The organism is Bacillus sp. N12A5 (assembly GCF_026790125.1).
In the GTDB taxonomy this organism is placed as follows: Bacteria; Bacillota; Bacilli; order Bacillales; family Bacillaceae; genus Bacillus.
Map to the genome: position 1 here is coordinate 1 of NZ_JALAMR010000011.1, position 57,252 is coordinate 57,252.

Sequence of the window (57,252 nt, forward strand, 5' to 3'; positions counted from 1 at the left end):
CCGCCGCTAACATCAGGGAGCAAGCTCCCATCTGTCCGCTCGACTTGCATGTATTAGGCACGCCGCCAGCGTTCGTCCTGAGCCAGGATCAAACTCTCCGATAAAGTAGTTTGACTGACTACGCACATCGCTGTGCGATTTATAAAAAATGAATTAACAGGTACGTTTTGTCTTGTTTAGTTTTCAAAGATCATTTCACCACTTCTTAACGAAGCAGCTTTACTAATATAACATTCAGCCTCTTTTTTGTCAACAACTTTTTCAAATTGTTTTGAAGCTTCTTGTTTTGTCTGCTGTTCATCAGCGACGTTTAATAATATAACACCTATATTTATTTATTGCAATAGTTTTTCATGAAAAAATTCTATAAAATAAATAAACTATCATTGCGCATGACATTATATCGCGTATTTAGAATATAACTATTTTAAAAGAACATATACATCGTAATGCGATCTTGTTGTTTTTTTCTTTTTCTTGTATAGTAGAAACGAACTAAATACTGATGACCACAAGGGGAGCATTAAAGCTGAGAGTGAGCGGTTTCGTTCTGACCCTTAGAACCTGTTAGTTAACGCTGGCGTAGGGATGTGGCAAAGTCAAATGAATTGCAGATCGTAAAGCAGTGCGTGGAACTTTTCTCATCCTTCCGCGTGCTGCTTTTTTGTTTTCCTTTTGGATTGTCTATCGATGGAAGGGGATTTTTATGAATCAATCTAAACAACTGGTTCGCCTTATTGAAATTGCAATTATGACTGCGGCTGCTGTTATTTTAGACATCGTCTCAGGAATGTTTCTCAGCATGCCTCAAGGAGGCTCGGTCTCCATCATGATGATTCCGATCTTCTTGATTTCGTTTCGATGGGGTGTCAAAGCAGGCCTCACTACCGGTCTGCTGACAGGTCTAGTTCAAATAGCGATTGGAAACTTATTTGCACAACACCCTGTCCAGCTATTGCTAGATTACCTTATCGCGTTCGCTGCTATCGGTTTAAGCGGATGTTTTGCTTCTTCTGTCCGTAAAGCCGCTGTAACTAAAACAAAAGGGAAACTGATTGTCTCAGTGGTCAGTGCCGTTTTTATCGGCAGTGTCCTACGCTATGCCGCACATGTCATTTCAGGAGCCGTGTTTTTCGGCAGCTTCGCTCCAAAAGGAACGCCGGTATGGATTTATTCTTTAACTTATAATGCTACTTATATGGTTCCTTCATTTATCATCTGTGCAATTGTCCTTTGTTTATTGTTTATGACTGCACCGCGTTTGCTCAAAATTGACAAAGTTTAATGTGACAACCCCCAGCGCAATCCGCTGGGGGTTGTTTTGGTTATCTGTTAAGAACCGTTTTCAAAGCAGAAAGATTCGGCCATCCCAATCCTACTTCTTTCAGCCTTTCTCCTGCAATTTCAAAGCTGTCCTCCGCTACTCTTTCAGGTGTATAGGCCTGATAAAATGTAATCGAGGGGTTCTCCTCAATTACCCAAACAAACATGCTCGAAAAGCCATGATGAATCAAAAACTCTGATCCTTTTGCTAAGAGCGCTCTGCCTGCCCCTTGCCGCTGATGCTCTTCTAAAAGGTAAATAGCGTATAGCTCGCCATCATAGCCTCCTTGTTCAGAGCGAATAGGTCCAAATGAAGCAAAGCCAAATATTGAACCTATTTCATCCTGAACCACAAATACACCTTTCAACGAGCAGCTTTTCCATTTGTCTTCAAATTCCTTGTAGTTCAGACTTTCTAAGTATTCAGCCGGGACAATTCCGCGGTATGTTGTCCTCCAGCTATCTACATGCACTTTTGCAATGTCCTTGATGTCTTCTATCTTTGCTTCTCGTACAGTTACCATTTTTCTGCCATCCTTCCCCAGTCATTAATCTGGTTTTTGGACCGTTTTTGCTTCTTTTATTTCATTTGTTAAATCGTTAATGCTTTGTTTTACGTTTCCTTTTCCAGAAAAGTTCTCAATCATTTCTTTTACATCAATTCCCGACGATGCCTTCAAGCTTTCTTGCAGGCTTGACATCAAGTTTGTCGCGTAGCTTGTTACTTTATTTGCACCGCTTGATTCACCGCTTCCTCCTGTATCAACAACGGTGATTTTATCAATATTGGAAAGAGGTGCCGCTGCTTGTTTCGCGTATTCTGGAAGCATTTTTACGATCATATCGAAAACCGCAGCCTGCCCGTACTGCTCAAAGGCAGCCGCAATTTTCTCTTTTGCTTCCGCTTCTGCCAGACCTTTCAGGCGGATAACCTCAGCCTCTGTTTCCCCTTTCGCTTTTTCCGCTTCAGCTTTTGCGAGTCCGTCAATTCTCACTTTTTCCGCCTCAGCCTTCGCCATTGCTTCTATGCTGTACTTCTTGGCATCAGCTTCCGCGAGCTGCTTGGCTTTCTCAGCTGCTGCGGACTGCTCGACTGAATAACGGTCTGCATCTGCTTTTTTCTTTACTTCCGAGTCGTATTGGCGTTCACGGCGAAGAATTTCTTTTTCTTCCAGTTCTATTTGTTTTTGGCGTTCGATAATTTTAACCTGCATTTCCTGCTCTGTGACTTGCTGACGCGCTCTGGCAGTCTCTAAATCATATGCCTGGTCGGCATTCGCTTTTGCCGTATCTTGTTCTTTTCGGTATTCAGCCATTTTGAGCTGATTGATTTTTTCTGCTTCGGCGATTTCCGTTGCTCGTTCAAGCTCTGATTTTTTTGCATCTTTATCAGCTTCTGCCCGCTTAATTCGGGTTTCTTTATCAGCCTCCGCTGTTGCAATATCAGCATCACGCTTTACTTGGGCAATTCTCGGTTTCCCTAATGATTCAAGATAACCGTTTTTATCACGCACATCTTTAATGGTGAAGGAAACAATCACAAGCCCCATTTTTGCGAGATCCTGTGAAGCGACACGCTGCACCTCTTGAGAAAATTTTTCTCTGTTTTTATAGATTTCTTCAACTGTCATTGAGCCGAGAATGGAACGGAGATGGCCTTCTAAAACCTCTCGCGCTTCCTGCTCACGGTCTTCTTTTGATTTTCCTAAAAATTGTTCGGCCGCTGTAGCTATTTCTCCTATAGAACCGCCGATTTTTATAATTGCAGTTCCATCGGCCATCACAGGCACTCCTTGTTCTGTATAAACTTCAGGTGTCGAAACATCAAGTTTGCTTGATAATAGGCTTAGCGGCTCTGCCTGCTGGAAGACAGGAAGGACAAAGGTTCCCCCGCCGCGGACGATTTTAATGCGGTTGCCTGCTTCATCGACATGGACATTCTTATTGCCAAGATAGCTTCCCGTTACGATTAACGCTTCATCAGGACCTGCCGTACGATACTTTGTAATAAATACGGCTATTAGTGCAATTAATAAAAAGAATACAACTCCGATAACAATAATAATCGGCATTGTCATATCACATCCTCCTTGATTTAAATAGGTTCATGCGGAGTAACCGAAAGAACTCCATTGTTGACATCAACGACTAAAACCGTTGTTCCGTAACTGATCTGCTGATTCTCAAAGCTGACCGCTGACTTCGAGATGGTGCCGCCTATCCCTTCAATGACCACTTCACCAAATCCGTCAACAGGAACAGCAGTAATGACTTTACCAATCCTCCCTCTCAGATCATCTTCCTTATAAGCCAGAGATTCTTCAGCAGATGACAAAGGTACCAGAACAAAGATGTGAAGCAATGTCACCAGGATAATTGAAAGGATGCAAGATAAAAGTGCTATCAACAGACTGGACAGGGGCAATGTAAGCTCACCTATATATCCGCCTGCTGAAAAACATGTAAAAAATGCAAGCACCAATGTCGGATTAAGAAACGGAATGCCTTCTGTCAGCCCAGAAAATACATCTCCGAAAAATAGAAATAAAAGCGTAAGACTGCCCGCAATCATCAGCGTATAAAGATAAATGGTTTGTATAGGAACGTCTAATAACTCCAATTTCCTCATCCTCTCTTCACCAATGCATTGATGAACGGCTGCCGTTACCATTTATACGATGCGCAATGGAATAGGTTTCAAAATTTTTAGATAAATGCTCTTTGTTAAGTGCTTTATAAATGATAATTGCTTATATATATGGTAATGTCGTTTTAGGAGGAGATATGATGAGTATCTTTAATGAAGCCAGATTAGAAACGTGGAACGAAGTGAAAGGACTTTCGGACGAAAAGCTGAATCAAAAGCCTTCAGCTGAAGAATGGAGCATACGGGAAGTTCTCGACCATCTGAAAAAAATAGATATGGCCGCACAAAAGATGCTGAAGGAACGTGTAAAGGAAGCACCGGTTAAAGAAGTGAAAGAAAAACCGCTTGAGACTGCACAGGACAGAAACAACAAACGGAAAGCCCCGACCCATCTTGAGCCTGCTCATAATTTTATTTCAGGCAGCCAGATGAAACGTGAGCTTGATGTGGTAAGAGAGCAGCTGACAGCTGCGATTGCCTCTCTGAAGGAAGAAGATTTTGAGAGAGTGCTTCCGCATCCTGTGTTTCAAGAACTGACTGTCAGACAGTGGATCGATTTTATTGGCCACCATGAAAGACGGCATCTTAGCCAGATTAAAGAAATTAAAGAAAAGATAGAAAGGGCCTGATTTGATCAGACCCTTTCTGCTTTTCGTTTGGCTTTCCGCTGAAATGAATGAACTTCTATTTCATCACCTGTGTAAACGGCACCAGGTCTCTCAACAATACAGACAATCCCCCTTATGCCCATTGCGTGGCGGACGAAAGCCGGCGCGAGCTTTGGCTTGTCCGGATAATAAGATTGAATGACTTCACCCGGCTGGATACACGGGTCATTTTCTCCCTCACTCAGCAAAGCAGCTCCGCTTGGAAAAATGAGCCGGCTTCCTTCTTTTATTGAAGTGAGATCTGGTATACCGCTGACTGCCACATTCGCCCCGAGCCATTCCGGCAAAATTCTCGGCACTCCCATTTCTAAAGCGATTTCATTGCATTCCTCTATTGAAACAATAGAAATTTGTCTGCGGTTAAAAATTTCAGTCCCTCTTGAAAACATCGGTTCTCTGGCCCCCGCTTTTTTGGTCAGGCCAAAATGCAAGTCGCCGGGAATGCCGCCATAATCAAAATCAAGCTTGTCCATTTGCTTTGTTACGAAGCTTTCTGTATCTGCAATATATAAGCCTTCCGTTTTTGCAGTCATACGCTTCCACATCAGCCGGCACCTTCCTTCTTATCTAAATTTTCAATCTATCCTTCATTATCCAAAAAAATCCCGCTCTGTAAAGGAGCGGGATTTTAATTATACTGTTTTAGGCGTCAGGTTAAAGCAGCGCTTATAGATCCAATTGTATGCTTTTTCATTTAAATCTCTAGGGTTCCCGAAGGTTTGCGGGTCTTTCATTGCTTCTTTTGACAAGCGTTCGATCATATCAGGTGATACTCCCTGTTCTTCTAAAGTCGGTACTTCTAATTCTTCGACCAGGTCATACATCCAGTTGACAGATGCTTTGGCAGCTTCTTCTGTTGTCATCTGGCTTGTATCAATACCGAACGCTTTTGCAATCCGCGCGAACTTCTCAGGGTAGCCCTTCCAGTTGTATTCCATGACAGGGCCCATCATCGCCGCCACACATTGACCGTGTGCAACTGGGATAATACCGCCGAGCGTTTGGCTCATCGCATGGGCCGCACCTGCTGATTCACTGCCGTAAGATAGACCTGCAAGCATTGCAGCCTGCGCCATTCCGTATCTCGCTTCCAGATCCTCTCCGTCAGCAAATGCTCTTTTAATGTAATGAGCGGCGTATTCAATCGCCATTAAGGCAACTGCATCCGTGATTGGCTGTGCAAATTTCATTGTATAGCACTCAATGGCATGAGCAAGCGCATCAATTCCCGTCATGGCTGTTACATGCGGAGGCATTGAAATATGAAGCTCAGGATCAATGATGGTCAAGTGCGCTGCGATCAGCGGGCCGCCCGTGTTAAATTTGAATTCTCTTTCTTCATCTGTGATAACCGCCCATTGGGTTACTTCTGATCCTGTTCCGGCTGTTGTCGGAATGGTCGTCAGCGGAGGAATGCGGTTTTCCAGCGGTTTTTTTCCATCTGCCGCTTCATAATCAAGCACGCTTCCTTCGTGAGTTGCTTCTACTCCGATGGCTTTCGCTGTATCCATGGAGCTTCCGCCACCGACTGCCACTAAACCATTACAGTTCTCTTTTTTGTATAACTGAGACCCTTCATTCACCAGACGGACAGGCGGATTTGGCTCAACTTTATGAAAGAGCACCACTTCAATGCCTGCTTCTTTAAGTGATTCGATTACGGGATCAGCAACACCGGCTTTATAAATCCCTGGGTCTGTGACAAGGAGCGCTTTTGAAACGCCCAGTGCAGCTACTTCCTCACCTGTATGCTTGATGGCTCCGATTCCATGCTTAATCACAGTCGGAATTTCAAATGTATGGAATTTCTGCATGCTTTCTACCTTCATATTTAACGTCATCATCAATCTCCCCCTCTTATGAATTGAACCAATTAACCGCTGCCGGTTTTGTATTGCGATACACGTGTTTGACTTCTGTGTATTCTTCAAGGCCTATTTTTCCAAGCTCGCGCCCGAACCCGGATTGCTTATAGCCGCCCCATGGCGCCTGTGCAAAGTACGGATGGAAATCGTTAATCCAAACAGTTCCCATTCTCAGGCGTGCTGCTACGCGTTCACACTTTTCAATATCTTTTGACCATACCGCTCCGGCCAAGCCGTAGATGGTATCATTTGCAAGCGCGATTACCTCTTCTTCCGAACTGAAGGTTTCGACGGTCAATACAGGCCCGAAAACTTCTTCCTGAACAATTCTCATGTCAGATTTACAGTTTGAGAAAATAGTAGGTTCATAGAAAAAGCCGTTTTGCAGCGCAGGGTCTTCCGGTCGTTTTCCTCCTGTCTCCAGCTTCGCGCCTTCTTCTATCCCGATCTCTACATATTTTTCTACTTTTGCCCTGTGCTCCGCCGAAATAAGCGGGCCGCTTTCTGTCTCTGCGTGAAAACCATTTCCGAGTTTTATGCGTTTTGCCCGTTTAACCAGCTCCGCCAAAAATTGATCATGAATGGCATCTTCAACAAGCAAACGCGAACCGGCTGAGCATACTTGGCCGGCGTGGAAAAATACAGCGTTTAATGCCTGATCGACCGCAACCTCTAGATCTGCATCCTTGAAAACGATATTTGGATTTTTTCCGCCAAGTTCAAGCGCAATTTTTTTGACGTTTCCGCTTGCCGCCCGCATGATTTTTTTGCCTGTTTCGATTCCACCCGTAAACGAAATCAAATCAACATCTTTGTTTGCAGCAAGCTCGTCACCCACTGTGGCTCCCGGTCCCAGAACAAGATTTGCGACACCTTTTGGAACGCCGGCTTCTTCCATCAGCTTAAAGACTTTGATTGTCGTCAGCGGCGTGATCTCACTCGGCTTCATGACGATCGTGTTTCCTGCAGCCAGTGCGGGCGCGATTTTCCAGCTTGCTTGCAGGAGCGGATAATTCCACGGCGTAATCTGGCCGCAAACCCCAATTGGCTCTCTGATGATTTTGCTTTCTGAATCAGGGATTGGAGATGAAATGATCTCTCCGCCATCTTTGTCTGCTAATCCGGCGTAATATTGAAAAACATTAGCGATATCGTCCATATCGGCCTTGCTTTCTTCGAGTGTTTTTCCCGTATCAAGCGATTCAAGCTCAGCCAGCTCATCAAGATCGCGCCTGATTAATTCCGCAATTTTCAGAACAATGTTTCCGCGTTCTAGCCCGGATAGAGATGGCCATTCTCCTTTGTCAAATGCTTTTCGCGCGGCTGCTATTGCCTTGATGGCGTCCTCTCGCCCTCCCTCGCTTACGGTTGCAATTTCTTCTTGATTAAATGGATTAATAATGCTGCGGATCTGCTCTTTTTCGGCACTGATCCATGCTCCGTCAATGTATAATGTTTGACTCATATAAGCCTCCTTGACGTAAATAAAGTTTGTTAAATAAAAATTTAACGTTTTTAACAACCTTAATCTAACATATGGTTTTTAAACTGTCAAAGCCCCATTTAATTTTTCATTTTGACTTTTCTTTATGTTTCGTTAAGATAAAGAACATAAAGAAATAACTTAACGAATTTAATTTTCTAAAGGAAAAGAGGGTCAGTATGGATGAAAATCCAGAAGTTACAGCTATAGAACAGGCACGGGATCTTGTTATCGACTCCATTGCTGAAACGATGGATCTTTACGGAATTACCCGCAGTGTCGGGATTTTATATGGGACGATGTATATGAGGGATGAAATGACGCTTGACGAAATGCGCGAGGAATTGCAAATGAGTAAGCCAAGCATGAGCACAGGTGTCAAAAAGCTTCAAGACTTAAATGTAGTGAAAAAGACATTTCATCGGGGCATCCGCAAGCATACATTTGTGGCTGAAAAAGATTTCTTTAAATTTTTCACTAATTTCTTTCCGCCTAAATGGGAGCGGGAAGTCCAAGTAAATGTAGCAGCGATTGAGGAAGCTCAGGCAGATTTACAAAAGATTTTGAGCAAGGAAGGTCTCAATGAGGATGTGAAAAATGAAGCGCTGCAGCTATACGAGCAGCTGGAAAGCTCTAAAGCCTACTATGACTGGCTGAAACGGCTTGCTGAATCGGTGCAGAGCGGGGAAATTTTTAAGTTTATACCGATCAAGGAAAAGTAACACAGAAAACGCCTGGGAAGCCGGGCGTTTTTTTGTCCGTTTATACGTAATTACTACAAATTTGAAAAATACGGGAAAAACACCCCATTTACTTCCAAAATATTTGATGGTAATTTTATGTAGGTAAAATTTGTATTTGGCCGTTCAGAGGAGGTGAATAGCGGGCAGGCCTGTCTATTTCATAACTATTTAGGGGGAATTTGATTATGAAACGCAAATTATTATCTTCTTTGGCAATCAGTGCATTAAGTCTCGGTTTACTCGTTTCTGCACCTACAGCTTCTTTCGCGGCTGAATCTAAATCACCTTCAGCTCATACTGAGTCTACTATGAGAACACAGTCATCAGCTTCATTGTTTGCCACAATCACAGGGGCAAGCAAAACTGAATGGTCTTTCTCTGATATTGAATTGACGTATCGCCCAAACACGCTTCTCAGCCTTGGCGTTATGGAATTTACATTGCCAAGCGGATTTACTGCAAATACGAAAGACACGTTAAACGGAAATGCTTTGCGTACAACACAGATCCTCAACAACGGGAAAACAGTAAGAATTCCTCTGGCACTTGATTTGTTAGGAGCTGGCGAATTTAAATTAAAACTGAATAACAAAACACTTCCTGCCGCTGGTACATATACTTTCCGTGCGGAGAATAAATCGTTGAGCATCGGAAATAAATTTTACGCAGAAGCCAGCATTGACGTAGCTAAGCGCAGCACTCCACCGACTCAGCCATGCGGCTGCAACTAATCTAAAAAAGACCGGTTAAGCCGGTCTTTTTTATCTTTCCCTCCCCTTTTTTTCTCTCATCCACGTTATTTTTTTCTGGTCTAAATTTTAAATTGACAAACACTTGAAACAGGAGTAAATTCTTGAGTGTTCAATTTCATAAAGTCTCTTTTACCGCTTAATCAAACACGAACGGGGGAACCAACGATTGGCTGTTTTATTAACAGCATTGGGGGTGAATCTTACTAGGTAAGAGGGGGTACTCTGAATCCCTAATCCGACAGCTAACCTCGTAGGCGTATACAGAGAGGAGGTCTATTATCGGCCATTCTTTGCAATGGCCTTTTTTGCTTCAAAAACGTTAATTCACTAAGGGAGTTATGAACATTGGGAAGAATTAAAAATAAGCAATTTGCCGTAATCGGGCTGGGCAGGTTTGGCGGAAGCATTTGCAAAGAGCTGCACAGAATGGGCCACGAGGTCCTTGCGATTGATATAAACGAGGAAAAGGTAAATGCGTATGCTTCTTACGCAACTCATGCGGTAATTGCCAATGCCACCGAAGAAAACGAATTGCTTTCATTAGGAATACGCAATTTTGAATATGTGATTGTTGCCATTGGAGCGAATATTCAAGCAAGCACGCTGACCACCCTTTTATTAAAGGAGTTTGATATTCCGAATATTTGGGTGAAGGCTCAAAACTATTATCATCATAAGGTGCTTGAAAAAATCGGTGCTGACCGCATTATTCACCCTGAAAAGGATATGGGCGTCAAAATCGCACAAAGCCTTTCTGATGAAAATGTTTTGAATTACATTGATTTATCTGATGAGTACAGTATTGTCGAGCTGCTGGCAACGCGCAAGCTAGATTCAAAGTCGATTATTGATTTGAACGTAAGAGCAAAATACGGCTGTACGATCCTGGCCATTAAACATCATGGAGATATTCGTCTATCCCCATCACCTGAAGACATCATTCACGAACAAGATTGCCTGGTGATCATGGGACACAAAAAGGATATTAAACGTTTTGAAAACGAAGGGATGTAGACAAAGGTGACACTGCAAAAGGATAAAGTGATCAAATGGGTTCGGTTTACACCGCCTCAAGTGCTTGCACTTGGTTTTTTTCTTACCATTATTATCGGTTCCGTGCTGTTATTGCTTCCGATTTCCACAACGAAGCCAGTGACATGGATAGATGCCCTTTTTACTGCGGCTTCCGCTACAACTGTAACAGGGCTTGCAGTTGTCGATACCGGCACACAATTTACACTTTTCGGACAAACGGTTATCATGGGGCTGATTCAGGTCGGCGGGCTTGGATTTATGACATTTGCCGTTTTAATCGTCATGATATTAGGGAAAAAAATCGGATTAAAAGAGCGAATGCTTGTCCAGGAAGCCTTAAACCAGCCGACAATTGGCGGTGTCATAGGCCTTGTCAAAGTCCTGTTTTTGTTTTCGATCAGTATTGAATTGATAGCAGCACTCATTTTATCCATCAGGCTTGTGCCTCAGTATGGCTGGTCATCCGGCTTGTTTGCCAGTCTGTTTCACGCGATATCTGCTTTTAACAATGCCGGGTTTTCGTTGTGGCCTGATAATTTGATGGGCTACGTTGGCGATCCTACAGTGAATCTTGTGATTACTTTCTTATTTATGACAGGAGGGATCGGATTTACGGTTCTGTTTGACATTATGAAAAATCGCCGATTTAAAGCTTTTTCTTTACACACAAAGCTCATGCTTACAGGAACGCTGATCTTGAATGCAATTGCTATGGTTGTGATCTTTATATTAGAGTACAGCAACCCCGGCACGCTTGGCCACCTGCATATAGGTGATAAATTATGGGCTTCCTATTTTCAGGCAGTGACGCCGAGAACCGCAGGCTTCAATTCCCTCGATTTTGGAAGCATGAGAGAAGGAACCATTGTATTCACTTTATTTTTGATGTTTATCGGAGCAGGAAGCGCATCTACGGCGAGCGGCATTAAGCTGACTACGTTTATCGTGATTTTAATGTCTGTGATTGCTTATTTGCGAGGTAAAAAAGAAACGGTTATTTTCCGCCGTTCCATTAAATATCCGATTATCATTAAAGCTTTAGCTGTCAGCGTCACCAGTTTGTTCATCGTGTTTTTAGGGATTTTTGCCCTGACTATCACAGAACAAGCGCCATTTATTCAAATTGTGTTTGAAACCTTTTCTGCATTCGGAACTGTCGGTCTTACAATGGGGCTTACTCCCGAACTGACGGCAGCTGGAAAGTGTATCATTATTGTCATCATGTTCATCGGAAGAATTGGTCCTTTAACGTTCGTTTTTTCATTTGCAAAAACAGAGCAATCAAATATTCGTTACCCTGACGGCGAAGTGTTTACGGGGTGATAACAAAAAATCCGGCGTCCAGGCGCCGGATTTTTTTATGATTCGATATGAGATTGATTTTGTCTTTTTTCCTGCTCTGCGATGATTTCGTTATCTTCCGCGTTGTCGCGGGTCACTTTTTGTGTAAGAATCGCACCGACTGCTACAAGTATCATAACGGCAATGTAATACCCTTTTTCATTGAGTTCCAGGTTATCAGCATTATAGAGTCCGATACTAAACAAAAATACTCCCGCAAAAAAAGTAAAATAAGCTAATACTGTAAAGGCAACCGTGTTTCTACGTCTATATTTCTGCACCTTTGTTCCCTCCTGAAAGCATAGTCAATAAGTGATAACTTCGTGGAATATTATACCTCAAATTCCCCGGAATGGAACAAAAAATTAAAAATACCAGTAAAAAGGGATCAGGTTGCTTCCTTTATTTCAACAGCTGAATCATCAACCCAGCCGATGAGTTTATCATTGATTTGAAATTGGTACCACACTGACTCGCCCTTCTGCTTTTTAGAAACAACCTTTATATCCTTGCCGACGTAAGATTGGGCAGAGGTCAATCTGATAGACTGATCATCAGTAGAGGGCTTGGACCATACGTCCTGAACGGCACTGTCTTTGATAGAGCCGTTTAAATCCACTGATTTCAGGGATGGGTTTACCTCATCGTACTTATCTAAATCGTATTTTTCCACAATGCCGCTGATTTTGTCAGCGTAGTCAGGGTCTGTAGCATATCCTGCTGTTTGCAAGGCGGTTGCCGCTTCCTTATAATTCTCAGCATCAAGCACCGGTTTATACTTCTTTTTATTCCACGATGTGCCGCGGACAAACAATTGGGCGTGGTCATCCATCGATTCAAAAAACGTGCTGTATTTGCGAAACTTCGCGCGAATGGTTTTTCTTTTCCCTTTTTCAAATTCATCCGTTTCCATCGTAACATGATGGCCTTTATAATTTCCTTTTACGCCAAAAAGGTTGTTGGCCTGAGCAGCAAGCTCACTGTTCCCCCAGTCTGACTCGAGAATGGCCTGAGCAATCGTAATGCTGGGGAGGACATGATATTTCTCATACAGAATTTGTGCATGTCCGGACAGGCTGTCAATAAATACTTGCTGTTCATCAATTTCTTCAGGTTCTTTCGATGTTTCAATCGGCTTTGATAAAGTTGTTGCTAAAACAAACAGGGCCAGCGGAATTGATACAATAAAAAATAGTAAAATGAAGAGTTTGCGTTTTTTTAGTTTTTTACGGGCCATGAAAACCTTCCTTTAAGTTAAAAGATTGCGAATGTAAAAGAATCTACCTTTTAGAATTTTACTTGCACTTCTAATATTTTTCAATTCTTTAGGGATATAGTCGGGAAAAGATTGCAAACAAAAAACCTTTTTCCTGATGGAAAAAGGTTTTGATCATGTATCTAATTTTGTCAGCCTGGGCTGTTTAAACTTTCTGAGTGCATTCCGATATTCTGTATCATGTATCACTTTATGAGAAAGTCCTTGTGCTGAAACGGCTGGCTTTTCCGCAGACGGTTTCGCTTGATCATGCGGTTTATGAGCAAGCTTGTGCCCCATACCAGTGGCGTTCATACAGAATGAGAGACAAACGAGCAGCACGCTCAGGACAAAAGAAATGAAGAAGAGATCATGATAAGCAGTCAGCATAGAATCCTGCAGCGAGCCGCTTTGTCTGGCAGCATCTTTTTTCGTGAAAAAGCCGATGAGGATTGGCACTCCCATATAGACAAACAATCTGAAAAACTGAACAGCTGTCATTCTCTTGACCAAATCTGGCAGCGGTCCGCCCATAGCCGCTCCCATCAGCCCTGCGGCGACTGTCAGGCCTGTTCCCGCTGCAAGCATGATAAACAGTGCCGCGAACATATAAAGAGATGATCGATCCTGCATATGCAGCCATTGAAAATTCACAAACACGAGAATGAGTCCGCCGATAATACCGAGCATCCCTGGTCCGACTTTATCATAAAACAGAGCGCTCAAAATGGCAGCGATCGCCACGCCGATTAAAAGAGTCAAGTTTAGGAGAATGAGATGCGCCTGAGAAATATCATACACTTGACGGAGCAAGCCTTGAAAAGCAGACAGGCTGACAGCTACCGTGATCGTCCCTGCAGCGATGATAAATAACCCGAGCACCGGTTTTGGCAGCAGCATCAGTTTAATAGAAATAAACGGGTTTTTCACTTTATATTCCACAATCAATAAAGCAAGGAGCAAACATAACGCAATCCCGAAACCTGTCCATACATAACCTGATGAAAGCCCCCATTTTTGCAGAAAAATGAATGTAACCGCTGAGGTTGCGGCAAGGCAAACAGATAAAATGATTCCCGCACTATCGAGCGGCTGTTCTTGTTCTGCTGCCCCATGATGCTCATCATGAAGAAAGAAATAGCTCAACGCGACTCCGATCAGTGATAGTGCGCCAAAGATGCAAAACAGCCATCTCCAGTGGCCATAGCTTGTTGCAATTGTTCCTAGGATCGTACCGATGATAACAGAGCCATAAAATCCCCCGATCAGCACCAGCAGTGCATAGTTTCTGCGGTCAATCGGAAATGACAGAACAAGCATTGGAATCATAATCATTAGCATGACACCTGTAGCCGCTCCCTGTAAAAAGCGCCCTGCCGCCATCCATGCAACATCATTTGAGCATGCAAAGAGCAGTGAACCAAGTATAAAAACGGATAAAGAAGTCAGATAGATCAGACGGGCACCGAATGTTTTCCTCAGCAGCGGTCCTGCCGGAACTAATAAAGCAAAGGCCATATTGCCGATCAATATTGGATTTACTGATAGGAAGCCGCTTGTTCCAACCGTCTTCTGAACAAGGCCTTGAACTGACGACAATGCTGTGTTAGACATCAATCCCGGCCCGACCGCTAAAACAGCGAGCAAAGAAATCACCCAATAATGTTTTGTCTTCATGTTGTCATTCCTTCCTATATGAATACATGCGAAACACATCATTTATTGGAACCAAAAGAAGCTAATAGATTTTGCATACCATTAGCTTTCATTCTAATATTCTCCCTTTCGGGGGAAATGATATTATTTTATTATAATTATGTGAATGAATGAGCATATACTCAAACATTATTTCAAATCAATTGTGTTTTGTCAATGGAGTAAATTTCATGCACAACATAAAAAGTCTGAAAGCTTTTCCCCGATATTGTGTTTTGGAGCCAAGGGGGCTAGAACTGCACTTATGGATCTCTGCTCGTTACATCAAGCAAATTAAAGCAGGCCGTTTTACCCCTTTCAATCCACTATTCCTACTAATAAACTCGAATAAGTTGGTGATAAGACAACATTTTGGCCGCACATTTTTTTGTGTTCACTGGGTGTTTGCCGCCTCTAAATTGTGGATGGGTAAATACCATGAATTAATCTGCGAAATACCCATTGCTAGTCAACTTTAAATCAACCGGGAGGCAAAAAAGAATGGAACTGCATGAGTGTATCCAAGACATTTTTAGCGGCTTAAAAAAACCATCGGTTAAAGATCTGACAACTTCATTAAAACAAATTCCAAACGCATCAACATTGATTCAGCCGTATATTAAGGAACCGGACCAGTACGCTTACGGCCGTAATGCGATCTTTAGAAACAACGAATTGGAAGTTATCGTTATTAACATTCCGCCACACAAGGAGACAGCAGTCCACGATCATGGTCAATCCATTGGTTGTGCAATGGTGTTAGAAGGAAAACTGCTCAATTCTATTTATCGATCAACCGGTGATCAAGCAGAACTCTCCAATTCATACTTTGTCCACAAAGGAGAATGTCTTATCTCAACCAAAGGTTTAATTCACAAAATGTCCAATCCTGCATCTGAACGAATGGTGTCTCTTCATGTTTACTCCCCCCCTTTGGAGGACATGACGGTCTTTGAAGAACAAAGTGGTGTATTGGAAAAATCATAATTTACAGGTGAACGGTTGACTTTGACTTCGGATCATCCACAGAAGAGTTCGGCATTTTTCAAAACAAAAAAACCCTTATAGAATAAGGGTTTACAGGTATGGAGCCTAGCGGGATCGAACCGCTGACCTCCTGCGTGCAAAGCAGGCGCTCTCCCAGCTGAGCTAAGGCCCCGTATGTAACGTCATATTTATTATAGATGATTTTTTTTTGAAAAACAAGCTGTTTCCTCTTGAATATGACAGAAAAAAATAAGGCTCCACAAGAGCCTTATTTTTCGATTTACATCATAATGAAAAGTAAAATCACACCGAGAATGATTCGGTAGATTGCAAATGGGACAAGTTTAATTTTGTTAATCAGTCTTAAGAAGAAACGGACGACAAACAATGCGACAACAAAGGCACAGATGAAACCGACGATGAAAAACGGCATCAGATCCGAGCTTAAGCTGTCCCAATGCTTCACGAGGCTTAAAAAGCTGGCTCCCATCATGATCGGCATCGCCATAATAAACGTAAAGTCGGCTGCCGCTCGGTGGTTTAATCCGAGAATAACGCCCCCGGAAATCGTTGAACCGGAGCGCGAGAAACCTGGCCAAAGGGCGAGACATTGGAATAAACCGACCCCTATCGCCTGCTTATAGGAAATGCGGTCGAGGGTGTCTGTTGCTGATTTCCGTTTATTTACCCAATCAGCAAACAGCATCAGGACTGCCCCAGCGATTAAACCGAAGGCCACAGTTTTAACGGAAAATAAATATTCATCAATGTAATCCTCAAACAAAAAGCCGAGAACAGCTGCAGGCACGAGCCCGACGGCAATTTGCGCAATGCTTAATTTATGTCCCTGTTCCTGGTCGCTTGTAATATTCTTTTTCAGACCGAGCAAATTCAAAATTCTGTCTTTAAAAACGATCGCTACTGCTAAAATGGAACCTAGCTGAATAACCACTTTGAATGAATTGGCAGCTTCTTCTGACATCAGATTGTTTGATTTCAGCCAGATATCGTCTACTATGATCATATGTCCTGTCGAAGAAACCGGCGCGTACTCTGTTAATCCTTCTACGATTCCTAAAATGGCAGCTACAAACAATTCCCATAGAGTCATGATTTTAATTCTCCCCATTAGACATTTATTTTTTACATAACGGGAGCTTTCCATAAATGGAAAGCCCGTCTTATATAACTATAAACGAAAATCACACTTTATGACCTGACGTATTTTCATTTTTTTCTTCATCGTATAAATGTGACTGCATTTTAAACCAGTCAAATAAATGTGTCGTAATGACTTTGGCAACTGCATAGCCCGGAATGGCCAGAATAATTCCAACAACACCAAACAGCTTGCCGGCTGTTAACAGCAGAAAAATAATCGTAATTGGATGGATGTGAAGGTTTTTCCCCATAATTTGCGGAGAAATCAGTTTCCCTTCAATCAGCTGCACGATAGTCCATACAATGACCAGCTTAAGCAGCATGAGCGGCGATGTCACTATGGCGATGATAATCGCTGGCGTAATGGCAATCGTCGGCCCTAAATACGGAACGATGCTTGTACAAGCCGCAATGATGGCTAGCAGTGAGGCATAATCCAGTCCGATAATCAAATAACCGATAAACAGCAAAAACCCGATACAAAAGCTGACAATGATCTGGCCCCTGATATAAGAGCTCAATCGATGATTCATTTCACTTAAGACTGTGTATGTCTGTTCCTTCAATCGCGTCGGCACAAACTTCAGTATGTAAACCGGCAATTTTTTCCCATCTTTCAGCAAATAAAAAAGAATAAACGGAACCGTGACGATCGAAATGATAATCTCAGTCAACGCGCCGATAAAATTTCCAACGCCGGTAAAGGTGCTGTTCACAATCGTCGCCGCCTGATCTGAAACCTTTGTTGCGAGATCAGATATATTGATGTTCATCGTTTGCTGGGCCTGATTGACAAAGTTGCTGCCGATCAGCTGTTTTGTTTGATTTTCAACGATATCCACATACCTTGGGATGTTATCGATCAAACTCATAATTTGTTCTTTTAAAAAGGGGATGATGGACACGATCGTAATCGTGATCAGCCCGATAATCAATAGATATAACAGCAAAATAGAATAGATTCTTCTGATTCTTCTTCTCTCAAGAAAATCGACGACTGGGTTTAACAGATAGAACACTATGCCTGTTAAAATGATCGGCAATGAAATCGTTTTGAGCAGAACAATAATCGGGGTGAAAATGAATGATGTTTTTGTAAAAACAAGAATATTTAAACCAATCAACAGCAGCACAAGCAAAAATAATACAAACTTATTGTCCAAGAAGAATCGCTTGAATCTGCCGCTCCATGTTTGCAACGTCTCCACTATCGTTCCTCCGTCATACTTAGTTTAATTAAATTGTACACTATCGTCCCTATAATGAAAAATAATAACCGCTAATTGCTGGAAAAACTTCCTTGCTCTATATATGTGATTTGATCTATCATGTGCTTTTCTTCTTTTTAAGCTATAATTTAGCTATAACATACAAAAGGAGCGATAAACGTGATACGATTTGCGATTATAGGAACCAACTGGATTACAGAGCGCTTTCTTGAGTCAGCAGGGGAAATCAAAGATTTTCAGCTGACAGCTGTTTATTCAAGATCAGCTGAACGCGCTGCTGAGTTTGCCGCTAAACACGGAGCTGAGCACACCTTCACAAACCTTCAGGAAATGGCGGCAAGCGACTGCTTTGATGCCGTATACATAGCCAGCCCGAATGCCTTGCACAAGGAACAAGCTGTTCTCTTTATGAACCATGGCAAGCATGTGCTTTGCGAGAAGCCGTTTGCTTCGAATGCAAAAGAAACAAAGGAGATGATTTCAGCGGCTAAGGAAAACGGCGTTGTCCTGATGGAAGCAATGAAGTCCACTTTCCTGCCGAATTTCAAAGAGCTGAAAAACCACATACATAAAATCGGCACTGTCCGCAGATTTACCGCAAGCTACTGCCAGTACTCCTCACGGTATGATGCGTTCAGAAACGGAACCGTCTTGAATGCATTTCAGCCTGAGCTTTCCAATGGGTCATTAATGGATATCGGCGTCTATTGTATTTATCCTGCTGTCGTGCTGTTTGGTGAGCCGCGGGATGTAAAGGCGAACGGATATGCATTATCTTCCGGAGTGGATGGAGAAGGAACCGTCATTCTGTCTTACGACGGGTTCGAAGCCGTTCTAATGCATTCTAAAATCTCTACTTCCTATGCCCCGGCGGAAATTCAAGGTGAAGACGGAACGATTGTGATCGATACGATTCACCGGCCTGAACGTGTAGAAATCCGCTATCGTGACGGCCGTCTGGAGAACATTTCGATTCCCGACCCTAAACCGGCGATGTTCTATGAAGCAGAAGAATTTGTCACGCTCATAAAAGAGAATAAGCAGGAATCTGAAGAAAATACGTTTGAACGGTCTTTGATCACCGCCAAAATCATGGAAGAAGCAAGAAAGCAAATGGGAATTGTGTACCCTGCTGATCAAGCCTAAAAAAATCTGCCGCGTGCATATGCCGCGGCGGATTTTTTTATTAGACAATCGGAGTAGATGCCCTCCTTTTTAAAAGCACCTTTTGTTCATATTCTTTTATGTCATGAAGCCATGCCTCCTTTACCGGCACGCCCTGTTGCTCACAGTAGGAATCCCAGATGGCACCGAACGGATATGTTTTGAATTCCTCCATAAGGGCCAGCCTTTCTGTATAACGGCCCTCTTCCTGCAATTGTTTTAAATAGCCGTTCGGGAGAAGCAAGGCATATAATATAGCTTTGATCATATTTCTCGTCCCGATGGTCCAAGCGGCAACACGGTTAATGCTGGCATCAAAAAAATCGAGGCCGATGGCAACCTTCTCGAGAGCCTGATTGCGGACAATTTCAAGCGCGATTTCCCTCAGTTCATCATCCAGAACCACAACATGGTCGCTATCCCAGCGAACGGGACGGGATACATGCAGGGCGAGTTTGTCTGTGTAAAGCAGCATAGACGATATTTTGTTTGATACCGTTTCAGTCGGATGGAAATGGCCTGTATCAAGTAAACAAAGCTTATGTTTCGTCAAAGCATAAGCTAAATAAAATTCATGAGAGCCGACAACATATGACTCGGAACCAAGCCCGAACAGCTTGCTCTCGACCGAATCAAGATTGTGTTGTTCACTGATCTCCTCCGCGAAGATCCGATCCAGTGATTCTTTTAACTTTTTACGCGGTGTCAGCCTGTCACTCGGAATATCCTTATAGCCGTCGGGAATCCAAATATTCGTCAAGCAGGGGGTGCCTAATTCTTTCCCGAAATATTCTCCAATACGGCGGCACGCGATGCAATGCCTGATCCAAAATTCCCTGATGTTCGGATCGGGGTGTGAAAGGGTGAGTCCGTCTGCCGCTTTCTCATGCGAAAACAAGGTGGGATTAAAATCTAAACCGAGACCGAGATCTTTCGCCCATTTCACCCAGTTTTCAAAATGCTGCGGCTTCAATTCGTCTCGTTCTATCGCTTCCCCGTTTGTTTCTGCATATATCGCATGCAGGTTTACGCGGTGCTTTCCAGGAATGAGAGAAAGAGCCTTCTCCAAATCACTTCTTAATTCATCAGGGGTTTGTGCTTTGCCGGGATAATTGCCGGTTACGTCAATTCCGCCTGAAAGCTCACCCTTGTTTACCTCAAACCCTTCAATGTCGTCCCCCTGCCAGCAATGGATTGAAATGGGCACTTGCTCTAATTGCCGAAGTGCCTCTTCCACATCAACTCCCCATTTTTCATAGGCCTGTTTTGCACTGTCATAATTGGTCATATGGCTCTCTCCCTTTTTCAGTTTTTTAATCCAAATAAAAAACTTCCTTTAGATCTATCGAAACAGGGCTGAAATCCGGATTTGTTTTCATTAATGGCGACATTGATTTCCACCATCTCCGGCAAATTTCTGTGTCCGCCATCCTTCTCCACTTCTCTTCGTCCTCTATTTCTAAGTAAGCAAATAACCGGCCTGTTTCTTCATCTAAAAAAATGGAATAATGGTGCGCTCCATGAGCTTTGAGTGCTTCTGCCATTTCAGGCCAAATGTCATCATGCCGCTGTTTGTATTCATCGTATTTGTCTTGATGGACAAACATGATACTGGCTTTTCTTATCAAACCTGATCACCTCATAATCTTTTAGATAGCGCTTTCAAATCAACTTGGCAATATGACTGAATGATCGTGCTTCTGTCCATGTCTTTTGGTGTAAACACTTTGATCGGAAAAGAGTTTCTGACGGTTTCCCTTGCTTCTTTTATGTCTTTGACTTCTTTGGCAGCAATCATTTGCATCAGCACATTTCCGATAGCGGTTGCCTCTATGGGCCCTGCGTATACTGCTTTTCCGCTCATGTCTGCCGTTAATTGATTTAAGAAATCATTTTGGGCTCCGCCGCCGATGATATGAAGCTGCTGAATCGATTTTCCGGTGATCGTTTCCAGCTCTTGGATGGCTATCGCATAGATGATGGCTAAATTGCTGTAGATGCAGCAGGCAAGTTCGCCTGCAGTGCGGGGAATCTTCTGGCGGGTTTCTCTGCAATAATGTTGTATTTCCTCTATCATGCTTTCCGGATTCAGGAAACGTTCATCATTTAAGTTTATAAACTGCTGGAATGGTGCTGTTTTTCGGGCTTCTGCTGCTAGCTGCTGGAAAGAGTAATCTCCTTGTAGTTCCTTTCTTACCTCTTGTATTACCCACATGCCGATAATGTTTTTGAGAAAGCGAATGGTGTTGTTTGCGCCGCGTTCATTTGTATAATTGTTTTTTAAAGCCGAACTAGTTACTATCGGTGTTTTGCTTTCAACCCCGATTAACGACCAAGTCCCGCTGCTGATATATGCCCAGCCATCGTTGAGGCCTGGCGCTGCGATGACAGCCGAGGCAGTATCATGCGTTGCGACTGTCATCACTTTGCAAGCCGGCAGATCATAATCCGGGAACCAATCATTTCTCAGCATGCCGAGCTCACACCCTGGCTCAGTCAGCGGCGCAAATTGATGTTCTTGAATAGACACTGCTTTAAGTAATTCATGATCAAACTGTCCGGTTGAGACGTTTAAAAGCTGTGTTGTGGACGCATTTGTGATTTCTGTTACGGCTTTTCCGGTTAAACAATAGCCTAAATAATCAGGAACCATTACAATCCGATCTGTTTTCTTCAGCAGCTCTCTGTCATCTTCATACAATTGATAAATCGTGTTAAAACGCTGAAATTGTATTCCTGTTTTTTGATAGATTGTATCCTTTGACAGGATTTGTTCAAGTTTGCCCATGGTGTGTTCTGTTCTTCTATCCCGGTAGGACATCACTTCCTGCAAACGATTTCCTTTTTCATCCACCAAGACATAATCAACTGCCCAAGTATCAATGCCGACGGTGCATCGTTCATACCCAAGTGATTTCACCTTTTGCAGCCCTTGCAAGATTTGTTTTAACAAATCATCGATATCCCAAAAGCAATGTCCGTCTCTTTGAATGAAGCCGTTAGCGAATCTGTGGATCTCTTGTATGGCAAGCTTTCCTTCCTTCAGTTCACCAACCATGACCCTCCCGCTTGATGCGCCTATATCAATGGCGGTATAAATCATTCTTTCACCCTCTCTTCGGAAGGGGAACAGCTGTCACTTTCACCTTTTTGTTCTCCAGAGCTTTTACCGATGCCGGATCAAGCCCAGAATCCGTAATCAGGCGGCTGATATCTTGCAGCGAGGCGATATGTGAAAACTCGCGGTTCCCCCATTTGCTTGAATCGGCCATCAAAATGGTCTGATCAGACCTTTCAATCATCCGTTTTTTGAGCAGCGCCTGCCACTCATTTGAGTCACTCATCCCGTTGTTTACGTCAAATCCTTTACATGACAGAAAGGTTTTATTGACATGATAGGTCTCAAGCGAACGCTCAGCTAATGGGCCGGCAAATGATAATGATTTTGCCAGCAAAATGCCGCCTGTTGAAATGACTGATATGTTTTCTTTATTGCTGAGTTCAATGGCTGCCTTCATTGAGTTTGTTATGACAGTGAGCTCTATATCAGGGAGTATTTTCGCCATATACCAGGCGGTGGTGCTTGCATCGAGAATAATTCGGTCTCCGCTCTTTACATATTTGGCCGCTTCGTGAGCGATGGCTTTTTTTTCAATGACATTTGTGATTTCCCGTTCAGAAAAATGCACTTCTGATTCCTGCTGCTGAATACTGACCGCTCCCCCGTGGCTCCGGCTCAGTTTATGTTCTTTCTCAAGCTTCTCAAGGTCACGCCGAATGGTTTCTTCTGTGACAGAAAATATGTCACTTAATTCTGAAACGCGGATACTTGAACGCATATTTACTAATTCCACTATTTTTTGCTGCCGTTCTGCTACTAGCATTGGTAACGCCCTTCCTCATATGGTAATCCGTCTTATTTTTTTCTATCATAGCATACTTCTAACGCGTGAAAGCAGCAGGGACGCCGCCGTCTACCGTGAGCATGCAGCCTGTTGTCTTTTCGGCTTTAGAAGAAGCGAAGAATGCAATGGCTTCTGCAATATCCTGCGGATAAATATTGACGAGCAACGCCGTGCGTTTCCGATAATGTTCCTCCAGCTGATCTGGCTCAATCCCATACGCCGCGGCTCGTTCCTCCCGCCAGCTTGATCCCCAGATTGCTGATCCTTGAAGAACCGCATCAGGCAAAACGGAGTTGACCCGAATGCCGTATTCTCCTCCTTCTGCTGCGATGCATCTTGCCAAATGGGTTTCAAGCGCCTTAACCGAGCTGTAGGCAGAGGCGTTTTTCCCTGCATAAACCGAATTTTTTGATCCGACAAAGACCATGCTTCCCCCTCTGTTTTGCTGTTTCATCTGTTTAAATGCTTCACGGGCCACAAGAAAATAGCCTGTTCCTAACACATTCATATTAAGATTCCATTCTTTTAGACTTGTTTCGTCAAATGGGCTTGATGTGGCCAGCCCGGCATTATTGACAACGATATCAATGCCTCCGTAAGCAAGCGCCGCTTGTTCAAAGGCTGACAGTACGTCGTCTTCTTTTGTCACATCCATTTTGACAGCTATTGCCCGTCCTTCTCCGTATGCTTCGTTTATTTCCCCGGCAATTTTCTGCGCACCTTCTATATTCAGGTCAGCTGCGATCACGTGACCCCCTTCCGCTGCAAAGCGGCGGCATGCTGCACTGCCAATTCCGCCGGCTCCTCCTGTGATCAACGCTACTTTACGAGAAAATTCTGCTTCCGGCGGTGCAAGCGTGAGCTTATATAATTCTAGCGGCCAATATTCGACATGATAGGATTCATTTTCGTTTAAAGAAACAAAGCGGCCAAGAGCTGTTGACCCTTTCATGACGGCGATGGCTCTCCGGTATAAATCACCGCTCACTTTAGACATGGCATAACTTTTTCCCGTATTCACCATTCCAATGCCAGGAATCAATATCACCCGCGGGGCTGATTCAAAGATTTGATCCCCTTCCTGCTGATTGCGTGTAAAATAATCCTGATATTCTGATGCAAAACGCTCGACTCCTGATTTGATCAGATCCGCCAGCTTCTGCACATCTTGAGTTTCCGGATTCCACTCAATGTACAGCGGAACCCGCTTTGTATGAACAAGGTGATCCGGGCATGCTGCACCGATTTGCGAAAGCGCTGGCGCTTGGGCACTGTTGACAAATTCCAAGACGTCATCATGATCATCATAGGAAAGGATCATTTTCTTTTCTTCGCTTACAGCTCCTCTGATCACAGGCATGATGCCTGCCAAGATTTGTTTTCTTTGATCTTCCGGCAGGGGCTGATATCTTTTGCCGCCGAATATCTCATGCTGATTGATCCGATCGTTAATATACCGCTCAGCTTCTTGAATGATGGATATCGTTTTTTCATAACATGCTTCGGACGTCTCACCCCAAGTGACTAAGCCATGTTTCTCCATTAACACAAGCTCGGCATAGGGATTGTTCGCTACGCCTTCAGCGATCATTTTAGACAAAGTAAATCCCGGACGTACATATGGCACCCATACAAACCGGTTTCCGTATAAGTCTTCAGCGATTTGTTTTCCATTGTCAGCGCAGCAAATGCTGATAATCGCATCGGGATGGGTATGGTCAACATGATTGTATGGCAGAAAAGCGTGTAACAGCGTTTCAATTGAAGGACGGGGATGTTTGCTGTCTATCATACAATGAGACAAATAGTCTACCATTTCTTCGTCTGACATCTGATCCCTTTCGATTAGCGGGCGGATGTCACCTAATTTCAAACCAGTAAAGTTATGCGCTTTCATTGTTGCCAGATCAGAACCGCTTCCTTTCACCCACATGACTTCTGTTTCACGCCCTCTGAAATCCTTTTCCGTTGTTTTCATAGACGTATTCCCGCCGCCCCAGTTGCAGACAGTGCGATCTGACCCGATCAGATTGGACCTGTACACCAATTCCTCTACGCCTTTTTGCAGCTGTGCAGCATGTTCTGAATCCCATACTTGTTTCACCATCATGATATTCCTCCGTCCCTTTTATTTGTATCCGTTTTCATTATATATGATCTTTGTTTATTTTTGAATTCTTTTTGTTTATTTTTGTTTGCAATAAAAAAGAAAGCAGCAGATATGCCGCTTTCTCTCTCTATTATGATTCAATTTTAAATTTCTTCGTGATGTCCTGAAGTTCTTCCGCCATGTTTGCCAGCGTTTCAGCAGAAGAGCTGATTTCTTCCATGGACGCAAGCTGTTCTTCCGCCGAAGCTGCGATGTCCTGAATGCCTGCGGAGCTTTCTTTCGCCACTGCAGAAATGTCTTCAACCGCACTTGACACTTCCTGTGATCCGGATGACAGCTGTTCCACCGTTGCGTTCAGGCTTTGCAATTCACTGGAAATTTGGGTTGTCATCTCATAGATTTGTTTGAAGCTTTCCGCTGTTTGGTCAGTAATCTGCAAGCCTTCCTTCACTTCATGATTCACAGATTGGAACATGGAAAGTGAGGTGCTGATTTCTCTGACAATCTCTTGAATTAACCCTTCAATTTCCTTGGCAGAGTCTGCTGATTGCACGGCAAGTTTTCTAACCTCTTCTGCAACTACTGAGAAGCCTCTTCCGTATTCTCCCGCTCTTGCCGCTTCAATCGCAGCATTTAATGCCAGCAGGTTGGTTTGGTCAGCAATGCCGTTAATCACATTCAAGATGCTTGTGATGTCTTGCGATTTTGTTTCAAGGCCCTTTACAACAGCCTCCGCTTTTTGAACGGATTGGTCGATTGTTTTCATTTGGCCGACTGTGTGCTCAACCAGCTTTTCTCCGCTGCCCGCTGCTTCAGAGGACTGGATCGAAGATTTCGTAATGGTTGAAGAGGCCTGAGCCACTTTTGAAATCCCGTCGTTCATTTGAGAAAGATGGTTTGAGCTTTCCTCCAGTTTCTCGCTTTGCGCCTCATTGCCATCTGAGAACTGTTCGATGGCGAGTGTAATGTGTTCAGTTGCTTTGCTCGTTTGGGCTGCGCTTGCTGTCAGCTCTTCAGAAGATGATGCAACGTTTTCTACAGACGTTTGAATGACACCAATGACAGAGCGCAATGAGGCAGACATTTCATTAAAGCTTTCGCCAAGCTGGCCAAACTCGTTTTTCGAGTGAATGTCAATCACTTCTGTGAGATCTCCGCTGCTGATTTTAGCAGACGTTGAGACTAATTTTCTTAACGGCTTGGTGATGGCACGGATAATAAAGAGAATGAGTATGCCCCCAATCACAATTGACACACATAGAATGATAAGCGCTGTGTTCAGTACCGGACTTGAAGCATTTTGCAATTCACTGACAAAGTATGTTCCAGCGATTTTCCAGCCTGTCAGTTTATTAGTCGTAAAGGCCATTTTCTTTTCTTTGCCTTCGAAGGTATATTCAAAGGAGCCGTCTGCCTTAGAATATACTTGGTTTGTCCACTCGCCGGATCCAGTTGTCCCAGGCTTAATTGTTGGATGTGCGATATATTTTTTGTTGCCCGTTGTAATAAATGCAAAACCATTTTTGCCGATTTTGATTCTCTGTGAAGCAGTAAGCACTTCATCCAGATTTAAATCGAGCGCGATGACACCTGAGCCGTCTTTTAATTGTTTTGAAATGGTGACAACGATATCCCCTGTTGCTTCATCAGTATATGGTTCTGAGAAAACAGCCTGTCCTTTTTTCACAACAGCTTGTTTGTACCAGTCACGTCCTGTCGGGTCGAAGCCTTTGGGAACGCCGCTATCCGGATATTTGTAAAGCTGTTTGCTTTCGGAGGCTGCATAGATTGCTCCTACGTCGTCGTTAAGTGTTGTGTACTGCTTGAATTTCTCTTTCAGTAAGGTTTTGTTTTTCCCTTGTAATATGTCTTTATCGATTGTCTCACTATAATAATCTATTGCTTTCACTTTATCTTCCAGTTTATTTTGCAGCGTACTGTTAAGTTCTTCAACATTTCCCTTCGCGCTGTTAATCAGCTCTCTGTCTAACGCATTCCACGCTGATTGATAACTGAAATATGCTAAAACCCCAACCGGCAAAATAAGCACTGCCAGAAATGCAGCGATAAGCGGTTTGCTGATCGATGGCTGTTTGATCCATTGTATACATTTTCCCATTCTAGTTGACTCCTCCTTTAAGCTAAATCTAATATCGTCAAACTAGGATAAAAGGTTTAATAAAAAAACTAAAAAAAACACCCAAGCATATAAGCTAGGGTGTTTTTGCTAATTATTCGATTTTGAATCGTTTGGTCATATCGCGAAGCTCTTCTGCCATAGATGAAAGGGTTTCTGCTGACGAGCTGATTTCTTCCATGGAAGCAAGCTGCTCTTCGGCTGATGCCGCGATATCTTGGATATGAGCTGAGCTTTCTTTTGAAATTGATGCGATGTGCTCGGATGCGCCCGAAACTTCCTCGGAGCTCGCAGAAAGCTGCTGAACCGTCGCACTCATGTTTTGCAGTTCGCCGGCGATTTGGTTCGTCATTTCAGAAATGCGTTTGAAGCTCATTTCTGTTTTATCTGTGATGTCAAGGCCTGTCTGCACCTCTTGGTTGACAGACTGGAACATGCCGAGAGATGTATTGATTTCCTTCACAATTTCGATGATTAATCCTTCAATCTCTTTTGCTGAATCTGCTGACTGAACTGCCAGCTTTCTCACTTCTTCCGCTACAACGGAGAAGCCGCGGCCGTACTCGCCTGCACGCGCCGCTTCAATCGCTGCGTTAAGAGCGAGCAGGTTCGTCTGATCTGCGATACCGTTAATCACACGCAAAATATTGGTGATATCTTTCGACTTCGTTTCCAATCCGCGTACAACTTGTTCTGCTTCTTTTACAGACTTGTCAATGACGTTCATTTGGCCGACGGTTTGATGAACAAGCTTGCCGCCTTCACTTGCAATTTCTGTCGATTGAACAGATGAATCTGTGATCACTTCAGAAGCTTGAGCCATATTCGTCAATCCGTCATTCATTTGATAAATGTGCTCTGCTGCGGTTTCAATGTTTTCGTTTTGTTTTTCATTGCCGTTAGAAAATTGTTCAATCGCCAATGTAATATGTTCTGTTGCCTTGCTCGTTTGCGCGGCTGATGCGGTCAGCTCCTCAGAGGAAGCCGCAACATTGTCTACAGAATCCTGGATGGCGTGTATGAGAGAGCGAAGTGACGACGCCATATTGTTAAAGCTTTTACCGAGTTCGCCCAATTCATCTTTTGAACGGATATCAATGGTTTCCGTCAAATCTCCCTCACTGATCCGCTTAGAGGAACCGACGAGCTGTTTCAACGGCGTTGTAATCGACCGAATGATCAAGGTCATGACGATAATCCCTATGATAATAGCTGCGGCCAAGACAAGTAAAGCAAGGTGAAGGACAGGCTGGGCTGCCTCATGAATTTCATCCAAATACATGGTGCCGCCGATTTTCCATCCTGTTAGCTTGTTTGTGTCAAAGGCCATTTTTTTCTTATCACCATTCATGGTGTACTGAAAATCGCCTTTCTCAGCATTCAGCATCTTATCGAGCCAGTCGCCTTTCAATTCAGTCCCTGACGTTTCATTAGGATGGGCAACAACCTTTTTGTCCTTCGTCATGATAAATGCGTAGCCTTGTGTGCCGATGTTGACTTTTTTTGTTGTTTTCAGCAGATTTTCAATGGTCATGTTGATTGCGATAACACCTGAACCATCTTTTGTCTGCTGGGCGATTGTCACAACCATCGTATTTGTTGAAGCGGTTTTATAAGGGTCAGTGATCACGACTTTCCCTTTATTTGCAACCGCTTTTTTATACCAGTCGCGTTCAACCGGATTATAGCCGCTTGGCATCGGAAGATCCGGGTAGCGGGTAAAGTGTCCTTTTGTGTCGCTTGTATAAATCGATTCTACATCCTTGTTAATGCTGATATATTGTGAGAATTTCTCTGCAATGCTTGCATTGCTTTTGGCATTGTATTTTTCTTTTGTCAGCCATTCGCTGAAGTAAGCAGCACTGTTTTCTTTTTCACCGATGGTGGTGTTAATAATCTCGTTTAACTGCTGTACATTTTGCAAAGCGCTCCCCATCATCTGTTTGTCGAGTGAGCTGCTTGCCGATTCATACGCAATGGCCGCCAATATGACAACCGGTATGATGAGGATCGACAGAAAGGAAACGAGAAGCTTCCGTGTAATTGATCTTTGTTTTATGAGTTGGAGTATTTTTTTCATCATTCATTTCTCCTTTTTTATGCTACCCTTCATATCGGCAGGAAATGGGTAAATATATACAGTAAAAAAGAAGAAATTCAACAAAAGTAACTAATATCCCATTTTAGAAATAGTCATTTAGACCTATTATTTATCTACTATAAACCGTTTTGTCAGATCACGGAGTTCTTCAGACATTCTTTCAAGTGTCTGTGCTGATGAACTGATCTCCTCCATGGATGCCAGCTGTTCTTCGGCAGAGGCGGCGATATCTTGGATCCCGTCCGAGCTTTCTTTAGAAATGGCAGTGATATCATTTGAAGCAGCGGAAATTTCTTGGGCTCCCGCTGATAGTCCCTCAACCGTTGCATTCATGTTTTGCAGTTCAGAAGCAATTTGATTGGCCATGTGAGATATATGTTTGAAGCTCTGTCTTGTTTCATCTGTCATGACAAGCCCTGTTTCCACTTCTTTGTTTACGGACTGGAGCATGTTCAATGATGTGTGAATTTCTTTTACAATGTCGCTGATCAGCGATTCAATTTCTTTTGCTGAGTCAGCCGACTGTACCGCGAGTTTTCTCACTTCCTCTGCGACGACAGAGAAGCCCCGTCCGTATTCTCCCGCTCTGGCCGCTTCAATGGCAGCATTTAAAGCCAGGAGATTGGTTTGATCCGCAATGCCGTTGATCACACGCAAAATACCCGTGATATCCTTCGATTTGATTTCCAGCCCTTTCACCACTTGTTCCGCCTCTTTCACGGAATGGTCAATCGTATTCATTTGGCTGGCTGTTTTCTGTACGAGTGTCTCACCCTTGCTTGACAATTCTGTTGAGTCTGCGGATGTTTCTGTCATCACTGCGGCAGCCCGCGCCAGTTCGGCCAATCCGTCATTCATTTCATTAATTTGTTTAGTTGTCGTCTCAATTCTGTCGCTTTGGCTTTCGCTGCTGTTTGAAAATTGCTCGATGGCCATCGTAATATGCTCAGTTGCTCTGCTTGTCTGGTCGGCAGAAGCAGTCAGTTCTTCTGATGATGAAGCAACGTGTTCTACTGAATCTTTGATGCCCTGAATGAGTGAGCGGAGCGAGTGGGCCATATGATTGAAGCTCTGGCTCAAAACGCCAAGTTCATCTTTTGAATTGATTTCAATCGTTTCAGTTAGATCGCCTTCGCTGATTTTTTCAGCTGATGCGACAATACGTCTTAATGGCTTTGTGATAGACCGAATTACAAAATAAATCGCCGTTATTCCGGCTGCGATGGCAACCGCCAGAACGATAGAAGCCATGGCCAGAACTTTGCTTGCAGCATCGCGGATCTCGTCCGCATACATCGTGCCGCTGATTTTCCAGCCTGTTGTTTCACTTGTGGCATATGCCATTTTCTTCTCTTTGCCTTTGTACGTGTATTCAAAGTCGCCGCTTTTATTTTTGTAAAGCCTATCAACCCAGTCCCCTTTTAACTCTGTCCCCGCTTTTTCTCCAGAGTAGGCGATGACTTTTTTGTTCTGGCTTAAGATAAAAGCATAGCCTTCTTTTCCGATATTGATTCCTTTCGCGGTTGTGACCAGGTCATCAATTTTCATATCGATGGCGATAACACCTGATCCATCCTCCGTCTGGCGGGCGATGGTGACAACCATTTTTCCTGACGAAATAGATTCATAAGGTTCAGTGACGATTGTTTTGCCTTTGTTGGCCATTGCTTCTTTGTACCAATCCCGTTCCAAAGCATTAAAGTCACTCGGCATGTCTGCATACGGATAACGTGTGAAATCTCCGTTTTTGCTGCTGGAAAATACCGCAGCAACACTATCATTCATTTGGATGAATTGCTTAAATTCCTGTTTCAGCTCGGTTTTCTTTTTCTCCTTAAACTTATCTGCTGTAGCCCAATCGCTAAAAAATGAGAGGCTTTTTTCAGTCGTACTGATTTTATCATCAATAATATTGTCTAAAATTTGAACATTTTCCTTTGCGCTTTGCGTCATCTGTACATCAAGAGAGGCAACTGCTGATTGATAAGCGCTTACCGAAAGGACGGTAATGGGAACCATTAAGATCAGCAGGAAAGAAATAATAAGTCTCCTGGCAATTGATGACCTGCGAATAGTATTGAGCGTTTTTTTCATTTCCTTTTGAACCTTCTTTCAATAATTTACAAATTATATCGGCGCTTCTTCCTTTATATTACATTGGAAATGAAGGTAAAAATGAAAAATAGTTCTAAATTCACCGGATGAGATAGGACTTTATTATTATTTACCATATACAAAAACAGCGCCTTGATAAGCGCTGTTTTTCTGCTTTTATTCGATTTTAAATTGCTTTGTGAGATCACGAAGCTCCTCTGCCATCTGCGCAAGAGTGGTCGCTGATGAACTGATTTCTTCCATAGAGGCAAGCTGCTCCTCAGCTGAGGCGGCAATGTCTTGGATGCTTGCCGAGCTTTCTTTCGACACATCGGCAATGCCGCTGACTGCCGCTGAAACATGCTGTGAACGATCTGACAGCTGTTCGACTGTTGAATTCATCGTCTGCAATTTGCCGGCAATATCGTTTGTCATACTGAAAATGCTCTGGAAGCTTTCTTTTGTATTGTCTGTGACAACAAGTCCAGACTGTACTTCCTGATTCACTGCTTGAAACATATGAAGAGAGGTTTCGATTTCTGCCACGATTTCTTGGATCAGCTTTTCGATTTCTTTTGCTGAATCAGCAGATTGAACTGCCAGCTTGCGCACTTCCTCCGCTACGACAGAGAAGCCGCGCCCTGATTCTCCGGCACGCGCCGCTTCAATGGCTGCGTTTAATGCCAGCAGATTTGTTTGGTCAGCGATGCCGTTTATGACTCTTAAAATGCTTGTGATGTCTTTTGATTTTCCTTCTAAACCTTTGACTACTGATTCTGCCTGCTGAACTGATTGATTAATCGAGTTCATTTGTCCGACTGTCTGCTGGACGAACTTTTCACCCGCTCCGGCAATTTCCGTTGATTGGATAGACGCCTTTGTAATAGCTGATGATGTTTGTGAGACCTGCTGGAGCCCTTCATTCATTAAGTTCAACTGATGGGAGCTCGATTCAACTTTCTCGCTTTGCTCCTCGTTTCCATTTGAGAACTGCTCAATCGCCATCGTAATATGCTCGGTGGCTTTACTTGTCTGTCCTGCAGATGCAGTGAGCTGTTCGGACGATGCAGCCACATTGTTCACTGAGTCCTGGATAGTGCTGATCAATGAGCGGAGAGATTGTGCCATTTCATTGAAGCTATCCCCTAGTTCTCCAAGCTCATCCTTCGAACGGATTTCGATCGTTTCTGTCAGATCTCCGCTGCTGATTGTTTTCGATGATTGAACGAGACGTTTTAACGGTTTTGTAATCGAACGAACAATAAACAGAATTAAAAATCCGCCTGCCGCAATGGAAGCGATCAACACAATCATGCCTGTTATCAGAACAGACTTTGAGGCATCCTTGATTTCACTTATATACATTGTGCCGGCGATTTTCCATCCAGTCAGTTCATTTGTTGTATAGGTCATCTTTTTATCTTCGTTACCCAGAGTGTACTGGAAGTCACCGCTGTCTTTGGCATACATTTTGGCAACCCAGTCTCCTGACAGCTTTTCTCCAGCCTTATGATTCTGGTGGGCGACATAGGTTTTGTTTTTCGTTGCAATGAAAACATAGCCTTCTTTTCCAACCTTGATTTGTTTCATCTGTTCTAACAATTTATCAATGGTAATATCCATGGCGACAACACCAGATCCGTCCTTCAGCTTCTGGGCTATGGTAATGACCATGCTACCGTCACTCGCAGCTACGTAAGGATCTGTCACGACAATTTCACCGCCGGCCTTCATCGCATCTTGATACCAAGAGCGTTGCCTTGGATCGTAACCATCAGGCAATTGTTCTTTGGGCGCTTGTATGTAGGTGCCGTTTTCTGCGCCTCCATAAATTCTGGCTACTCCTTGATTGATAGATACGTATTGTGAAAACTTCGCTTTGATCTCTTCTTGATTAGACTTTCCCTTAAACGCAGAGCCTTTAAGAGATTCACTGAAAAAGGTAACTGCTTTCGCTTTTGCTCCCAAGTCATTTGTAACAGTTGTATTAAATGTATCGACACTGTTTTTCGCATTGCCGATGATTTCCTGATCCAGCTTTCCGCTGGCGCTTCGGTAAGAACTAAATTCCAATATAAGAATAGGGATAATAAGAATCGCAATAAATGAGACGATTAATTTCCTTGAAATAGACGGTTTCTTCAGCCAATTGATAAAAGTCTTCATGTCCAGTTTCTCCTTCGGGTTTGATACAGTATATATCGGCTGCTTAAAAAAGTTTTAAAATAAAAAATGGAAGAAGTTCTTTTTCGGCTGTCTTCTGTTTTTTTTAGCTTTCATTGCCCAAGCCCTTTGCATATCTTATAAAAAACAAGGGGGGCTAAAGATGATTATTGTATCCGGACAATTGCTCCGTCCCCAAGATATTGAAAACTGGAAGATTGATAAGAATTTGAATCCGCTGTTAAAAGAGATGATTGAGACGCCCGTTCAGTTTGATTACCATTCAATTGCTGAACTGATGTTTGAGCTGAACCTGCGGATGAATATCGTGGCTGCGGCAAAAACGCTGCACAAAAGCGGAGCGAAGTTTGCCACTTTTTTAAAAACATACGGGAATACAGCGTATTGGAGGGTTTCACCGGAGGGCGCCTTAGAATTGAAATATCGAATGCCGCCTTCAAAAGCGATTCGGGATATCGCAGAAAACGGCCCGTTTTACGCGTTTGAATGTGCGACCGCCATTGTTGTGATTTATTATCTGGCCTTGATTGATACAATCGGGGAAGAAAAATTTGATGCCAACTTTGATAGGATTATTTTATATGACTGGCATTATGAGAAATTGCCGATCTATACGGAAACAGGACATCACTTTTTCCTCGGAGATTGTTTGTATTTTAAGAATCCCGAATTTGATCCGCAAAAAGCGCAGTGGAGAGGCGAAAATGTGATTTTACTGGGAGAAGATAAATATTTTGCCCATGGTCTTGGAATCTTAAGCGGACAGCAAATTATTGATAAGCTGAATTCGTTTAGAAGAAAAGGAGCCGTACAGAAAGCCTACCTTCTGTCTCAGGCGACCAGACTGGATGTTCCGTCTCTTTACCGCGTCGTCCGCTAAAAGCCCCACCGCCTATTTCCGGGGCGATGGGGTTTCAAATGCTTTTCGTTTTCGATAAAAAGGGGCTGTGCCGAAATACTGGTTCGCAGCCCACTCCATTTTTTCAAGGTCATTTCTTGTCACGATTGGATCTAAGCTGCTCCATTTGATAAAGCGGACAAAATAGTAGCCTTTGATAGGAGCCATTGTAACTTTTGAATGAGGCCAGCCTTCAAATACAAACTCAATTTTCCCTCTTTTTTTATAAGAATATTGAAGAATGTTCATCATCTGTCACCTCTGTTTATCAAGTTACGTTCGGCAAAGCTCGGCTAACAGCATTTTCACATCAGCGGGCCCGTTAAGCATTCCGGCAGATTGCCCGGCCCATAGAGACATGTACCCGGAATTCTTTTCCTTGGCTGCGTGTTTTTTCATCGGCTTTGTTAACGTGTGTTGCACTGGCTAAGGAAGCGCATTTGCTTCCTTAGCCTGGTGCTCTTTTCATCCATTGATTGACTATACCCCTTAGCAGGCTCTCCTGAAAACAATGCAGTGAGGCACGTGTCTGTTCCCACGTCTGCACACTTCAGATGCTTCAACACTCTTCACACATGAGAAACGGCGTCTGCCGCCTGGGAATCAAAGACATAAGGCCAAGTGCGGATTCCCCGCTGACCGGCAGAAAAGAACCGCGGCGGCCTCCCGCTTCGCTTCCTTGCAGTGCGATGATATCCATTCCGCGTTTTTCAAGCAGGACCGCTTCCTGCGGATAGCGAGCAGCCATTTTTCTTTAACGCTTGAATGCTTTCATCCAATCCGTCATAAAAATCCTCCTGTTACCCCATGATTTTGATATAGCAAGTCCGTGTACGCGGGCCATCAAATTCACAAAAATAAATGCCCTGCCACGTTCCAAGAATCAGCCGGCCGTTTTCAATAATGACATGCTGTGAAGCTCCGACCGTACTCGACTTCATATGCGCTGCTGTATTGCCCTCCATATGGCGGTCCAGCTCGTGTTCCCATGGATACACCTCATCAAACCTTCTGAGCATATCTTTTTTAACATCGGGATCGGCATTCTCATTAATTGTAATGCCCGCAGTCGTATGCGGACAGTAAATCAGCGCAGCACCGCTCGTCACACCTGTTTCTTGAAGAAACGCTTCCACCTCGCGGGTGATCTCAATCATTTCATCTCGTTTATTTGTTATGATTTGTAATGTTTTCAGCATTTGTTTCTCCTTTCATTTGTCCGCTTCATTTGCTAATTCGTTCTGTGTTCTTTTTTTCCTGTTAAACTGCTCATATAAACCTGATAAAAACAAAAAACTCCAGTCTCTGGCTGGAGTTGATCACCATACATATATTCTTGCTTCATACGGCTTTAACAGTACTGATGTGATGTGCTTGTGGGGCTCTGTTTCCACATTTGACAATACGAGTGCGTCTGATGACAATGGCAATCCGGCATGCTTGAAAAAGGCCGGCGTTCCTGTCAGATTGGCTGCAATCAGTGCAGTATGGTCATTGCTCTTCCGAAGATATGCAAAGATTTGCTGATCTTCCGGTAACATAAGCTCGTATGTCCCATCGATAAAAACATTGTATGTTTGGCGCAGCTTGATCAAGCTTTTGTAAAAATGGTAAACGGATGTTTTGTCGTTTTTTTGCGCCTCGGCATTCAGCCACTTGTAATTCTCATTGATTCCGATCCACGGTTTGGCCTCAGAAAATCCAGCGTATGGATCAGCATTCCATTGCATTGGTGTTCGTGAATTGTCTCTTCCCTTTTTCCAGACAATCTTCATTACATCCTCGTGTGACGCGCCTTTCGCCGTTTTTGTTTCATACAGGCGTTTCATGGCAACATCATCATAGTCCTCAATAGAAGGAAATGCCACGTTTGTCATCCCAAGTTCCTGTCCCTGATAAATAAACGGTGTGCCTTTCATGAGAAAATAAACAGCGGCAAGCGCTTTTGCACTTTCTTTCAGGTACACTCCATCGTCTCCCCACACAGAAACTGAACGGGGCTGGTCGTGGTTTTCCATAAACAGAGCATTCCAGCCGATCCCTTCAAGACTGTCCTGCCACTCTGTTAGGATTCGTTTGAAGGAAGCGATATCAATGCTTTCATTGATCTCTACATCCCACAGGCCGAGATGCTCAAATTGAAAAATCATGCTGAAGATGCCGTTTTTTTCTCCAGCCCAATCAGCCGCTTCCTTTGCAGATACACCGTTTGCCTCACCGACTGTCATAATCGGATAGCGGGAAAATGTGTTTGCCTCCAGCTCTGTTAAAAAATCCATAATGCCCTCAGCATTCATATGATAGGGATAAGAAGGCACGCAGTCCAGCCCTTTTGGATTCGGCAGATCAGGAAGCCCTTCTTTTTTCTTAATATGCGTAATCGCATCCACCCGAAATCCGTCAATGCCTTTATCAAGCCACCAATTGATCATGTCATAAACGGCATTTCTCACCTTTTCATTTTCCCAATTCAAATCAGGCTGTTTTTGATCAAAAAGGTGAAGATAATACTGGCTTGTCTTTTGATCATACTGCCAAGCCGGCCCGCCGAAAATACTTTCCCAATTGTTAGGCGCTTTCCCGTTCTTGCCATCCTTCCAAATATACCAGTCGCGCTTTTCGGAGTGTATAGATGAACGAGATTCGATGAACCATGGGTGTTCGTCGCTTGTATGGTTCACAACAAGATCCATAATCAGCTTCATGCCCAGCTTATGAATGTCATCAAGCAGCTGGTCGAAATCAGCCATCGTGCCAAAATCGCTTAGTATGTTTTGGTAATCCCTGATATCATAGCCGTTATCAGCATTGGGTGAATCATACAGCGGGCAAATCCAGATCACATCAGCGCCCAGCTCTTTTATGTAGGGAAGCTTGGATCTGATCCCCTGAATATCCCCGATTCCGTCGCCATTTGAATCTTTAAAACTGCGGGGGTAAATTTGGTAGACAACCGCTTCCTTCCACCAAGCCTTTTTCATACTGCCACTCCCTCCTAACTGTCCCGGTCTGTATATCTTATGTAGAAAAAAGGCTTCACAGCATTGCTTTTTCAGAAAACGCACCTGCCGCAATAAAAAAACAGCCGCTCACTCTTCGGCTGCTTTTTATTAAAAGTCGGTTTTTTTAATTTCTACAAAACGGATGTGATGATCTTCGGCGTCGAGGATTTTAAATTCACAACCCTCTGCGTGTATCACATCTCCTGCTTTCAGCTCCATTTTTTGGGTCAGAAGCCAGCCTGCAATCGTATCAATTTCTTCATTTTCAATGGCAATGTCGAGCAGATCGTTTACTTCGTCTATAAGCGCTTTTCCATCCATTACATAATGGTGCTCGCCTTTTCTCAAAATGTGCGGTGCTTCGTCCTGATCATATTCATCGCGGATTTCCCCGACGATTTCCTCGATAATATCCTCAACAGTGACAAGGCCCGCCGTTCCCCCGTATTCATCTACGAGAATCGCCATGTGAATCCGCTCCTTTTGCATGCGGATCAAAAGCTGCTGAACAGGAATGCTTTCAATGACCCTGATGACGGGCCTCATGATCTGCTTCAGCTTGATCGGCTGGCCGAGAAAATAGGCTTTAAACATGTCTTTGCTGTTGATGATCCCTAAAATATGATCCTTGTCATCCTTGATGACAGGGTAGCGAGTATACCGTTCATTAATAATGTGATGAATCGCTTCTTCAAGCGACTGCTCCAAAGAAATGACCGCAATTTCTGTCCGCGGAATCATAATCTCTCTTGCTACCCGGTTGTCGAATTCAAAAATCTTATTCACATAGCGGAATTCAGACTGATTGATTTCTCCCTTTTCATAGCTTTCTGACAGGATCAGCCTCAGTTCCTCTTCGCTGATAACAACCTCATGCTCCTTCACTGAATGAAAGCCAAACAATTTCACAAGAAAGCTTGCAGAGCCGTTCAATGCTTTAATAAACGGATATGTGATTTTATAAAACCAGATCAGCGGCTTTGCAATCCATAAACTGACAGCTTCAGCCTTTTGAATGGAAACCGTTTTCGGGGCAAGCTCACCCATCACCACATGCAAAAAAGTGACGATGATAAATGCAACTACAAATGTGACAATGTGGTTAATTGGTTCCGGCATGCCTGTCATTGTAAATAAGGGATGAAGCATACGTTCAAATGTCGGTTCACCAAGCCATCCGAGGCCGAGAGCTGTAATGGTAATCCCGAGCTGGCAGGCTGATAAATACTCGTCTAGATTGGAGATGATTTTATGCGCGGCAAGCGCCCGGCTGTCACCGCTTTCGATGAGCTGATTGATTTTTGAGCCTCTGATTTTGACGATCGCAAATTCCGCTGCAACAAAAACAGCCGTAATGCCAATCAAAACAAAAATGGCGATCAATTGTAAAATAAGCAAAAAAAGCCCTTACCATAAAAATGGTAAGGGGCCACCTCCTTAACGTTAATTCTCATTACGACCGTTTAAGAAGATCATCACAAAGCGAAGAAGCTCAAACAGGGAAACCAGGGCGGCGGCCACATACGTTAAGGCAGCGGCGCTCAGCACTTTATTTACCCCATTTTCTTCATTGTTTCGGATGAATCCTTCTGACACAATAATCTGCTTCGCGCGTGAACTGGCATTGAATTCGACAGGCAGTGTAATCAGCTGGAAAAAGACAGCTGCTGAAAACAGAATGATGCCAAGCCCGATGAGATTCAGGCTGCCGAGAAGCATGCCTCCTAAGAAAAGCATAGGAGCTACACCGGATGCAAAATTCACAACTGGGAAGATTTTGTGTCTCAGCACAAGCGCACCATATGACTCCTGATGCTGCAAGGCATGTCCGACTTCATGGGAAGCTACGGATATGGCGGAAATTGAGCGGCCGTAATAGACCGGCTCAGATAAACGCACCACCCGTCTTGTCGGGTCGTAATGGTCTGTTAAAGTACCTCTTACCGGTTCGACCGGCACGTCGTAAAGACCGTTTATATCTAAAATCCGTCTTGCCGTTTCTGCCCCTGTACGTCCGCTTGAGGCTTCCACTTTTGAATATTTTTCAAAGTTGCTCTTCACTTTAAATTGTGCCCAAAACGACAATCCCAATGCGGCTATTGTTAAAAATATAAACAGCATTTTTTCATCATCCTTTGTTCATGATCATTTCTCTATTACTATTATTTTAATGAGTTTTCTTTCCCGTGTACAGGAATGCGCTTTTTCTTCCGGCTCGGAGCACACAATCCAATCAGCAGAAAGAACAAACCTGCTGAAAACAAATAAAAGGTGAAGCTGCCGACCAGCTCTTTCAGAAAATGAAGCCAAGAGAAGCTGCCGGAAAAGTGATTATAGGAATTCAAATCGAAAATAAACAAAATCACTCCAGATGCCGCCAGCTGCGTACCGATCAAAACCACGATCGTTCTTTGAAAGATCGTCATCTTTTTCATCCTTTTTGTTTTAGTTTATGAAGAAATCCGTTTTTATATGTTTTGTTCATTTTTTGAAAAACATCACCCGAAGTGGGACATACTGTTAGAAAAAGTACGGGTGTGATGGAAGCTATGAAAGTGACGAGTGAGGAAAAGGAACAGCTGAGCACAGCAATCGACCGAATGAATGAAGGACTGGACGCATTTATCCAGCTTTACAATGAGTCGGAAATCGATGAGCCGCTTATTCAGCTGGATGATGATACAGCCGATTTAATGAAGCAGGCCCGGGATATGTACGGCCAGGAAAAGCTGAATGAGAAATTAAATACCATTATTAAGCAGATATTATCCATCTCTTTATCCGAAGAAGGAGAAAAAGAATGAAATCAAATCGGATATTTATTGCATGGCTGAGGTGGCCGTTATTTATCCGAATCGGGGTAATTATTTTATGTCTGATTCTTTTGTTCGGCCAAATCATTTATGTGCTTGAGCCAAAGCAGTTCACTTCGGTATTTGAAGGCATTTGGTGGGCTGTTGTTACGGTTTCAACAGTCGGATACGGTGACTATGTGCCGCACACACCGCTGGGGCAGGCAGCCGGAATTCTGCTGATTTTAAGCGGAGCAAGCTTTGTCACTGCATATTTTGCCACATTATCAGCGGCAGCATTCAGCAGGCAGCACCGCTACATCGAAGGAAAAGTTGCTTACAAAGGGCGGGGCCACATCATTATGATCGGGTGGAATGAAAAAACAAACCGTCTGCTGAAGGAGCTGCAGCTTATGGCCCCTTCCAAGACGGTTGTGCTGATTGATGAATCTTTAAAAGAAGGCCCGCTTATCGAAAACGTCCATTTCATACGCGGGCACGCCGCCGATGATGAGACATTGAAACGGGCCAATGTTGCTGAAGCGGAGTCAGTGATGGTGACAGCCGATCAGTATAAAAGTGAAACTGAAGCAGATATGCTGTCAGTGCTGACTCTTTTATCTGTTAAAGGGCTTAATCCCCTTGCTTACTGCATCGTTGAGATTTTGACTGACCGGTTTGTCATTAACGCAGAGCGGGCAGGCGCCAATCAAATCATCGGAACATCAGAATTTATCAGCCGGGCGATGCTGCAGCATTACCAAATCAAATTACGGCCGTCTAAGCATAATGAAATCAACCTGACACTTCAACAGCATGTGAGGCTTCTACCTGTTCCTGATGACCTAAAGGGAGCCGCTTATAAGGCGTGTGTCCTCTATTTCCTTGACCAGAATACAACAATTATCGGCATACAAAAAGAGGAAGGGCCGATGATCTCCCCTCCTCTTACATATAAAGTGCTCGAAACAGACCGATTTCTTGCGATCTAATGCAGCAGAATATCCTCCAATTCTTTCACAAGGGAGGCGCCGATATCCAAATACGCCGGATCAATTTCCGCATCACGCCTCTCCGGCTCGGAAAATTGATTAAACAGTGATTGGAACGGCCCTCCCTTGGCATTGTCATCAAGATCCGCTTGAAACACCTGCCTCAGCATAAATGGCGTCCCGATCCGCACGGCCGCCCCGCGTTCATCGAGACTGCCCTGTACCGCATTGACAGGAATCCTTAAAAACAAATAGCCGTCTCTATCATCAATCTTATAATCAAAGTAGCCATGATCGTATTCCCAGCCGCCGTTTATTACATAACCGAGCGGCTTCATCACTTGTTCCAGCTCTTGCAGCAGAAAAGACTGCCCATCTATCGCGGAAGGTATTGTAATCATCAAAATGCCCCTTTTTTCACTTATCCTGTCCCGCCCATCAAGACTTCATTCAGGGGCGCACTACATGGAAATCGTTGTTTCTTTCGTGCGTCCAACAGAAAAGAAAGCGCATTCAATTATGAAGTAAACAGCCATTGCCGCTGCAAGCTCTGCAGCCGATTCCCATGAAACATATACAACTGCAGCATACAGTCCTAATTTAGTAAGCAGAGTATGAGATCGTTTTAGATGCAAAATCCGGTGTACCGCATCGGTAAAAAGCGCAAGCGGCAAACCAATGAGAAGAAAGGCGTGGATGAAAAAGTGGGACAGCGTACCGCCGAAGCTTGAAGACAACTCTGTATTCACGGTATCAAAGTAAATAAGGACGCTTAAAACAGCTGCAGAAAAAACGGCAATGATGAAATGTTTAATCATTTGTTTCATGAACATCAGCACCTTTCTGATTTTATAAAAAGCCGACCGGCAAGTGCCAGTCAGCTTTTCCACATTAATCTTCCAGACGTTTTTCAAGCTCTGCTTTTTTCTCTTCAAAGCCAGGTTTGCCAAGCAACGCAAACATATTGACTTTATACGCTTCTACTCCAGGCTGGTCAAATGGATTGACGCCAAGGAGATAACCGCTCATCGCGCAGGCTTTTTCGAAGAAATATACAAGGTATCCAAAAGTATATGCATTCAGCTCAGGAATGTTGACGATTAAGTTCGGAACATTTCCGTCTGTATGGGCAAGCATCGTGCCCTGGAACGCTTTCTTGTTCACGAAATCAACCGTTTTACCGGCTAAATAGTTTAAGCCGTCGAGATCGTTATCCGCTTCCTCGATTGTCAGTTCATGTTTAGGTTTCTCTACGTTCAGCACTGTTTCGAATAAATCTCTGCGGCCTTCTTGTACATACTGGCCTAAAGAGTGAAGATCTGTAGAATAGTTAGCGGAAGAAGGATATATGCCCTTCTCATCTTTCCCTTCACTTTCTCCGAACAGCTGCTTCCACCATTCCGCAAAGTATTGAAGCGCCGGCTCATAGTTAATGAGCATTTCGATGGTTTTGCCCTTATTATAAAGTACATTGCGAACAACCGCATATTGGTATGCAGGGTTATCTTCCAGTTCAGATGTTGCAAAATCTTTGCTTGCATCCAAGGCGCCTTTCATCATCTCGTCAATGTTAACGCCGCTTACAGCAATCGGCAATAGGCCTACAGCTGTTAATACAGAATAACGGCCGCCGACATCATCAGGGATAACGAATGACTCGAAGCCTTCTTCGTTAGAAAGCGTTTTTAATGCGCCGCGCTCTTTATCAGTTGTTGCGTAAATCCGCGCTTTCGCTTCTTCTTTGCCGTATTTCTCTTCAAGAATCTTGCGGAAAATGCGGAAAGCGATTGCAGGTTCAGTTGTCGTACCTGATTTAGAAATCACATTAATAGAGAAGTCCACATCTTCGAGAAGATCCATAACATCTCTCATATAAGATGAACTGATGTTGTTTCCGATGAAAATCACTTGCGGATTGCCGCGTTTTGCTTTTGGCAATGTATTATAAAATGAGTGATTAAGCGCTTCAATCGCAGCCCGAGCCCCGAGGTATGAACCGCCGATGCCGACAACAAGCAATACATCTGAGTCAGATTTGATTTTTTCCGCGCTTTTTTTGATGCGCGCGAATTCTTCTTTATCATAATGTTCAGGGAGGTCCACCCAGCCTAGAAAATCGCTGCCAGCGCCTGTTTTTTCATGAATATTATGGTGTGCTGTTTTTACAAAGTCCCGCAGGTATGTAAGTTCATGTTCGTTGAAGAAAGTCAACGCTTTTGAGTAGTCAAAGCGTACATGCGTCATTGCTTGTCCCTCCATAACGGTATAATGTTTTCATCTTTCACTTTATATGAACTTATCTGTGAAATCAAGTCAAGAAGAAAGGGCGGAATGACTGGATTCCGCCCTTTGGGATTATAGAGACGCGCGAAGGATGGCTAGCACGTCATCTTTGTTCAGTTTTTGGAAGTTGCCGAAGCCGCCGTATTCCATTTCTTTGGCTGCGATATCAGCAATCAGCTCCAGCTTTTCTTCTCCGATATTGTAATCGGCAAGACGGGAAGGCGCGCCGAGGCTTGTCCAGAATGCAGACAGCTTGTCGATTCCTTCAAGCGCAATTTCTTTATCTGTTTTGCCTTCTGTATCAATGTCAAACATGTTGAGCATGAGGTTTTTAAAGCGGCCTACATTTGTATCAAGCGTATATCTCATCCAGTTCGGGAACAGGATCGCCAGTCCCCCTGCATGCGGAATATCATATACAGCTGAAACGGCGTGTTCCATTGTATGAGAAGCCCAGTCGCCAAAGTAGCCCATTTGGAGCGTACCGTTTAAAGCGATTGTGCCTGCATACAAAATCGTTTCACGAAGCTCATAATTTTCCAGATCTTCAAGAAGCTTTGGAGCTGTTTCGATAACCGTCTGCAGAACCGCAAAGCACATTCTGTCCTGAAGCGGTGTATTTTCAACATTATGAAAGTATTGCTCGAATACGTGGCTCATCATGTCCACCATGCCGTATACGGTTTGATTTTCTGGGACAGTGAACGTATTTACAGGATCTAAAATAGAAAAGCGAGGATGAGTCACATTGCTGCCCCATACATATTTTTCGTTTGTTTCCCAGTTTGTAATTACGGAATCCGGGTTCATTTCAGAGCCAGTCGCAGCAAGGGTTAAAACAGTGCCAAATGGCAGCGCATCCTCTGCTGTGACTTTTTTGCTGAAGATGTCCCAAGCATCGCCGTCGTATTTGGCGCCGGCAGCAATTGCTTTTGTACAGTCAATAACACTTCCGCCGCCGACTGCAAGCAGAAAATCAATGTGATGGTTTCTGCATAGCTCTATGCCTTTTTCCACTGTCGCAAGACGCGGGTTCGGCTCTACACCTGACAGCTCATGGACAACAGCGCCCTCTTCTTTTAAAATGCTCGTGACTTGATCATATAGGCCGTTGCGTTTAATGCTTCCGCCGCCGTATACGAGCAGCACGTTCTTGCCGTATTGCTTTATTTCTTTTTTTAATTGTTCAATCTGGCCTTTTCCGAAGATCAGCTTCGTCGGATTATAATAAGTGAAATTTTCCATTGTAAAACCTCCAAATGATGCTGTAAAAAAACAGATTTCCCATTGTAACACAGGTTGACTAAAAGAAAAAGGGAAGCAGCCCTGCGGCTATTTCCCCTTTTTTTATAGAGATGCTTTTAAAATGGCAAGCACATCTTCTTTATTGAGTGATTTAAACTGGCCGAATGTACCGTTAGCCATAGCCTTGTCAGCAATTGTGTCAAGCTGCTCATCATTAATGTCATAATCAGCAAGACGGTTCGGAGCGCCAAGGCTTGTCCAGAATGCAGACAGCTTATCGATACCTTCACGTGCAATTTCTTCATCTGTTTTGCCTGCTTCTTCAACATCAAACACGCGAACTGCAAGCTGTTTCATGCGGGCAGGATTTTCAGACAATGTATGTCTCATCCAGTTCGGGAACAGAATCGCCAGTCCCCCTGCATGCGGAATGTCATAAACAGCAGATACTGCATGTTCAATATTATGAGTTGCCCAATCCCCTCTTGCACCCATAGAAAGCATGCCGTTTAATGCGATTGTTCCTGTGTACAGGATCGTTTCACGCAGTTCGTAATTTTCGAGATCATTAATCAGCTTAGGCGCTGTTTCAATGACTGTACGCAGAAGTGACTCACACATACGGTCCTGATACGGCGTATTTGATACATGATGGAAGTATTGTTCGAATACGTGGCTCATCATGTCAACCATACCGTAAATCGTGTGGTTTTTAGGAACGGTGAACGTATTCACTGGATCTAGAATAGAGAATTTAGGGAATACGAGCGGGCTGCCCCAGCCGTATTTTTCTTTTGTTTCCCAGTTTGTAATAACAGAGCCTGAGTTCATTTCAGAGCCAGTCGCGGCAAGAGTCAATACGGTTCCGAATGGCAGAGCATCCGTCGGCTGATGTTTTTTCGTGACGATATCCCACGCATCACCATCATACTTCGCTCCTGCGGCAATCGCTTTTGTACAGTCGATGACACTTCCGCCGCCGACAGCCAGCAAGAAATCAATGTTGTGTTCTTTACAGATGGCAACACCTTTATTAACAGTCGACACACGCGGATTCGGTTCTACGCCTGCTAGTTCATGTACGGTCACTCCGGCTTTATTCAGCTGTTCAATGACTTGATCATACAGGCCGCTGCGTTTAATGCTGCCGCCTCCGTAGACAAGCAATACGTTTTTCCCGTAAGGTTTGAGTTCCTCCGGAAGTCTTTCCACTTCCCTGCGCCCGAAAATTAATTTGGTCGGGTTCCAGTATGTAAAGTTTTGCATGACATCTCCTCCTTAGATTTTTTATTATGCAGAATGTCTTCACTACATGTAAAGCAATCAGCTCTCACCGGTCAGCATATCGCATGGTTTTATATGGCGGGGTGCTGGGAAAGAAACTGATAAAGACGAGGGCAAACAAGTTCCCCCTCAATATGGAGAATGCATGTATAGATTCTCCAATATGTCACAATCTATAACTGTTTTAATAATTCATGGAGGAGGTAGCAGAATATGAGTACCATTCAGAGAATTTGTCTTGTATTAACCATCATTGGCGCTATTAACTGGGGACTGATCGGATTTTTCCAATTTGACTTAGTAGCGGCCATTTTCGGCGGCCAAGGGTCAGCCCTTTCCCGCATCATTTACGGACTTGTCGGAATCGCCGGTTTAATCAACCTCGGCCTGCTGTTTAAGCCAAACGAGGAAAGATCACGTGAAGAGGCAGCAAACCCTGAAATGCGATAGGATCAAAAAGCACCGAACATTCTGTCCGGTGCTTCATTCGTTGTCAGGTCTGCGCGCCGGTGCTCACGAATTGTACATTCGCTGTGCTCCAATGCTGCCCTTCCTAAACTTCATTCGTTGAAAACAGGAAAACAAAAGCACCGGGCATTCCTGCCCGGTGCTTTTTTCATGCTTATTTTTTGATAAGGTCTTTGCGGTTGGACATTTCGATCCACTCTTCAAGCTTATCTTTTAATGTGTTGAAACCTTGTGGTGTAGAAGCTTCTTCGCTTACTTGCGCAGCTTTAGGTTTTCTTGGTTTGCTTTCTTTTTTCTCAGGCGCAGCTTGTGTCGCACGAATTGAAAGGCTGATTTTTCCTTTTTCTTCATCAACAGCTAGTACTTTTACTTGTACTTCGTCGCCAACTGATAGGTGCTCGTTGATATCTTTTACGAAACCGTGAGTCACTTCAGAAATGTGTACTAAACCTTGAGTTTCTTCATCTAATGCAACAAACGCACCATACGCTTGTAATCCTGTAACTTTACCAGTGTAAACACTGCCCACTTCAAATTTTGCTGCCATTCATAACAACTCCTAAGTTAAATTAAATATCTGTTTATACGCAATTTAAAATTATATCACACATGTCTCATTTCCGCAAAGAAAACTTTTTATGAAAAATGAGGTTTATGTACAGCAAAAAGGGGTAAACTGAAAATACCAAAGGCTTTCTAGTATTCCCCCCTTTTATTGGATGCGAACAAAAGGTTCGTATCTTTTTTTATGTTGTTTTATGCAGGAAGCGTTTTATTCTGACCAACGCTTCTTGAAGCTGCTCGATGGAGGTTGCGTATGAACAGCGGATGTATCCTTCACCGCTCGGGCCAAACACACTTCCCGGAACAACAGCCACTTTTTCCTGCGTCAGAAGCTCTTCGGCAAACTGCTCCGAGCTCATTCCCGTGCTTTTGATCGATGGAAAAGCATAGAAAGCGCCTCCCGGATGATGACAGCTGAGTCCGATTTCATTGAGCGATTCTACAAACAGATTCCGTCTTCTTCGATAGCTTTTTTTCATTTTTTCTACGTCTTCCATGCCGTTCTTCAGGCCTTCCAAGGCGGCAAACTGCGCCATTGCCGGCGCACACATCATTGCATACTGGTGAATTTTGAGCATTGCATTACGAAGCACCGATGGCGCTGCGGCAAAACCGAGTCTCCAGCCCGTCATCGCAAACGCTTTTGAAAATCCTGAGATGACAACCGTCCGTTCCTTCATTCCCGGTAATGCCGCTATGCTTGTAAATTCCTCATCATATGTCAGCTCCGCGTAGATCTCGTCTGCTAAGACAATTACATCATGTTTTTTGGCAAACTCGGCAATTTCATTCAGCTCTTCCTTCGAATAAACCGAACCTGTCGGATTCGATGGCGAGCAGATGAGAATCGCTTTTGTTTTTTCAGTGACAGCCGCTTCAAAATCTGCTGCCGTTGCTTTAAATCCTTTGTCTGCTGTTGTATGGACATGAACCGGAATGCCGCCTGCCAAAGAAACAAGCGCATCGTACGCCACAAAACACGGCTCAGGTATGATGACTTCCTCACCCGGATTCACAATGGCGCGGATCGCAATATCTAAGGCCTGGCTTGCCCCTACTGTCACAATCAGCTCATTGTCAGACGAATAGCGAAGGTCAAATCTGCTGCTTAAATAACGGCTGATTTCCTCGCGCAATGAGTATAAACCGGCATTTGCAGTGTATGACGTATACCCTTGTTCAAGAGAGAGAATGCTTGCTTCACGGACATTCCATGCGGTAACAAAGTCTGGTTCACCAACACCTAAGGAAATGACACCTTCCATCGTTGCCGCCAAATCAAAGAATTTGCGGATGCCGGACGGCTTTATTTGTTGTACATAGTCAGATAAATACGAAGTCATTTACGGTGACACCACGATTCTTTTGTCGTCGTCTCCTGTTTCAAACACTTTGCCGTCATGCTTGTATTTTTTCAGGATAAAATGGGTTGTCGTAGATACTACTGAATCAAGCGTGGACAGTTTATCTGAAACAAAACGCGCTACATCAGACATCGAATTGCCGCGAATCACGACAGACAAATCGTACACGCCTGACATCAGGTAAACGGATTCAACCTCTTGGAACCGGTAAATCCGTTCCGCCACTTCATCAAAACCGACTCCCCGCTTCGGCGTTACTTTGACGTCAATCATGGCTGTAACGCCCTCATGTCCGTCGACTTTTCGCCAGTCAATCATAGCGGAATAATCGATGATAACCTTTTCTTTTTCCAGTTTGTCAATAATCGTTTTTACTTCATCTACAGGGATGCCCGCCATTTTTGCGATTGTTTCTAAATCGGCGCGGCTGTTTTCGTCTAAAATTTCTAATATTTCTGTTTCTTTCTCTGTCAATTTCATTTGATTCACACCTTTGCAATGTCAAGAAATCTTCATGACATTATATCACGTTTTTTGACGAATGCTAAGAAAAAACAAGGAGAAACTTCCTCTAGAATTGACAATTTCAGGGCACAATACAGACATCTTATAAAAGGGAGTGACACAGAATGGAGGCGGTTTCACCAATAAGGCGGCTTACGGTCGATGGAGTGAATGTATACTACGAACACTATCAAAATCCGGGCAGGCAAACGCTTGTCTGTGTACACGGTTTTTTATCGTCAGCTTTCAGCTTCAGAAAAATAATCCCACTTCTCCGTGACAAGTACGACATCATCGCGCTCGATTTGCCACCTTTCGGCCAATCCGAAAAATCGAGAACATTTATCTATTCCTATCAAAACCTCGCTAAGCTTGTCATTGGGGTTTTGGAACACTTGCAGGTCAAACAGGCTGCACTTATCGGCCATTCTATGGGCGGGCAAATCTCGCTGTTTGCTGCTTTGCAAAAGCCGGAGCTTTTTTCAAAGGTTGTGCTGCTTTGCAGTTCAGGATATTTAAAACGTTCGCACCCGTCGATCGTTTTCGGGACCCACCTCCCCTACTTTCACCTTTATATCAAGCGCCGGCTCTCAAAAGAAGGCGTGATGAAAAATTTATTAAATGTTGTGCATGACAAATCGCTGATTGATGAAGAGATGATTGACGGCTATGGCAGGCCTTTTCAAGACAAGGAGATTTTCAAAGCCATGACAAGATTCATCCGCCATAGAGAAGGAGATTTAGAACCCGAGCAATTAAAGAAAATGAACAAGCCGGCTTTATTGATTTGGGGCGAGGAGGACCGGATCGTCCCTATGGAGATCGGTAAACGGCTGCACGGAGATTTGCCTGATTCCGTGCTGTACTCACTTGGCCATACCGGCCACCTAGTGCCTGAGGAACGGCCTGAATTTGTTTCCGAACATATTGCAGCGTTTATCAAATAAAATAAACCGGTGTGGTACCGGTTTTTTTAAGGCGTACAGGAGCTGCTGTCTTTTATGAATAAAAGCTGGCCGGCCACTTCCCGGCAGCTGTCGATCGGCAGCGTTTGTTCAAAAGATGCTTCAAATATATGCTGAATGCTTTTTGCCAACACATCGGGATCATCTTCATCATAGACGGCTTGGACAACATCAACAGCTTCCGTTTCGTAAAATTCTTCTCCATATTTAAAAGGGTCCCATGCGGAAATGATCTTGATCATTTCTCTGACCGCCTGACTTTCTTCCATATTCATCACCGCTTATAATAAATTTGCAGTTCTATTTTATCATAGTTACGCTAAGAAGATTAAACTACTTAAGGGGGTAACAGAATGAACTTTGATAAACAAGAAGAACGCCTAGGCACCCAATCGGTCAAATGGGACAAAACGGGCGAATTATTCGGCGTGACAGACGCACTCCCGATGTGGGTGGCGGATATGGATTTCCGCGCGCCGGAAGCAATAACCGAAGCATTAAAAGAACGCCTTGACCACGGAATTTTCGGTTATACGGCTCCAGATCAAAAAACGAAGGATGCGGTGTGCGGCTGGATGCAAAATAGGCACAGCTGGAAGGTGAACCCCGAAAGCATTACATTCAGTCCGGGCGTTGTCACCGCTTTGAGCATGGCGGTGCAAGCTTTCACGGACCCTGAAGACCAAGTGGTTGTCCAGCCTCCTGTATATACACCTTTTTACCATATGATTGAGAAAAACGGCCGGCGTATTTTACATAATCCGCTGCAAGAAAAAGACGGCGCATATGCAATGGATTTTGAGGACTTGGAGGCGAAGCTCAGTGATCCAAGCGTTAACATGTTTATTTTATGCAATCCTCATAACCCTTCAGGGCGTTCATGGAGCAGGGAGGATTTACTGAAGCTCGGCGAATTGTGCCTTAAGCACGGCGTCACAGTTGTATCTGATGAAATCCATTCTGACTTAATGCTGTATGGACACAAGCACACGCCGTTCGCTTCTCTTTCTGATGATTTCGCTGAGATATCCGTGACATGTGCTGCGCCGAGCAAAACATTTAATATCGCCGGATTGCAGGCGTCGGCAATCATTATTCCAGATCGGCTGAAGCGCGCCAAGTTTTCCGCAAGCCTGCAGCGCAACGGCTTAGGCGGGCTGAACGCGTTTGCCGTTACTGCGATCGAAGCCGCTTACTCAAAAGGCGGCCCCTGGCTCGATAAATTGACCTCTTACCTTGAGAAAAACATGAACGAAGCTGAAGACTTTTTGAGCACCGAGCTCCCAAAAGTCAGAATGATGAAGCCGGATGCGTCTTACCTGATCTGGCTCGATTTCAGCGCTTACGGCTTGTCCGACGCGGAGCTTCAGCAAAGGATGCTGAAGAAAGGGAAAATTATTTTAGAACCCGGCACGAAGTACGGGCCCGGCGGTGAAGGATTTATGCGCCTGAACGCAGGATGCCCTCTCGCAACCTTGCAGGACGGCCTGCGCCGCATCAAAGCCGCATTAGCATAAATATGGCTATTGAACGCCTTTACGTCTTCATTCGTAAAGGCGTTCTTTATAAAGGAATTTTATATTTTACTTCTAATATTTAGTGTTATAATAGATTCATATTTTATACGAAAGGATTTCACACGAATGGAAATGCTAAAAGACTATCTCCTGCATATCTGCTTTATTTTGTTTCCTATTCTTCTCTACCAAGTGTTTTGGCTTGGAAAACCGGCAATCCTTGTGCCCAAAATAAACAGCGGGTTGGTCACGTTATTTGCCTGCGGCGCCTCCGTTCTATGCATTATATTCCCTATTCAGGAAATGGACTACATACAATACGGCCTTCAGATGATTCCCGTTATCATTTGTTTATTCTACATCAGTACTGCTTCCGGGCTTACAGTCGCCGCATCTGTCTTATGTTTTGAACTGCTGTTTTATGAACCTTCCGCAATATTTGTTTTCACTTTGCTGCCTTTTCTTATGATCATCCCAATTTTATTTCAGAAAAAATGGCCCTTCATGTCAAAAGCGAGAAAACTGCTGCTGTCTATCGTGATTGGCTGCGTAGAGATCTTCTTATTTTTCGCCTCCAGCTGGATATTTTCCACCTTGAATATTTTAAATTTTCAAAATTCAGGAATTTTATTTTATGAGGCGGCTGTTTCAGGGCTGTTCCGCTCCAGCGTTCTTCTTTTAAGCATTTATATTATCGAAAGCATCGCCGAAAATATCGCGCTGCGTTCACAGCTTATCCATTCAGAAAAAATGACAATCGTGAGTGAACTGGCAGCGAGCGTTGCTCATGAAGTCAGAAATCCGCTGACGGTTGTCCGCGGGTTTGTCCAGCTGCTTTTTAATGATGAAACCCTTCAGAACAAATCGAGTACGGATTACAAAAAGCTTGTACTGTCAGAGCTTGACCGGGCGCAAGGCATTATTACAAACTATCTCGATATGGCCAAACAGCAATTGTACGAAAAAGAGGTTTTTGATTTATCAGCTCTTATCAAAGAGACAAGCTCCCTTATGGTGTCGTATGCCAATTACAAGTCGGTAACCGTCGAGGCTGAAGCAGAGCCGGGCCTGTTTATATACGGAGACGCAACAAAACTGAAGCAGGCTGTCATCAACCTGATGAAAAACAGCATTGAAGCGGTTCCCCATGGAAATGGGATGATCCACATATCAGCCAAAAGGAGCGGCCATACGATCGTGATCAACATCTCAGATAACGGAGTCGGCATGACGGACCATCAAATGCAAAAGCTGGGCGAACCTTATTATTCATTAAAAACAAACGGAACGGGACTCGGGCTCACCGTAACCTTTTCCATTATTGAGCATCATCACGGGACGATTTCGTTTAACAGCAGGTTCCAAAAAGGCACCACGGTGACGATTAAGCTTCCCGCTGACCTTCCTCACTAGCATATCGATTAGAACTTTAATAGAATAAATGTGAGGTGATGAAAGATGAGCACGTTTGAGACAGGCTCTATCGTTAAAGGATTTTATAAAACAGGTGTATACATAGGAGAAATCACTGCTTGCAGGCCGCAGCACTACTTAGTGAAAATCAAAGCGGTTCTCACCCATCCCGCTCAGGGGGACCTTCATCATCCAAAACAGGCGGATGTGCCGTTTTTTCATGAGAGAAAAGCGCTCGCATATGGCGAACAGACCAATATTCCCCATCATATGGTGAAGCCTTATGACGGTGAAGTGCCGGATTATGCCGAGTCTTTGCGAGAGGCAGCAGCACAGCTGAGAGCCAAATTGAATGAGGATGGTTCGGAGTGGGCAAAGCGCTCCCTGAATAATCTGGACGTTTTAGAAAAAGAATATTTTAACAGGCCATAGCCCAGTCTGACAAAAGATTGGGTTTTTTTATGTCGCGCGCTTAAACAATTCGGTTAAATCAATTCTTTCACCGATTGTCGGCGGTTTTGGCTTTTCGAGATACTGCTTATCCCGCTCAACAAGTTTAAAAAGCTTATATGCTGTGAGGGCGTCATCAAGCGCTTTATGATGGGTGCCGGTTCCGGTATCACCATACTCTTCGGCAGCTTTCCATAACCCCGTGAGTGTCCGATCTCCAAAAAAGTTTTTGTATTCAAGCGATAAATCTCTCATTTCTCCTTTAAACGGAAAAGGGATATGATTAAACATACAGTTTTGCTTCAACACCTTCATGTCCATGTTTCCCCACGTAATAATCGTGCTGTTTTTCTCTGGATCAAGCTCATTTAGTTTGCGGATAAAATCCTCGAATTTCATCCCCTCGTCTACCTGCTTTTGGGTTATTTTCAAAAATGATTTGCAGCGTTTCGTCAGCTTAGGGAATTTTTTCGGTCTGACATAGCTTGAAAACGTCTCAACTACTTCATCATCAACCGACTTTACAATTCCAGCTTCAATGATTTCCGGGAAAAAGTTTTGCGGACTGTACTTTCCTTCAGGCATCGTAAATTCGAAATCAATAATGAGTAAGCTGTTTGTCGCCACTTTTTTACACCTGCCTTTCCTCCGATCAGAAAATGCTATCTTTATAGTATATCAATTCCCCCGCTTGACCTTTCTTCATTTTCTAAAAATAATGAATTCTCCCAGCCGCTTTGTTTCTTTTAAATCGTGAATCGTTTCTTTATAATTAGTAAGGAACCCGAAATAATAAGAAGGTGATGTTATTTCTATCCGCAAGAAAAATTTTGTCATTGTGTGGCTGGCGAATTTCTTTGTATCAGCCAGCACAACGATGATCGTTCCTTTTCTCTCCTTATACATTGAGACGCTCAGCACTTTTTCAAACGGCTTTGTGCAAAGATGGAGCGGCTATGTGTTCGGGATTACTTTTCTCATGGCGTTTTTGGTATCCCCTTTTTGGGGGCGGTTCGGAGACAAACACGGATACAAGAAAATCCTTATGGCAACCGGCACGGGCATTGCCCTCAGCATTCTTTTAATGGGCTTTGTTACATCGGTGTACCAATTGTTTTTTCTGCGTATGGCAATGGGTCTTGTAACCGGATTCATCCCGACGTCTTTAGCAATGATTTCGGCACAGACTCCGAAGAGCACAGCCGGTAAAACCCTTGGCACGCTGCAAATGGGGCAAGTGTCCGGGAGCTTGTTCGGCCCGCTTTTGGGCGGCATGCTTGCTGATCGTTTCGGCTTTACGTATACCTTTTTTATCACATCCTTTGTGATTTTCTCATCTGTTCTTCTCGTATTATTCGGTGTCAAAGAACAGCCTCTTGCAGAGAAGACAGCCAAACGCACGTCTTACACGAGAAAGGAAGTGCTCTCCTATATTTTTCACCAGCCGGCGCTTTGGGTCATGATGCTGTTAACCATGCTGATCCAAACAGGCAATTTCAGCATCCAGCCGTTGCTCGCTTTATATGTAAATGAGCTGCACGGCCCTGTCAATCTTGCCTTTTTCTCCGGCATGGCATTTTCTGCGACGGGACTCGGGAGTTTGCTGCTGGCTAGAAAATGGGGAGACCTGGGAGACCGCTACGGCCACCGCCGCATTTTAATCGGACTTTTGCTCGCCGCTTCTTTCTTTTTTATTCCGCAGGCGCTCGCGTCCTCACTCAGCGTGCTCCTTGTGTTCAGATTTTTATTCGGAATGGCGATGGGCGGCTTGCTGCCATGCATCACGGCAGCGATCCGCGTTCAGGCTCCCGGCAGCATCCAAGGAGAGGTTCTCGGCTACAACGTCAGCTTTCGCTTTTTAGGAAATGTGCTAGGGCCTCTTCTCGGCGGAATCATATCGAGCCATTTTACAATTTCAGCTGCCTTTTATGTCACAGCATTTCTCTTTTTCGCCGGCGCCTGCCTGCTTTGGATCATGCAGAAATTCCGAAAAGATTCTTATGCCAAAGCAAGCTGATTCTCAGAAAAAACTAAGGAATCTTCTAAATTTAACCTTCTCGTAAACTCAAAAGAATGGTACGATATGGCTAGAATTTAGGAGAAAAGAGAGTGACCATGTTACGAAAAATAATCGGATGGATTTTGCTCCTTTGCATAATCCCATTGTTTGCATTTACAGTTATCGCTTCCGGAAAAGAAGTAAAACAAATGAAGTCCCTGGATCAGGTGCTTGATAAAAATATTGATCTGAAAGAGATCAGCCTTGTTCAGAACAGCTACATGTATGACAGGGACGGCACCCTTGTCTCGGAAATCGTCAGCGATCATGAAAACCGCGTGCTCGTTCCATTTGACAAGATTCCTGAGGAAGTCAAACAGATTTTCTTAACGTCTGAGGACCGCCATTTTTACGAGCATAAGGGCTTTGACTTTATGGGAATGGTGCGGGCAGCTGCTTCTAACGTAAAAGACAAGAAAATTGACCAGGGCGCCAGCACCATCACACAGCAGCTTTCAAGAAACTTGTATTTAAGCCACGAGCGCTCCTTCAGCCGTAAGCTGACTGAGCTCGCGTATTCCTATCAGCTGGAGAAAAAGTATACGAAAGATGAAATTCTTGAAGCTTACTTAAATACGATTTATTTTAACAATGGCGTTTACGGCGTCGGTTCAGCAGCTGAATTCTATTTCAGCAAACCGCTGAAATCTCTCACAGTGGGAGAAATGGCGTTTATCTGCGCTATCCCTAATAACCCTACATTATATGATCCTCTCAAACATTTTGACTACACGAAAAGCCGTCAAGAACGTTTGCTTAAAGGGTTAAAAAATGCCGGAGTCATTACGGACAAAGAACTGAAAAAGGCCGTAAAACAAAAAATCAAACTGGATGTTGAAAAAAGAGAAGACAAATATCCAGACTACGTTTCCTACGTCAATGATGAATTCACCCAGCTGGTGTCTGAATCAGAAGGTTTTGATAAACGCCTTCAAAAAGCGTCAGGAAAACAAAAAGAAAAGATCGAGAACGAGCTGTCCGCAAGAGTCAGCACGCTGATGAAAGACGGCGTGAAAATTTATACTGCGCTTGATCCGTACATGCAAAATCAAGTTGTGGCACAAATGAATTCCAAACTCCCGTATGCAAACGTACAGGGCGGAGCAGCTGTGATTAATCACCAGACGCATCAAATCATTGCTCTATCCGGCGGGAAAAACTATCAAAAGTATGATTTTAACCGTGCCTATCAGGCATACAGACAGCCGGGTTCATCCATTAAGCCGCTTCTTGATTACGGCCCTTATATTGAACAGACCGGCGCGACAACAAGCAGCACTATAGATGCCAGCAAGTTTTGCAGCAGAGATTACTGTCCGCAAAACTACAATAACCGCACGTATGGCACAGTAACGCTAGATACCGCGTTTAAAAATTCATATAATACACCGGCGATCAGAATGCTAGACCGTGTGGGCATCCAAAAAGCATTCAGTTACATTGAGCCGTATCATTTTACCAAGCTTGTCGACAGCGATTATCTTCTCCCGGCGGCGCTTGGCGGATTTACAAACGGCATGACGCCTCTTGAGATGACAAAGGCGTATACAACTTTCGGCAACAGCGGAAGCTA

Annotated in this window: 56 protein-coding genes, 1 tRNA gene, 1 rRNA gene, 1 pseudogene and 2 riboswitches (1 of these 61 only partly in view); of the genes and pseudogenes, 18 read left to right on the plus strand and 41 right to left on the minus strand. The window is 43.8% G+C overall.

Translation table 11 applies throughout. The features are described from left to right. Window positions 1-104: ribosomal RNA gene (locus tag MOC09_RS13490) — 16S ribosomal RNA — on the minus strand; the annotation flags it as partial. A 400-nt stretch (window positions 105-504) separates the two neighbouring features. Then, a riboswitch (TPP riboswitch) is annotated at window positions 505-606 on the plus strand. Between the two features lie 100 nt (window positions 607-706). On the opposite strand from MOC09_RS13490, the gene thiT reads away from it, so the two are divergent. Further along, on the plus strand, window positions 707-1,285 hold the full coding sequence (thiT, locus tag MOC09_RS13495) for an energy-coupled thiamine transporter ThiT (RefSeq protein WP_268370807.1): 579 nt from the start codon (window positions 707-709) through the stop codon (window positions 1,283-1,285). 40 nt (window positions 1,286-1,325) lie between these two features. On the opposite strand, the gene MOC09_RS13500 is transcribed toward thiT, so the two are convergent. From MOC09_RS13500 to MOC09_RS13510, 3 genes are read right to left on the minus strand one after another with little or no spacing between them, the layout of a single operon-like run. After that, window positions 1,326-1,847, minus strand: coding sequence for a GNAT family N-acetyltransferase (locus MOC09_RS13500; protein WP_268370808.1), 522 nt, complete (start codon window positions 1,845-1,847; stop codon window positions 1,326-1,328). Window positions 1,848-1,871: 24 nt separating this feature from the next. Next, on the minus strand, window positions 1,872-3,401 hold the full coding sequence (gene floT / locus MOC09_RS13505; protein WP_268370810.1) for a flotillin lipid rafts scaffold protein FloT: 1,530 nt from the start codon (window positions 3,399-3,401) through the stop codon (window positions 1,872-1,874). 17 nt (window positions 3,402-3,418) lie between these two features. Beyond that, window positions 3,419-3,943, minus strand: a complete 525-nt coding sequence (locus tag MOC09_RS13510) for an NfeD family protein (RefSeq protein WP_268358771.1) — start codon at window positions 3,941-3,943, stop codon at window positions 3,419-3,421. Window positions 3,944-4,110: 167 nt separating this feature from the next. Between MOC09_RS13510 and MOC09_RS13515 the strand changes: the two genes are divergently transcribed. Further along, window positions 4,111-4,599 carry a DinB family protein gene (locus MOC09_RS13515; RefSeq protein ID WP_268370812.1) on the plus strand — a complete coding sequence of 163 codons (489 nt, stop codon included), beginning with the start codon at window positions 4,111-4,113 and terminating at the stop codon, window positions 4,597-4,599. A 5-nt stretch (window positions 4,600-4,604) separates the two neighbouring features. Here MOC09_RS13515 and MOC09_RS13520 read toward each other — a convergent pair whose 3' ends face one another. The 3 genes from MOC09_RS13520 to betB all read right to left on the minus strand — a co-directional run bounded on the left by MOC09_RS13520 (window position 4,605) and on the right by betB (window position 7,968). Then, window positions 4,605-5,183: an MOSC domain-containing protein gene (locus tag MOC09_RS13520; RefSeq protein WP_268370814.1), complete on the minus strand. Its 579-nt coding sequence runs from the start codon at window positions 5,181-5,183 to the stop codon at window positions 4,605-4,607. Window positions 5,184-5,270: 87 nt separating this feature from the next. Beyond that, window positions 5,271-6,479, minus strand: a complete 1,209-nt coding sequence (gbsB, locus tag MOC09_RS13525; protein ID WP_268358778.1) for a choline dehydrogenase — start codon at window positions 6,477-6,479, stop codon at window positions 5,271-5,273. A 16-nt stretch (window positions 6,480-6,495) separates the two neighbouring features. Continuing rightward, window positions 6,496-7,968, minus strand: a complete 1,473-nt coding sequence (gene betB / locus MOC09_RS13530; protein ID WP_268370816.1) for a betaine-aldehyde dehydrogenase — start codon at window positions 7,966-7,968, stop codon at window positions 6,496-6,498. Window positions 7,969-8,165: 197 nt separating this feature from the next. Between betB and cudC the strand changes: the two genes are divergently transcribed. The 4 genes from cudC (at window position 8,166) to ktrB (ending at window position 11,839) form a co-directional block, all read left to right on the plus strand. Then, a complete protein-coding gene (cudC, locus tag MOC09_RS13535) occupies window positions 8,166-8,708 on the plus strand; it encodes a choline uptake/conversion transcriptional regulator CudC (RefSeq protein WP_268358777.1) in 543 nt (180 codons plus the stop codon). Window positions 8,709-8,914: 206 nt separating this feature from the next. Next, entirely contained in the window at window positions 8,915-9,460 is a 546-nt protein-coding gene (bslA, locus tag MOC09_RS13540) for a biofilm surface layer hydrophobin BslA (protein WP_268370818.1), read from the plus strand. 144 nt (window positions 9,461-9,604) lie between these two features. Further along, window positions 9,605-9,754: riboswitch (cyclic di-AMP (ydaO/yuaA leader) on the plus strand. 72 nt (window positions 9,755-9,826) lie between these two features. After that, window positions 9,827-10,495 carry a potassium uptake protein KtrA gene (gene ktrA / locus MOC09_RS13545; RefSeq protein ID WP_268359348.1) on the plus strand — a complete coding sequence of 223 codons (669 nt, stop codon included), beginning with the start codon at window positions 9,827-9,829 and terminating at the stop codon, window positions 10,493-10,495. Between the two features lie 6 nt (window positions 10,496-10,501). Continuing rightward, window positions 10,502-11,839: a Ktr system potassium transporter KtrB gene (gene ktrB, locus MOC09_RS13550; protein WP_268359343.1), complete on the plus strand. Its 1,338-nt coding sequence runs from the start codon at window positions 10,502-10,504 to the stop codon at window positions 11,837-11,839. Window positions 11,840-11,874: 35 nt separating this feature from the next. On the opposite strand, the gene MOC09_RS13555 is transcribed toward ktrB, so the two are convergent. The 3 genes from MOC09_RS13555 to MOC09_RS13565 form a co-directional block, all read right to left on the minus strand. Further along, a complete protein-coding gene (locus MOC09_RS13555; RefSeq protein WP_003222348.1) occupies window positions 11,875-12,138 on the minus strand; it encodes a YiaA/YiaB family inner membrane protein in 264 nt (87 codons plus the stop codon). A gap of 107 nt (window positions 12,139-12,245) precedes the next feature. Then, window positions 12,246-13,094, minus strand: a complete 849-nt coding sequence (gene lytG / locus MOC09_RS13560; RefSeq protein ID WP_268370819.1) for an exo-glucosaminidase LytG — start codon at window positions 13,092-13,094, stop codon at window positions 12,246-12,248. Window positions 13,095-13,247: 153 nt separating this feature from the next. Beyond that, a complete protein-coding gene (locus MOC09_RS13565; protein ID WP_268370820.1) occupies window positions 13,248-14,789 on the minus strand; it encodes an MFS transporter in 1,542 nt (513 codons plus the stop codon). A gap of 519 nt (window positions 14,790-15,308) precedes the next feature. Between MOC09_RS13565 and MOC09_RS13570 the strand changes: the two genes are divergently transcribed. Then, window positions 15,309-15,794, plus strand: a complete 486-nt coding sequence (locus tag MOC09_RS13570; protein WP_268359335.1) for a cysteine dioxygenase — start codon at window positions 15,309-15,311, stop codon at window positions 15,792-15,794. Between the two features lie 99 nt (window positions 15,795-15,893). Here the strand turns inward: MOC09_RS13570 and MOC09_RS13575 are convergent. The 3 genes from MOC09_RS13575 to MOC09_RS13585 all read right to left on the minus strand — a co-directional run bounded on the left by MOC09_RS13575 (window position 15,894) and on the right by MOC09_RS13585 (window position 18,163). Next, window positions 15,894-15,966, minus strand: a tRNA-Ala gene (locus MOC09_RS13575). Window positions 15,967-16,074: 108 nt separating this feature from the next. After that, complete coding sequence (locus MOC09_RS13580; RefSeq protein WP_268359333.1) at window positions 16,075-16,905, minus strand: undecaprenyl-diphosphate phosphatase; 831 nt, start codon at window positions 16,903-16,905, stop codon at window positions 16,075-16,077. A gap of 91 nt (window positions 16,906-16,996) precedes the next feature. Further along, window positions 16,997-18,163 (minus strand): AI-2E family transporter, encoded by a 1,167-nt coding sequence (locus tag MOC09_RS13585; RefSeq protein WP_268370822.1) that lies wholly within the window; start codon window positions 18,161-18,163, stop codon window positions 16,997-16,999. 180 nt (window positions 18,164-18,343) lie between these two features. Between MOC09_RS13585 and MOC09_RS13590 the strand changes: the two genes are divergently transcribed. Beyond that, window positions 18,344-19,330, plus strand: a complete 987-nt coding sequence (locus tag MOC09_RS13590; protein ID WP_268370824.1) for a Gfo/Idh/MocA family protein — start codon at window positions 18,344-18,346, stop codon at window positions 19,328-19,330. Between the two features lie 40 nt (window positions 19,331-19,370). Here MOC09_RS13590 and rhaA read toward each other — a convergent pair whose 3' ends face one another. The 10 genes and pseudogenes from rhaA to mcpB all read right to left on the minus strand — a co-directional run bounded on the left by rhaA (window position 19,371) and on the right by mcpB (window position 33,861). After that, entirely contained in the window at window positions 19,371-20,636 is a 1,266-nt protein-coding gene (gene rhaA, locus MOC09_RS13595; RefSeq protein ID WP_268370826.1) for an L-rhamnose isomerase, read from the minus strand. A gap of 25 nt (window positions 20,637-20,661) precedes the next feature. Beyond that, window positions 20,662-20,976: an L-rhamnose mutarotase gene (gene rhaM / locus MOC09_RS13600; RefSeq protein WP_268370828.1), complete on the minus strand. Its 315-nt coding sequence runs from the start codon at window positions 20,974-20,976 to the stop codon at window positions 20,662-20,664. 11 nt (window positions 20,977-20,987) lie between these two features. Beyond that, window positions 20,988-22,451 carry a rhamnulokinase gene (rhaB, locus tag MOC09_RS13605; RefSeq protein WP_268370830.1) on the minus strand — a complete coding sequence of 488 codons (1,464 nt, stop codon included), beginning with the start codon at window positions 22,449-22,451 and terminating at the stop codon, window positions 20,988-20,990. 4 nt (window positions 22,452-22,455) lie between these two features. Further along, window positions 22,456-23,232: a rhamnose catabolism operon transcriptional regulator RhaR gene (gene rhaR / locus MOC09_RS13610; protein WP_268359322.1), complete on the minus strand. Its 777-nt coding sequence runs from the start codon at window positions 23,230-23,232 to the stop codon at window positions 22,456-22,458. A gap of 58 nt (window positions 23,233-23,290) precedes the next feature. After that, window positions 23,291-25,360, minus strand: a complete 2,070-nt coding sequence (locus MOC09_RS13615) for a bifunctional aldolase/short-chain dehydrogenase (RefSeq protein ID WP_268370868.1) — start codon at window positions 25,358-25,360, stop codon at window positions 23,291-23,293. A gap of 133 nt (window positions 25,361-25,493) precedes the next feature. Next, window positions 25,494-27,482, minus strand: a complete 1,989-nt coding sequence (gene tlpB / locus MOC09_RS13620) for a methyl-accepting chemotaxis protein TlpB (protein WP_268370831.1) — start codon at window positions 27,480-27,482, stop codon at window positions 25,494-25,496. 112 nt (window positions 27,483-27,594) lie between these two features. Further along, entirely contained in the window at window positions 27,595-28,545 is a 951-nt protein-coding gene (locus MOC09_RS20255) for a methyl-accepting chemotaxis protein (protein ID WP_369877620.1), read from the minus strand. Then, window positions 28,540-29,583: pseudogene (gene mcpA / locus MOC09_RS20260) on the minus strand (methyl-accepting chemotaxis protein); the annotation flags it as partial. The gene MOC09_RS20255 and the pseudogene mcpA, both read right to left, overlap by 6 nt. A 123-nt stretch (window positions 29,584-29,706) precedes the next feature. Next, window positions 29,707-31,695, minus strand: a complete 1,989-nt coding sequence (locus tag MOC09_RS13630; RefSeq protein WP_268359317.1) for a methyl-accepting chemotaxis protein — start codon at window positions 31,693-31,695, stop codon at window positions 29,707-29,709. Window positions 31,696-31,872: 177 nt separating this feature from the next. Next, window positions 31,873-33,861, minus strand: coding sequence for a methyl-accepting chemotaxis protein McpB (mcpB, locus tag MOC09_RS13635; protein ID WP_268359315.1), 1,989 nt, complete (start codon window positions 33,859-33,861; stop codon window positions 31,873-31,875). A gap of 160 nt (window positions 33,862-34,021) precedes the next feature. Here mcpB and MOC09_RS13640 point away from each other — a divergent pair, with 160 nt between their 5' ends. Beyond that, complete coding sequence (locus tag MOC09_RS13640) at window positions 34,022-34,759, plus strand: protein-glutamine gamma-glutamyltransferase (protein WP_268359313.1); 738 nt, start codon at window positions 34,022-34,024, stop codon at window positions 34,757-34,759. A 12-nt stretch (window positions 34,760-34,771) separates the two neighbouring features. Here the strand turns inward: MOC09_RS13640 and MOC09_RS13645 are convergent, their stop codons facing one another. From MOC09_RS13645 to MOC09_RS13675, 7 genes are all read right to left on the minus strand, one after another. Continuing rightward, window positions 34,772-35,026: a hypothetical protein gene (locus MOC09_RS13645; protein WP_268359312.1), complete on the minus strand. Its 255-nt coding sequence runs from the start codon at window positions 35,024-35,026 to the stop codon at window positions 34,772-34,774. A gap of 310 nt (window positions 35,027-35,336) precedes the next feature. Then, window positions 35,337-35,525: a hypothetical protein gene (locus MOC09_RS20265; protein ID WP_419901066.1), complete on the minus strand. Its 189-nt coding sequence runs from the start codon at window positions 35,523-35,525 to the stop codon at window positions 35,337-35,339. 52 nt (window positions 35,526-35,577) lie between these two features. After that, entirely contained in the window at window positions 35,578-35,976 is a 399-nt protein-coding gene (locus MOC09_RS13655; protein ID WP_268359307.1) for a secondary thiamine-phosphate synthase enzyme YjbQ, read from the minus strand. A gap of 120 nt (window positions 35,977-36,096) precedes the next feature. Further along, window positions 36,097-37,758: a glycoside hydrolase family 13 protein gene (locus tag MOC09_RS13660; protein ID WP_268370833.1), complete on the minus strand. Its 1,662-nt coding sequence runs from the start codon at window positions 37,756-37,758 to the stop codon at window positions 36,097-36,099. A gap of 129 nt (window positions 37,759-37,887) precedes the next feature. Next, the gene (locus tag MOC09_RS13665; protein WP_268370835.1) at window positions 37,888-39,177 is read right to left on the minus strand and encodes a hemolysin family protein; all 1,290 of its coding nucleotides are present in this window, start codon (window positions 39,175-39,177) and stop codon (window positions 37,888-37,890) included. A gap of 45 nt (window positions 39,178-39,222) precedes the next feature. Further along, window positions 39,223-39,900: a zinc metallopeptidase gene (locus MOC09_RS13670; protein WP_003220791.1), complete on the minus strand. Its 678-nt coding sequence runs from the start codon at window positions 39,898-39,900 to the stop codon at window positions 39,223-39,225. A 41-nt stretch (window positions 39,901-39,941) separates the two neighbouring features. Continuing rightward, a complete protein-coding gene (locus tag MOC09_RS13675) occupies window positions 39,942-40,205 on the minus strand; it encodes a hypothetical protein (RefSeq protein ID WP_128740678.1) in 264 nt (87 codons plus the stop codon). A gap of 123 nt (window positions 40,206-40,328) precedes the next feature. Here MOC09_RS13675 and MOC09_RS13680 point away from each other — a divergent pair, with 123 nt between their 5' ends. Together MOC09_RS13680 and MOC09_RS13685 are read left to right on the plus strand one after the other, a co-directional pair. Then, the gene (locus MOC09_RS13680) at window positions 40,329-40,583 is read left to right on the plus strand and encodes a protein mistic (protein ID WP_080474835.1); all 255 of its coding nucleotides are present in this window, start codon (window positions 40,329-40,331) and stop codon (window positions 40,581-40,583) included. Further along, the gene (locus MOC09_RS13685) at window positions 40,580-41,563 is read left to right on the plus strand and encodes a potassium channel family protein (RefSeq protein ID WP_268370837.1); all 984 of its coding nucleotides are present in this window, start codon (window positions 40,580-40,582) and stop codon (window positions 41,561-41,563) included. The genes MOC09_RS13680 and MOC09_RS13685 overlap by 4 nt, the downstream gene beginning before the upstream one ends. Here MOC09_RS13685 and MOC09_RS13690 read toward each other — a convergent pair. The 5 genes from MOC09_RS13690 to MOC09_RS13710 form a co-directional block, all read right to left on the minus strand. Continuing rightward, the gene (locus tag MOC09_RS13690) at window positions 41,560-41,964 is read right to left on the minus strand and encodes a YugN-like family protein (protein WP_268359299.1); all 405 of its coding nucleotides are present in this window, start codon (window positions 41,962-41,964) and stop codon (window positions 41,560-41,562) included. The genes MOC09_RS13685 and MOC09_RS13690 overlap by 4 nt on opposite strands. A 60-nt stretch (window positions 41,965-42,024) precedes the next feature. Further along, complete coding sequence (locus MOC09_RS13695) at window positions 42,025-42,396, minus strand: hypothetical protein (RefSeq protein WP_268370870.1); 372 nt, start codon at window positions 42,394-42,396, stop codon at window positions 42,025-42,027. Window positions 42,397-42,454: 58 nt separating this feature from the next. Beyond that, the gene (locus MOC09_RS13700) at window positions 42,455-43,807 is read right to left on the minus strand and encodes a glucose-6-phosphate isomerase (RefSeq protein ID WP_268370839.1); all 1,353 of its coding nucleotides are present in this window, start codon (window positions 43,805-43,807) and stop codon (window positions 42,455-42,457) included. Between the two features lie 111 nt (window positions 43,808-43,918). Beyond that, complete coding sequence (locus MOC09_RS13705) at window positions 43,919-45,091, minus strand: iron-containing alcohol dehydrogenase (RefSeq protein WP_268370840.1); 1,173 nt, start codon at window positions 45,089-45,091, stop codon at window positions 43,919-43,921. 102 nt (window positions 45,092-45,193) lie between these two features. Further along, a complete protein-coding gene (locus tag MOC09_RS13710; protein WP_268370842.1) occupies window positions 45,194-46,357 on the minus strand; it encodes an iron-containing alcohol dehydrogenase in 1,164 nt (387 codons plus the stop codon). A gap of 231 nt (window positions 46,358-46,588) precedes the next feature. Between MOC09_RS13710 and MOC09_RS13715 the strand changes: the two genes are divergently transcribed. Beyond that, the gene (locus MOC09_RS13715; protein WP_003220771.1) at window positions 46,589-46,825 is read left to right on the plus strand and encodes a DUF378 domain-containing protein; all 237 of its coding nucleotides are present in this window, start codon (window positions 46,589-46,591) and stop codon (window positions 46,823-46,825) included. A 172-nt stretch (window positions 46,826-46,997) separates the two neighbouring features. Here MOC09_RS13715 and yugI read toward each other — a convergent pair whose 3' ends face one another. From yugI to MOC09_RS13730, 3 genes are all read right to left on the minus strand, one after another. Further along, the gene (yugI, locus tag MOC09_RS13720; protein WP_003228864.1) at window positions 46,998-47,390 is read right to left on the minus strand and encodes a S1 domain-containing post-transcriptional regulator GSP13; all 393 of its coding nucleotides are present in this window, start codon (window positions 47,388-47,390) and stop codon (window positions 46,998-47,000) included. A gap of 199 nt (window positions 47,391-47,589) precedes the next feature. Then, window positions 47,590-48,750: an aminotransferase gene (locus MOC09_RS13725; protein WP_268370844.1), complete on the minus strand. Its 1,161-nt coding sequence runs from the start codon at window positions 48,748-48,750 to the stop codon at window positions 47,590-47,592. After that, on the minus strand, window positions 48,751-49,251 hold the full coding sequence (locus tag MOC09_RS13730) for an Lrp/AsnC family transcriptional regulator (RefSeq protein ID WP_268359292.1): 501 nt from the start codon (window positions 49,249-49,251) through the stop codon (window positions 48,751-48,753). 149 nt (window positions 49,252-49,400) lie between these two features. Here MOC09_RS13730 and MOC09_RS13735 point away from each other — a divergent pair, with 149 nt between their 5' ends. After that, entirely contained in the window at window positions 49,401-50,222 is an 822-nt protein-coding gene (locus tag MOC09_RS13735) for an alpha/beta fold hydrolase (RefSeq protein WP_268370846.1), read from the plus strand. A 26-nt stretch (window positions 50,223-50,248) separates the two neighbouring features. On the opposite strand, the gene MOC09_RS13740 is transcribed toward MOC09_RS13735, so the two are convergent. Beyond that, window positions 50,249-50,509: a YugE family protein gene (locus MOC09_RS13740; protein ID WP_268359290.1), complete on the minus strand. Its 261-nt coding sequence runs from the start codon at window positions 50,507-50,509 to the stop codon at window positions 50,249-50,251. A gap of 84 nt (window positions 50,510-50,593) precedes the next feature. On the opposite strand from MOC09_RS13740, the gene patB reads away from it, so the two are divergent. The 3 genes from patB to kapB all read left to right on the plus strand — a co-directional run bounded on the left by patB (window position 50,594) and on the right by kapB (window position 53,602). Then, complete coding sequence (gene patB, locus MOC09_RS13745; RefSeq protein WP_268370848.1) at window positions 50,594-51,757, plus strand: cystathionine beta-lyase PatB; 1,164 nt, start codon at window positions 50,594-50,596, stop codon at window positions 51,755-51,757. Window positions 51,758-51,883: 126 nt separating this feature from the next. Continuing rightward, window positions 51,884-53,170, plus strand: a complete 1,287-nt coding sequence (gene kinB / locus MOC09_RS13750) for a sporulation sensor histidine kinase KinB (protein WP_268359287.1) — start codon at window positions 51,884-51,886, stop codon at window positions 53,168-53,170. Window positions 53,171-53,215: 45 nt separating this feature from the next. After that, on the plus strand, window positions 53,216-53,602 hold the full coding sequence (gene kapB, locus MOC09_RS13755) for a kinase-associated lipoprotein KapB (protein ID WP_268370850.1): 387 nt from the start codon (window positions 53,216-53,218) through the stop codon (window positions 53,600-53,602). A gap of 27 nt (window positions 53,603-53,629) precedes the next feature. Here kapB and kapD read toward each other — a convergent pair whose 3' ends face one another. After that, a complete protein-coding gene (kapD, locus tag MOC09_RS13760; RefSeq protein ID WP_268359284.1) occupies window positions 53,630-54,247 on the minus strand; it encodes a 3'-5' exonuclease KapD in 618 nt (205 codons plus the stop codon). Between the two features lie 75 nt (window positions 54,248-54,322). Further along, complete coding sequence (locus MOC09_RS13765; RefSeq protein ID WP_268359283.1) at window positions 54,323-54,526, minus strand: hypothetical protein; 204 nt, start codon at window positions 54,524-54,526, stop codon at window positions 54,323-54,325. Between MOC09_RS13765 and MOC09_RS13770 the strand changes: the two genes are divergently transcribed. Both MOC09_RS13770 and MOC09_RS13775 read left to right on the plus strand, forming a co-directional pair. Then, complete coding sequence (locus MOC09_RS13770; protein ID WP_419900974.1) at window positions 54,429-55,637, plus strand: multidrug efflux MFS transporter; 1,209 nt, start codon at window positions 54,429-54,431, stop codon at window positions 55,635-55,637. The two genes, MOC09_RS13765 and MOC09_RS13770, sit on opposite strands and share 98 nt — an antisense overlap. 92 nt (window positions 55,638-55,729) lie before the next feature. Further along, window positions 55,730-57,252 carry the 5' portion of a transglycosylase domain-containing protein gene (locus tag MOC09_RS13775; protein WP_268370851.1) on the plus strand. Its footprint extends 352 nt past the window's final position, so 1,523 of the gene's 1,875 nt are visible here — the first part of the coding sequence; its start codon is at window positions 55,730-55,732; the stop codon falls past the right edge of the window.

Excerpts from the sequence above, each read along its gene's own strand:
- thiT (WP_268370807.1), top strand. The coding sequence starts at position 707 with ATGAATCAATCTAAACAACTGGTTCGCCTTATTGAAATTGCAATTATG.
- MOC09_RS13500 (WP_268370808.1), bottom strand. The coding sequence starts at position 1,847 with ATGGTAACTGTACGAGAAGCAAAGATAGAAGACATCAAGGACATTGCA.
- floT (WP_268370810.1), bottom strand. The coding sequence starts at position 3,401 with ATGACAATGCCGATTATTATTGTTATCGGAGTTGTATTCTTTTTATTA.
- MOC09_RS13515 (WP_268370812.1), top strand. The coding sequence starts at position 4,111 with ATGAGTATCTTTAATGAAGCCAGATTAGAAACGTGGAACGAAGTGAAA.
- MOC09_RS13520 (WP_268370814.1), bottom strand. The coding sequence starts at position 5,183 with ATGTGGAAGCGTATGACTGCAAAAACGGAAGGCTTATATATTGCAGAT.
- gbsB (WP_268358778.1), bottom strand. The coding sequence starts at position 6,479 with ATGACGTTAAATATGAAGGTAGAAAGCATGCAGAAATTCCATACATTT.
- betB (WP_268370816.1), bottom strand. The coding sequence starts at position 7,968 with ATGAGTCAAACATTATACATTGACGGAGCATGGATCAGTGCCGAAAAA.
- cudC (WP_268358777.1), top strand. The coding sequence starts at position 8,166 with ATGGATGAAAATCCAGAAGTTACAGCTATAGAACAGGCACGGGATCTT.
- bslA (WP_268370818.1), top strand. The coding sequence starts at position 8,915 with ATGAAACGCAAATTATTATCTTCTTTGGCAATCAGTGCATTAAGTCTC.
- lytG (WP_268370819.1), bottom strand. The coding sequence starts at position 13,094 with ATGGCCCGTAAAAAACTAAAAAAACGCAAACTCTTCATTTTACTATTT.
- MOC09_RS13565 (WP_268370820.1), bottom strand. The coding sequence starts at position 14,789 with ATGAAGACAAAACATTATTGGGTGATTTCTTTGCTCGCTGTTTTAGCG.
- MOC09_RS13570 (WP_268359335.1), top strand. The coding sequence starts at position 15,309 with ATGGAACTGCATGAGTGTATCCAAGACATTTTTAGCGGCTTAAAAAAA.
- MOC09_RS13580 (WP_268359333.1), bottom strand. The coding sequence starts at position 16,905 with ATGACTCTATGGGAATTGTTTGTAGCTGCCATTTTAGGAATCGTAGAA.
- rhaA (WP_268370826.1), bottom strand. The coding sequence starts at position 20,636 with ATGACCAATTATGACAGTGCAAAACAGGCCTATGAAAAATGGGGAGTT.
- rhaB (WP_268370830.1), bottom strand. The coding sequence starts at position 22,451 with ATGATTTATACCGCCATTGATATAGGCGCATCAAGCGGGAGGGTCATG.
- rhaR (WP_268359322.1), bottom strand. The coding sequence starts at position 23,232 with ATGCTAGTAGCAGAACGGCAGCAAAAAATAGTGGAATTAGTAAATATG.
- MOC09_RS13615 (WP_268370868.1), bottom strand. The coding sequence starts at position 25,360 with ATGGTGAAACAAGTATGGGATTCAGAACATGCTGCACAGCTGCAAAAA.
- tlpB (WP_268370831.1), bottom strand. The coding sequence starts at position 27,482 with ATGGGAAAATGTATACAATGGATCAAACAGCCATCGATCAGCAAACCG.
- MOC09_RS20255 (WP_369877620.1), bottom strand. The coding sequence starts at position 28,545 with ATGGCGTCGTCACTTCGCTCTCTCATACACGCCATCCAGGATTCTGTA.
- MOC09_RS13630 (WP_268359317.1), bottom strand. The coding sequence starts at position 31,695 with ATGAAAAAAACGCTCAATACTATTCGCAGGTCATCAATTGCCAGGAGA.
- mcpB (WP_268359315.1), bottom strand. The coding sequence starts at position 33,861 with ATGAAGACTTTTATCAATTGGCTGAAGAAACCGTCTATTTCAAGGAAA.
- MOC09_RS13640 (WP_268359313.1), top strand. The coding sequence starts at position 34,022 with ATGATTATTGTATCCGGACAATTGCTCCGTCCCCAAGATATTGAAAAC.
- MOC09_RS13645 (WP_268359312.1), bottom strand. The coding sequence starts at position 35,026 with ATGAACATTCTTCAATATTCTTATAAAAAAAGAGGGAAAATTGAGTTT.
- MOC09_RS20265 (WP_419901066.1), bottom strand. The coding sequence starts at position 35,525 with ATGGCTGCTCGCTATCCGCAGGAAGCGGTCCTGCTTGAAAAACGCGGA.
- MOC09_RS13655 (WP_268359307.1), bottom strand. The coding sequence starts at position 35,976 with ATGCTGAAAACATTACAAATCATAACAAATAAACGAGATGAAATGATT.
- MOC09_RS13660 (WP_268370833.1), bottom strand. The coding sequence starts at position 37,758 with ATGAAAAAGGCTTGGTGGAAGGAAGCGGTTGTCTACCAAATTTACCCC.
- MOC09_RS13670 (WP_003220791.1), bottom strand. The coding sequence starts at position 39,900 with ATGCTGTTTATATTTTTAACAATAGCCGCATTGGGATTGTCGTTTTGG.
- MOC09_RS13675 (WP_128740678.1), bottom strand. The coding sequence starts at position 40,205 with ATGACGATCTTTCAAAGAACGATCGTGGTTTTGATCGGTACGCAGCTG.
- MOC09_RS13680 (WP_080474835.1), top strand. The coding sequence starts at position 40,329 with ATGAAAGTGACGAGTGAGGAAAAGGAACAGCTGAGCACAGCAATCGAC.
- MOC09_RS13685 (WP_268370837.1), top strand. The coding sequence starts at position 40,580 with ATGAAATCAAATCGGATATTTATTGCATGGCTGAGGTGGCCGTTATTT.
- MOC09_RS13690 (WP_268359299.1), bottom strand. The coding sequence starts at position 41,964 with ATGATTACAATACCTTCCGCGATAGATGGGCAGTCTTTTCTGCTGCAA.
- MOC09_RS13695 (WP_268370870.1), bottom strand. The coding sequence starts at position 42,396 with ATGTTCATGAAACAAATGATTAAACATTTCATCATTGCCGTTTTTTCT.
- MOC09_RS13700 (WP_268370839.1), bottom strand. The coding sequence starts at position 43,807 with ATGACGCATGTACGCTTTGACTACTCAAAAGCGTTGACTTTCTTCAAC.
- MOC09_RS13705 (WP_268370840.1), bottom strand. The coding sequence starts at position 45,091 with ATGGAAAATTTCACTTATTATAATCCGACGAAGCTGATCTTCGGAAAA.
- MOC09_RS13710 (WP_268370842.1), bottom strand. The coding sequence starts at position 46,357 with ATGCAAAACTTTACATACTGGAACCCGACCAAATTAATTTTCGGGCGC.
- MOC09_RS13715 (WP_003220771.1), top strand. The coding sequence starts at position 46,589 with ATGAGTACCATTCAGAGAATTTGTCTTGTATTAACCATCATTGGCGCT.
- yugI (WP_003228864.1), bottom strand. The coding sequence starts at position 47,390 with ATGGCAGCAAAATTTGAAGTGGGCAGTGTTTACACTGGTAAAGTTACA.
- MOC09_RS13725 (WP_268370844.1), bottom strand. The coding sequence starts at position 48,750 with ATGACTTCGTATTTATCTGACTATGTACAACAAATAAAGCCGTCCGGC.
- MOC09_RS13730 (WP_268359292.1), bottom strand. The coding sequence starts at position 49,251 with ATGAAATTGACAGAGAAAGAAACAGAAATATTAGAAATTTTAGACGAA.
- MOC09_RS13735 (WP_268370846.1), top strand. The coding sequence starts at position 49,401 with ATGGAGGCGGTTTCACCAATAAGGCGGCTTACGGTCGATGGAGTGAAT.
- MOC09_RS13740 (WP_268359290.1), bottom strand. The coding sequence starts at position 50,509 with ATGGAAGAAAGTCAGGCGGTCAGAGAAATGATCAAGATCATTTCCGCA.
- patB (WP_268370848.1), top strand. The coding sequence starts at position 50,594 with ATGAACTTTGATAAACAAGAAGAACGCCTAGGCACCCAATCGGTCAAA.
- kinB (WP_268359287.1), top strand. The coding sequence starts at position 51,884 with ATGGAAATGCTAAAAGACTATCTCCTGCATATCTGCTTTATTTTGTTT.
- kapB (WP_268370850.1), top strand. The coding sequence starts at position 53,216 with ATGAGCACGTTTGAGACAGGCTCTATCGTTAAAGGATTTTATAAAACA.
- MOC09_RS13765 (WP_268359283.1), bottom strand. The coding sequence starts at position 54,526 with ATGTATAAGGAGAGAAAAGGAACGATCATCGTTGTGCTGGCTGATACA.